This window comes from Pseudoalteromonas sp. S16_S37 (assembly GCF_014694405.1).
Lineage (GTDB): Bacteria > Pseudomonadota > Gammaproteobacteria > Enterobacterales > Alteromonadaceae > Pseudoalteromonas.
On the sequence record NZ_JAAUWV010000035.1, the window covers coordinates 1 to 47,790 of the forward strand.

41 protein-coding genes are annotated in these 47,790 nt (G+C 41.6%); 27 read left to right on the forward strand and 14 right to left on the reverse strand.

Annotated elements, in window-relative coordinates:
• Positions 1-91: 91 nt before the first annotated feature.
• Complete coding sequence (locus HC733_RS14675) at positions 92-1,189, forward strand: DUF1501 domain-containing protein (protein ID WP_190365775.1); 1,098 nt, start codon at positions 92-94, stop codon at positions 1,187-1,189.
• A 71-nt stretch (positions 1,190-1,260) separates the two neighbouring features.
• Here HC733_RS14675 and ttcA read toward each other — a convergent pair whose 3' ends face one another.
• The 3 genes from ttcA to HC733_RS14690 all read right to left on the reverse strand — a co-directional run bounded on the left by ttcA (position 1,261) and on the right by HC733_RS14690 (position 4,044).
• Positions 1,261-2,154 (reverse strand): tRNA 2-thiocytidine(32) synthetase TtcA, encoded by an 894-nt coding sequence (gene ttcA / locus HC733_RS14680; protein WP_190365776.1) that lies wholly within the window; start codon positions 2,152-2,154, stop codon positions 1,261-1,263.
• Positions 2,155-2,570: 416 nt separating this feature from the next.
• Positions 2,571-3,233, reverse strand: a complete 663-nt coding sequence (locus HC733_RS14685) for a DUF2987 domain-containing protein (protein WP_190365777.1) — start codon at positions 3,231-3,233, stop codon at positions 2,571-2,573.
• Positions 3,226-4,044: a glucosaminidase domain-containing protein gene (locus tag HC733_RS14690; RefSeq protein ID WP_190365778.1), complete on the reverse strand. Its 819-nt coding sequence runs from the start codon at positions 4,042-4,044 to the stop codon at positions 3,226-3,228. Before HC733_RS14690 ends, HC733_RS14685 begins: the two co-directional genes overlap by 8 nt.
• A gap of 211 nt (positions 4,045-4,255) precedes the next feature.
• On the opposite strand from HC733_RS14690, the gene HC733_RS14695 reads away from it, so the two are divergent.
• Complete coding sequence (locus tag HC733_RS14695) at positions 4,256-5,545, forward strand: anti-phage deoxyguanosine triphosphatase (RefSeq protein ID WP_190365779.1); 1,290 nt, start codon at positions 4,256-4,258, stop codon at positions 5,543-5,545.
• A 106-nt stretch (positions 5,546-5,651) separates the two neighbouring features.
• Here HC733_RS14695 and HC733_RS14700 read toward each other — a convergent pair whose 3' ends face one another.
• On the reverse strand, positions 5,652-6,086 hold the full coding sequence (locus tag HC733_RS14700) for an exonuclease III (RefSeq protein WP_190365780.1): 435 nt from the start codon (positions 6,084-6,086) through the stop codon (positions 5,652-5,654).
• A gap of 445 nt (positions 6,087-6,531) precedes the next feature.
• Between HC733_RS14700 and HC733_RS14705 the strand changes: the two genes are divergently transcribed.
• The 5 genes from HC733_RS14705 (at position 6,532) to rlmA (ending at position 10,818) form a co-directional block, all read left to right on the forward strand.
• A complete protein-coding gene (locus HC733_RS14705; protein WP_190365781.1) occupies positions 6,532-6,972 on the forward strand; it encodes a substrate-binding domain-containing protein in 441 nt (146 codons plus the stop codon).
• A gap of 14 nt (positions 6,973-6,986) precedes the next feature.
• Complete coding sequence (locus HC733_RS14710; protein ID WP_190365782.1) at positions 6,987-8,129, forward strand: porin; 1,143 nt, start codon at positions 6,987-6,989, stop codon at positions 8,127-8,129.
• Positions 8,130-8,573: 444 nt separating this feature from the next.
• The gene (gene xthA, locus HC733_RS14715; protein ID WP_190365783.1) at positions 8,574-9,383 is read left to right on the forward strand and encodes an exodeoxyribonuclease III; all 810 of its coding nucleotides are present in this window, start codon (positions 8,574-8,576) and stop codon (positions 9,381-9,383) included.
• 2 nt (positions 9,384-9,385) lie between these two features.
• The gene (locus HC733_RS14720; protein ID WP_190365784.1) at positions 9,386-10,012 is read left to right on the forward strand and encodes a hypothetical protein; all 627 of its coding nucleotides are present in this window, start codon (positions 9,386-9,388) and stop codon (positions 10,010-10,012) included.
• Positions 10,009-10,818, forward strand: a complete 810-nt coding sequence (gene rlmA / locus HC733_RS14725; RefSeq protein WP_190365785.1) for a 23S rRNA (guanine(745)-N(1))-methyltransferase — start codon at positions 10,009-10,011, stop codon at positions 10,816-10,818. The genes HC733_RS14720 and rlmA overlap by 4 nt, the downstream gene beginning before the upstream one ends.
• A 23-nt stretch (positions 10,819-10,841) precedes the next feature.
• Here rlmA and yfbV read toward each other — a convergent pair whose 3' ends face one another.
• Positions 10,842-11,288 (reverse strand): terminus macrodomain insulation protein YfbV, encoded by a 447-nt coding sequence (gene yfbV, locus HC733_RS14730; protein WP_190365786.1) that lies wholly within the window; start codon positions 11,286-11,288, stop codon positions 10,842-10,844.
• A 151-nt stretch (positions 11,289-11,439) separates the two neighbouring features.
• On the opposite strand from yfbV, the gene HC733_RS14735 reads away from it, so the two are divergent.
• The 7 genes from HC733_RS14735 (at position 11,440) to HC733_RS14765 (ending at position 17,953) form a co-directional block, all read left to right on the forward strand.
• The gene (locus HC733_RS14735; protein ID WP_190365787.1) at positions 11,440-12,636 is read left to right on the forward strand and encodes an acetate kinase; all 1,197 of its coding nucleotides are present in this window, start codon (positions 11,440-11,442) and stop codon (positions 12,634-12,636) included.
• A gap of 1 nt (position 12,637) precedes the next feature.
• Positions 12,638-14,794 (forward strand): phosphate acetyltransferase, encoded by a 2,157-nt coding sequence (gene pta, locus HC733_RS14740; RefSeq protein ID WP_190365788.1) that lies wholly within the window; start codon positions 12,638-12,640, stop codon positions 14,792-14,794.
• Positions 14,795-14,881: 87 nt separating this feature from the next.
• On the forward strand, positions 14,882-15,262 hold the full coding sequence (locus HC733_RS14745) for an ACT domain-containing protein (RefSeq protein ID WP_190365789.1): 381 nt from the start codon (positions 14,882-14,884) through the stop codon (positions 15,260-15,262).
• Positions 15,263-15,763: a PTS glucose transporter subunit IIA gene (locus HC733_RS14750; RefSeq protein WP_190365790.1), complete on the forward strand. Its 501-nt coding sequence runs from the start codon at positions 15,263-15,265 to the stop codon at positions 15,761-15,763.
• A gap of 20 nt (positions 15,764-15,783) precedes the next feature.
• Complete coding sequence (locus HC733_RS14755) at positions 15,784-16,131, forward strand: ArsC family reductase (RefSeq protein ID WP_190365791.1); 348 nt, start codon at positions 15,784-15,786, stop codon at positions 16,129-16,131.
• Positions 16,128-17,270: a succinyl-diaminopimelate desuccinylase gene (gene dapE / locus HC733_RS14760; protein ID WP_194710063.1), complete on the forward strand. Its 1,143-nt coding sequence runs from the start codon at positions 16,128-16,130 to the stop codon at positions 17,268-17,270. The genes HC733_RS14755 and dapE overlap by 4 nt, the downstream gene beginning before the upstream one ends.
• Before the next feature lie 8 nt (positions 17,271-17,278).
• Positions 17,279-17,953 (forward strand): M15 family metallopeptidase, encoded by a 675-nt coding sequence (locus tag HC733_RS14765; RefSeq protein ID WP_190365792.1) that lies wholly within the window; start codon positions 17,279-17,281, stop codon positions 17,951-17,953.
• A gap of 55 nt (positions 17,954-18,008) precedes the next feature.
• On the opposite strand, the gene HC733_RS14770 is transcribed toward HC733_RS14765, so the two are convergent.
• Both HC733_RS14770 and HC733_RS14775 read right to left on the reverse strand, forming a co-directional pair.
• Complete coding sequence (locus tag HC733_RS14770) at positions 18,009-19,226, reverse strand: pyridoxal phosphate-dependent aminotransferase (protein ID WP_190365793.1); 1,218 nt, start codon at positions 19,224-19,226, stop codon at positions 18,009-18,011.
• 90 nt (positions 19,227-19,316) lie between these two features.
• On the reverse strand, positions 19,317-19,661 hold the full coding sequence (locus HC733_RS14775; protein WP_190365794.1) for an Hpt domain-containing protein: 345 nt from the start codon (positions 19,659-19,661) through the stop codon (positions 19,317-19,319).
• A gap of 115 nt (positions 19,662-19,776) precedes the next feature.
• Between HC733_RS14775 and HC733_RS14780 the strand changes: the two genes are divergently transcribed.
• Together HC733_RS14780 and HC733_RS14785 are read left to right on the forward strand one after the other, a co-directional pair.
• On the forward strand, positions 19,777-20,370 hold the full coding sequence (locus HC733_RS14780; RefSeq protein WP_190365795.1) for a tRNA-uridine aminocarboxypropyltransferase: 594 nt from the start codon (positions 19,777-19,779) through the stop codon (positions 20,368-20,370).
• Positions 20,370-21,164, forward strand: a complete 795-nt coding sequence (locus tag HC733_RS14785) for a CLCA_X family protein (RefSeq protein WP_190365796.1) — start codon at positions 20,370-20,372, stop codon at positions 21,162-21,164. Before HC733_RS14780 ends, HC733_RS14785 begins: the two co-directional genes overlap by 1 nt.
• On the opposite strand, the gene HC733_RS14790 is transcribed toward HC733_RS14785, so the two are convergent.
• From HC733_RS14790 to apbC, 3 genes are all read right to left on the reverse strand, one after another.
• A complete protein-coding gene (locus HC733_RS14790) occupies positions 21,124-23,598 on the reverse strand; it encodes an EAL domain-containing protein (protein ID WP_190365797.1) in 2,475 nt (824 codons plus the stop codon). The genes HC733_RS14785 and HC733_RS14790 overlap by 41 nt on opposite strands.
• A 142-nt stretch (positions 23,599-23,740) precedes the next feature.
• Positions 23,741-24,334, reverse strand: a complete 594-nt coding sequence (gene dcd / locus HC733_RS14795; protein WP_190365798.1) for a dCTP deaminase — start codon at positions 24,332-24,334, stop codon at positions 23,741-23,743.
• 3 nt (positions 24,335-24,337) lie between these two features.
• Positions 24,338-25,411: an iron-sulfur cluster carrier protein ApbC gene (gene apbC, locus HC733_RS14800; protein WP_190365813.1), complete on the reverse strand. Its 1,074-nt coding sequence runs from the start codon at positions 25,409-25,411 to the stop codon at positions 24,338-24,340.
• Between the two features lie 170 nt (positions 25,412-25,581).
• Between apbC and metG the strand changes: the two genes are divergently transcribed.
• The 4 genes from metG to HC733_RS14820 all read left to right on the forward strand — a co-directional run bounded on the left by metG (position 25,582) and on the right by HC733_RS14820 (position 32,722).
• Positions 25,582-27,609, forward strand: coding sequence for a methionine--tRNA ligase (metG, locus tag HC733_RS14805; RefSeq protein WP_190365799.1), 2,028 nt, complete (start codon positions 25,582-25,584; stop codon positions 27,607-27,609).
• A gap of 222 nt (positions 27,610-27,831) precedes the next feature.
• Positions 27,832-29,007, forward strand: a complete 1,176-nt coding sequence (locus HC733_RS14810; protein WP_190365800.1) for an efflux RND transporter periplasmic adaptor subunit — start codon at positions 27,832-27,834, stop codon at positions 29,005-29,007.
• A gap of 3 nt (positions 29,008-29,010) precedes the next feature.
• On the forward strand, positions 29,011-32,157 hold the full coding sequence (locus tag HC733_RS14815; protein ID WP_446727642.1) for an efflux RND transporter permease subunit: 3,147 nt from the start codon (positions 29,011-29,013) through the stop codon (positions 32,155-32,157).
• A gap of 127 nt (positions 32,158-32,284) precedes the next feature.
• Positions 32,285-32,722 (forward strand): hypothetical protein, encoded by a 438-nt coding sequence (locus tag HC733_RS14820; RefSeq protein ID WP_190365801.1) that lies wholly within the window; start codon positions 32,285-32,287, stop codon positions 32,720-32,722.
• Between the two features lie 2 nt (positions 32,723-32,724).
• Here the strand turns inward: HC733_RS14820 and HC733_RS14825 are convergent, their stop codons facing one another.
• Entirely contained in the window at positions 32,725-34,989 is a 2,265-nt protein-coding gene (locus HC733_RS14825) for an acyl-CoA dehydrogenase (RefSeq protein WP_190365815.1), read from the reverse strand.
• 144 nt (positions 34,990-35,133) lie between these two features.
• Between HC733_RS14825 and HC733_RS14830 the strand changes: the two genes are divergently transcribed.
• The 4 genes from HC733_RS14830 to HC733_RS14845 all read left to right on the forward strand — a co-directional run bounded on the left by HC733_RS14830 (position 35,134) and on the right by HC733_RS14845 (position 39,142).
• Positions 35,134-36,954: a M2 family metallopeptidase gene (locus HC733_RS14830; RefSeq protein ID WP_190365802.1), complete on the forward strand. Its 1,821-nt coding sequence runs from the start codon at positions 35,134-35,136 to the stop codon at positions 36,952-36,954.
• A gap of 100 nt (positions 36,955-37,054) precedes the next feature.
• On the forward strand, positions 37,055-37,864 hold the full coding sequence (locus HC733_RS14835) for an ABC transporter permease subunit (protein ID WP_190365803.1): 810 nt from the start codon (positions 37,055-37,057) through the stop codon (positions 37,862-37,864).
• Positions 37,861-38,763, forward strand: a complete 903-nt coding sequence (locus HC733_RS14840; protein WP_190365804.1) for an ABC transporter ATP-binding protein — start codon at positions 37,861-37,863, stop codon at positions 38,761-38,763. Before HC733_RS14835 ends, HC733_RS14840 begins: the two co-directional genes overlap by 4 nt.
• Before the next feature lie 4 nt (positions 38,764-38,767).
• Positions 38,768-39,142 (forward strand): PH domain-containing protein, encoded by a 375-nt coding sequence (locus HC733_RS14845; protein WP_190365805.1) that lies wholly within the window; start codon positions 38,768-38,770, stop codon positions 39,140-39,142.
• A gap of 82 nt (positions 39,143-39,224) precedes the next feature.
• Here HC733_RS14845 and sohB read toward each other — a convergent pair whose 3' ends face one another.
• Positions 39,225-40,229 (reverse strand): protease SohB, encoded by a 1,005-nt coding sequence (gene sohB, locus HC733_RS14850; protein ID WP_190365806.1) that lies wholly within the window; start codon positions 40,227-40,229, stop codon positions 39,225-39,227.
• Positions 40,230-40,307: 78 nt separating this feature from the next.
• Positions 40,308-42,752 (reverse strand): VolA/Pla-1 family phospholipase, encoded by a 2,445-nt coding sequence (locus tag HC733_RS14855; RefSeq protein WP_190365807.1) that lies wholly within the window; start codon positions 42,750-42,752, stop codon positions 40,308-40,310.
• 186 nt (positions 42,753-42,938) lie between these two features.
• On the opposite strand from HC733_RS14855, the gene HC733_RS14860 reads away from it, so the two are divergent.
• Both HC733_RS14860 and HC733_RS14865 read left to right on the forward strand, forming a co-directional pair.
• A complete protein-coding gene (locus HC733_RS14860; RefSeq protein WP_190365808.1) occupies positions 42,939-43,682 on the forward strand; it encodes a YciK family oxidoreductase in 744 nt (247 codons plus the stop codon).
• A 287-nt stretch (positions 43,683-43,969) separates the two neighbouring features.
• Positions 43,970-44,683: a metal-dependent hydrolase gene (locus HC733_RS14865; protein WP_190365809.1), complete on the forward strand. Its 714-nt coding sequence runs from the start codon at positions 43,970-43,972 to the stop codon at positions 44,681-44,683.
• A 50-nt stretch (positions 44,684-44,733) separates the two neighbouring features.
• Here the strand turns inward: HC733_RS14865 and HC733_RS14870 are convergent, their stop codons facing one another.
• Positions 44,734-46,833 carry a TonB-dependent receptor gene (locus tag HC733_RS14870; protein WP_190365810.1) on the reverse strand — a complete coding sequence of 700 codons (2,100 nt, stop codon included), beginning with the start codon at positions 46,831-46,833 and terminating at the stop codon, positions 44,734-44,736.
• A 392-nt stretch (positions 46,834-47,225) separates the two neighbouring features.
• Between HC733_RS14870 and HC733_RS14875 the strand changes: the two genes are divergently transcribed.
• Positions 47,226-47,609 (forward strand): hypothetical protein, encoded by a 384-nt coding sequence (locus HC733_RS14875; protein ID WP_190365811.1) that lies wholly within the window; start codon positions 47,226-47,228, stop codon positions 47,607-47,609.
• Positions 47,610-47,790 lie beyond the last annotated feature (181 nt).

Consider the following 47,790-nt stretch of genomic DNA (forward strand, 5'->3'; position numbering starts at 1 on the left):
CAAGGGCTAAACGAACTAACACCTGATGAAGTTTACTTCGGTAAGCAAAGATACGCGGCATGACTGGATCAACCACTTAAAAAGTTAGCTTATGTGTCCAACCAATGGGGTCCAGCTCTATCGACAATTTGCACTGCCACCTGAAATGTCAAACATGGCTAAATTATATCAACAAGGCAGGCTCTCGGTCGTCGGCAACGTGGGTCCTTTGATTGAACCAACCAATGCGACTACCTTCAAACAGGAGAGTGCCAAACTACCTTTAAGATTGTTCTCTCATAACGACCAGCAATCTATTTGGCTGGCAGGTCAAACTGAAGGGGCCCAATTTGGTTGGGCGGGCAAGCTTAACGATGCATTAATTGCGCAAGGTACGCACATGCCAAACACCTTTAGCGCAATTACTACCGCAGGATCGGGCTTGTTAATTGCTGGCGATAAAACAACGCCTTATCATGTCAGTAATGGTCGCGCAGCTAACATTGAGATTTTTGAAGAGTTTGATGAGTCAAACCTGTTAAAACAACATTTTAGTGCCATTACTAATCAAGGCACTCATTTCATTGAACAAGATGTCGCCAGTCAGATGAATAGCGCTTTTGACGCTAATCAAAAGTTCAATGCTGCGATGGAAAACACGCAAATTACCCTACCGTCTTTTGGCAATTCTGATTTAGGAAAGCAGCTTGAAACGGTCAGTAAAGCAATTGCCATTAGAGAGCAGTTGAACGAAAAAAGACAAGTGTTTTTTGTTGCGATGGGCGGCTTTGATACGCACTCAGATCAAGCCAATTCTTTACCTCAGCTTCAACAAACGATGGATGAGTCTATAAGTGTATTTGACCAAGCAATGCAAAAACTGGGGCTATCGGATAGCGTAACTTTATTTACCGCGTCAGACTTTGGAAGAACACTGGTTGTTAATGGTGATGGTACTGATCATGGTTGGGGGGGCCACCACTTCATTATGGGTGGCGCGATAAATGGTGGCACTATTTTTGGAGATATTCCCGAACCTGTTTTAGATCATACCTTAGATGCTGGCCATGGCCGATTGATCCCAACCATGTCGGTAGAGCAATATGCCGCCAGTTTAGGCGCTTGGCTTGGCGTTGAACAGCAAACTTTACGGCAAATTTTCCGTACTCTTGCAAATTTTGGTGACTTGCCAAATATGTTCAAAAAGTAACGGGCTTATTAACCTAGGACAAATCGCCATTATAATTCATTCATAGTGGCGATTTTTTCTATTTGATCTTGCTAGATGTTTGTCACATCAATAAACAATGACTCATCAATATTCGTTGAAGACACCACAGCTTCGCTAAATTCGTACTCTTGACGATCTTCACTTCTATCTAACGGTAGATTTTCAAAATCAAACAGCGCTTTATCCGCCAATTGACTTGGGCTAACATTTTGCATTGCTTTGAATATATTCTCAACGCGACCAGGCGTCTTCATATCCCACTCCACCAACATTGCTTTAATGTTTTGACGTTGTAGGTTTTCTTGCGAACCACACAAGTTACATGGAATAATTGGAAATTCCTTATGTTCTGCATAACGAATTAAGTCGTTTTCTCGACAATATGTTAAAGGGCGTATAACCACATTGCGGCCATCGTCAGAGCGCAATTTTGGTGGCATACCTTTCAATCTCGCGCCATGGAACATATTCAAAAATAATGTTTCAACCATGTCGTCCATATGATGCCCCAGAGCAATCTTCGTCGCGCCGATTTTTTCAGCAAATGAGTACAACGTACCACGGCGAAGTCGCGAACATAGGCCACACGTTGTTTTCCCTTCAGGTATCTTTTGTTTTACAACGGAGTACGTATCTTTATCAACAATGTAATAAGGGATCTCTAACGACTCGAAGTACTCAGGCAAAATATGCTCTGGAAAACCCGGTTGCTTCTGATCTAAGTTAACCGCGACTACTTCAAATGAAATAGGTGCCACCTTTTGCAATTGTAATAGAATATCTAGCATTGCGAATGAGTCTTTACCGCCACTGATACAAGCCATGACCACATCGCCTTGCTCAACCATTCCATAATCGGTAATGGCGTTACCCACTTGCCTTCTCAGTCGTTTTTGTAATTTATTTAATTCAAAAACTTCTTTTCGTGTATCTGTTTGACTCATTTTGCTACTCATATCGTCAATCGCAATGACTACTTTTCAATGGAAATTAGAGGGCGGCAATTATACGGATTTTTTTCGTGCTGAACTAGCTCAATCTACTATTTAGTCGCATTGATACCATGCGAATAAGCAAAAAGCTCAACGGTAAAACAAAGTTATTGGGTTTTGGCAAGATACTTTGTTATTTGGTCAACCAGATGCTGGTACACGCACGCTGTACCAATACAAGGTCTCATTATAAACAGTAGCTATTAGTTGTTATGCAACCCCTTGTTTTCAGTTTGTAGACAAATTCTCATGAAAAGCCAGTAGCCAGAAATGGCTATAATTTTGAATCTAAAATGAAAAATATAGGTTAAATCATCAAGAGTTGATAAGTAGTGGCAAAAAACCACTACTTTAAAAAGCAATATCTGTTATTTACTGATCCAAGGAACTACTTGTTCAATTGCAATGTGAGCATGTGAACTAACAAATCGGTCCTTGCTGTTTTCCCAATCATCAGTGACTAGGAAGTTACAGTAATTATTATCACACTTGATTTGCGTATCAGCAAAATTGACGTCACTAGAAAACTCGACTTTGACCCCCCTTTGCTCAGGCAACAAAAACCCCATCAATTTACTGACAAAAAAACCTGATAAATCCTCTAACAGCTCTTCGAACTCAGTATGCAGTTGATATATATCTGCTTTATTTAGATTTTCTACACTAAAATGCTCGGCTTCAATTTGAAATTTAAGCTGGCAATCATGTTTAGGATTCTGTGGCTCAATAATCACAACCGCTTTATCTTGGTCCAACTGCTTGTCAAATGGTAACAATAGCTGAGCATCTTGGGTATAGGTCAACGGCGCACTGTTTTTTTCGGTGACAATTTCACCTTTGGCGATTTTACATGGCTCAAGCGTCGCGATATCGACCACATAAAAGTTAACTCGAGCAAACTCAAAGTTGCCTTTTTCAAGTACTTTTAACCTATCGTAAAAGCCGTCATATGAAACCACAAATTCCTTTGCGCTTACATTGTGTATACAGCCAAGCAATGCCAAGGCAATAACTACACACTTTTTATTCATCAAAGTAATCCTTGTTATGGCGGATCATATCGTTTAACTCTTCAACATAAGCGTCACCGCGCTCAGAATATGCTACAAGGCCTTCTGTTAAAGTAGTGGCTTCAATCGGCAGCTTTTGCGCTCTCAGCTGAGCGCGCATTGCTCTGAGCTCGCTGTAAGCATCATGGGTGTTGATATTTCTAAAATACGATTTAACGGCGTCACGTACAGATTGAAAAGCAGCAACTTCGTGTGCAGCCTCATCATCTCTTTGTTTTGGAACCATCCCACAACCTTTCTTGTAGCACCACTGCCCGAAAAAATTCAGTCCGATACGCGCAAAACGAGATGTGCCCCATGCGGATTCATTTGCAGCTTGCATAAGCGCAAGTTCTTTTGGAATGATGTCAACGTGTTGTAAGGCATTTTGTAAAGATACTACTGATATTTCCGAACTATCTAAACGATAATAATCAAATATGGTGCGTAGCTTTTTGAGCTGAGCTTTCGTTAAAGGCTCATCAGCTTGGAGCATCATAAGGGCAATCTCTACGGTTGCCCTTTGTTGTTTAATCAGCTTATTTTCTGCGATAACATGAGGTTTTATAAAATCAAAAAAACGTTTTTTCTTCTCTTTTACATCCCTAATCGCCGCAAAGTTAGGAAGATTCACATTGTGTAACGGCTTCTCAACTACCTTTGGTTTGGCAGGTTGCTTTGTCGGCGACTTTTCGTTTGCCGTTTGCAATGAACTTGTTGGATAAATAAAAGGATAACTCAGCGCCCAAATAGACACTAAAGCTATCAATAATTTAATAATTCTGACTTGCATGTCTGTCCTCTTTGCTAATGTGCCAGCCAATTCCATTATTTAGACTGTAAGTTACCTAACCAGCTTGCTAGTATCGGTATACAAGCACATAGCTATTTTTAAAACGTATAAATCAACGCCGAATTATACTTAAACTAATAATTAAACGCGAATTTCTGTTCACTTATCATGTAAAAGTATAGCCTATTGAGTATTGTAATACGGAGCATCTATGCAAACAGTTTGGCAACAACGATTATCTCAGCAACATAAACATCGTCCAAATGACAACCGCTCTCCTTGGCAAGTTGACCGCTCGCGAATTATTCACGCCGCAGCATTTAGACGTTTGCAGGCAAAAACGCAGATCATGGCTATCGGAGTGAACGATTTTTATCGTACGCGCCTGACTCATTCTTTAGAAGTGTCGCAGATCGGAAGTGGTTTGCTACTGCATTTGAAAATTGAAAATCCTGAATTTGAACATTTTCCTTCTACAAGCTTAATTGAAACCTTATGTTTGGCCCACGACATTGGCCATCCGCCATTCGGCCATGGCGGCGAAACTGCGTTAAATTACTTGATGAGAGATCACGGAGGCTTTGAAGGTAACGCGCAAACACTAAGAATCGTATCTAAGCTAGAGCCTTACAGTAAAGGGTTTGGCATGAATCTAACTCGTAGAACGTTACTTGGGTTTGTGAAATACCCTGCGATCATTGACACATTATGGTTCAACAAGCCTACGCACGATAGTAAGCAACGCTTTATTAAAGCAAATGACTGGTTACCAGCAAAAGGGGTGTATCACTGTGATAAAGACGTATTTGATTGGATAATCTCGCCATTTTCAGAGCAAGATCAAAAGTTGCTGCAACAACATCAAGTCATCGATCAGTACCGCTGTAAAACGCAATTTAAGTCTCTTGATTGCGCCATCATGGAGCTTGCTGACGATATCGCCTATGCCGTTCACGATTTGGAAGATGCCATCGCAACAGACACATTGACCTATTCCGACTGGACGCTCTATGCTCAGCCCAAATTGGCTGCTTTGAACTCGCCCTGGCTAGATGCAAATCTAGATAAGATAAGTGAGAGACTATTTTCACGAGATGAAGCTTTAAGAAAAGATGCTATTGGTGAATTAGTTAATTTATTTATAGTTAACAGTGCTCTATCAGTCCAAAATCCAGATTTTGAATCTCCTTTGTTGAAATACAGTGTCACCTTAGACGAAGAGTTTTCAGACATATTGGACATCTTGAAAATATTTGTGTTTGAGCGTTTGATCAGAGAACCTAAAATGCAGCAAATTGAGTTTAGCGGGCAAAATTTACTTATTGACTTGTTTCGTGCATTGGCGAGTGATCCTATGAGGTTATTGCCCTACACAACCCAAGAGCAATATCAACTTGCACAATCAGAACAAATGCAGATGCGCGTTTTAGCCGATTATCTTAGTGGTATGACCGATGAACATGCCCGTAGAACACATAAACGGTTATTTGCCAGTGAATGAAACAAAAAGCCGAGTCATAAAACATGACTCGGCTTTTTTCCAAGCGGCTACAGGTGCTTTTATAGAGCCATAACCGCAGATTAGATACATACTGTTGTCAACAGAATTAAATAGCTGTCTTGCCGTACTGCTTAACAAACTCTTTAACTGGCATGTCATTACAACGCAGGCTACGTGCTTTATGGCCGTGTAACGCAATGCTTGCAACACCATCTTTTGCTGCTTTGATGCATAATTCAGTTTCTGCAGACAATGTTTTAGCAATAAGTGCAACTTTATTTTCCACTAATGTGTTGATGCTCTGATCTGCTTGCTTAGCAATCTCACGAACGTCTTTACCGTTACAAACTAAAGTCTGTGAAAAACGAGAGATAAAAATACCGTGTTTCTGTGCTTCCGTACGAGCAGCGCTAAGTCCTTGTTGGGCTGCAATTACACAAACTTTTGACTCAGCAGATGCATTTACAGGCGTGTATTCTACCTGAGCTGATACTGAAGTAACCGTAGAAAGTGCAACAATTAGTGATAGTGACTTAAACATAATATACCCAATTTGAACGAATTTGCGCGCATTATATAATCAACTTTTCCTTTGTAAATGATAAACGCTTTCTTTTTTGTTCATTTAATAGACTATTTACATCTAGGTAAAATGTTCAGCTAGCGCCGCTAACAACTATCCATATTTTTACAATGGAAGGCTAGTTATTAACCTCTCTTATGGCGTAATTTCACTTAAGCCCTTCAACGATCCAATACTATGAAAAATTGGCGTACGCGAGCAAAAATCCCCGTTTTAGGTAATGGTTTGGTGAATTTATAGCAATTCAAACTCAACTCGCTTTCATGTGAAACTTACTGACACATCAAAAACTCAATTTACATTTTCACTACAAATACTTGCATTAACTTACGCAAGGGCTATTTTTAATTTTGTTATCCAACATAATTTTTAAACTCTTTGTAACTCACATAAGGAACTCGCTATGTTATGGCCTGTAAAAAAAGTAACGTGGAAAGTTGTTCTGGCAGTTTCCGCTTTTAGTTTACTTAATGTTTCAAGTGCATTTGCTGAAGTAGCAATCGTTGTTCACCCAAGCAATACCTCCACCTTCGACCAAGAAACAATTAAGAAAATCTTCTTGGGTAAAGCTAAGTCATTCTCAAATGGCAGAGCGGCAATTCTGATCAGCTCGAGTTCTGGGGACCCAGTAACTGATGAGTTCAATACCAAAGTCATAGGTAAGTCGAGCAGCCAAGTGAAAGCTTACTGGTCAAAAATCCTGTTTACGGGTAAAGGCACCCCTCCTCAAGAGATGGACTCAGCAAGTGATATTATTTCGGCTGTATCTTCCAATCCAGATGCCATTGGTTACGTCGACGCCGGTGCTGCCACCGATGCAGTTAAAGTCGTAGCAACATTTTAAGTAGGGGTATAAATATGAAAAGCTTATTAACTGTTACTTCCTCCATTGCGATGCTGATGTCAACATGTGCGCTCGCAGATGTTCAGATCAGTGGCTACGGTTCAATCATTGCTGGTAAAACACTAGGCACTGTTGACGACCCATTAAAGCCTGGGCAAACGCGCGATGAGGTCTTCACTGCTGACTTTTATGATGTTGGACAATATAAGAACGACTTAACCTTTAAAGCTGAATCAATGTTTGCTGTGCAAGCGGTTATCGACTTAGCTGACAACTTTTCAGCTACTGCCCAGCTTGTAGCAAAAGGCGTTGATGACTTTGAACCTGAATTTGATTGGTATTATGTAACCTATCAAGCGACAGAGCATCTCAGAATCATGGCTGGCCGTCGTAATATACCTATGTACTATTTTTCAGAGTTTTCTGAAGTCGGTTACGCTTATCCTTGGATGCGTCCACCATCAAATTTATACTGGTGGCAAGTTACCCAGTTCAATGGCATAAGTGCAATGTATGACTTTGAAATGGGCGGATTTTCAAACACATTAACCTTCTTTTATGGTAATGAATACTCAGATGATAACGTTGAGATGATCTACTATAACAAGCTATATGGCGGTAATGCCCGTACAGTTAATGAGTTTTGGACCGATATCACTGGTATGAACTGGAATATCTCGGGCGACAATTTTGACTTGCGTTTCGTGTATTTTACAAACGACCGTGATAGAGAAACCATTCAACAAGACGGTAGCATTGACCCTTATTCGCCTTTCTCGCAAACATTTATGGGGTTAGGCGGTAACATTTCTCTTGATAAGTTCACCTTACTCTTTGATATCAATATGGTAGATTATGATGATAATGTTGGGACTGAGTTTCCGACCTATCTGCTTTCATTGGTATACAACTGGGGTGACTACCAGCCTTATATATCGTATTCAAAAGCTGACCATGAACGAACCAAAGGTGCAACACCTACTGAGGATTTAGAAGAGCACTATGTACTTGGCTATGGCTTGCGCTATAACTTTTTACCAAATGCAGCGTTTAAAATTCAGTATGACAAATTTGTTGACCAAGGCCATAAACCTACAGGTTGGGCTTACCATGGTGATTCTAGAGTCATCACATTCGGCGTAGACTTTGTGTTCTAAATAAATTGCCGTCATAATTGAAGCGCCCTTTAAAAGTTTAAAGTGGCGCTTTTTTATTGCAAATATTTTCTACAACCTCTTTGTCATTGTACTTCCCCACCATCACAAAATTTGCACTCAGGTTTAGATAGAAACTTTGCAATTGCACGTGCTATGAAATTGGCATTAATTACAACCCAACTAAGATATTCAACATCAAAGCGCTCTTATTGTGCAGATAACTGGCGATTACAGTTCAATACAACACCCGGTGTGTAAAATCGTGTTATCGGTCAAATTTGCCAATCGAAAGCTTAGGTTATTTAGCTGTGAGTCAATGAATGATATTATTCAAAAGCTTAGTTTTAGTCAGCCAAACATTGACTGTAAGGCTGAGCAAAATCTTCTAAATGTAATCAATGCGCCAATGACAGCAATATCACTAGTATAATAAGGTAGTTAAAAATGAAAATTATCTCTTTTAATATCAATGGACTAAGAGCTAGACTCCATCAACTTCAAGCTGTGATTGACAAGCATCAACCCGATGTTATTGGTTTACAAGAGATCAAAGTACATGATGAAGCCTTTCCTGTTGAAGATGTAGAGGCTATGGGATATCACGTTTATTTTCATGGTCAAAAAGCACATTACGGCGTTGCTTTACTATCAAAAATGCCTGCTAAGCAAATCCAAAAAGGCTTTTTAAGCGACACCGAAGAGTCTCAAAAACGCATGATTATTGGTACTTTTGATAGCCTATCGGGCAAAGAAGTCACCATTATGAATGGCTACTTTCCTCAGGGTGATAATATTAATCATGAAACTAAATTCCCGTATAAGCGCCAATTTTACGCTGACCTCATGAGCCATTTAGATACCCACTGTGACAAAGAACAAGCGCTAGTAGTCATGGGCGATATTAATATTTCTCCGACAGATTTAGACATAGGTATTGGTGAAGCTAATCGTAAGCGCTGGCTAAAAACAGGTAAATGTTCATTCCAACCTGAAGAACGCCAATGGTTAGATACGCTTTTAACTTGGGGATTTAAAGATACCTTTAGAGAACTCAAGCCTTATAATACCGAGCAATACTCGTGGTTTGACTATCGTTCACGCGGCTTTGACGACAATAGAGGACTTCGTATTGACGTGATCCTAGCCACTGATACATTAATGCAGCATTGTGTAGAAAGCGACATAGATTATGAGCTGCGTGGCATTGATAAGCCATCCGATCACGCACCTATTTGGGCTACCTTTAACATTTAATTATGTGGCTCTTGATAGTGATGGCTGCCCTTTTTGCAGCCACAATCAACAAACAAACTTACGCTACTTTAATTGTTCGCCCTGCTAGGCAAACTGGCGTGTTTGCTTGTGCGCTCTGCTTGGCGCTGATGTGGCAAATAAAAGCGGGTATTTTGGAACACCTTGATATTCATATTTTAGGCCTCACCGCGGTCACTTTAATCATGGGCTGGCGACTGGCTTGTTTGAGCGGACTGCTTGCTGGTTTGTTACTTGTCTCTTTCACTGAGATGCCTTTCTCCCAGCTGCCTGAGTTGTTAGTTTTCAGTGTTTTTGTTCCGATTTACTTAAGCTATGGTCTATTTTTATTGTGCTATAAGTTTCTGCCGAGGCACTTTTTTGTCTATATATTTGTGTGCGCATTTTTATGTGCAGGTGCAGTAGGCGCGGCAAAAATACTCATCAGTGGAGGTTATTATTACTTACTTGGCCTGTATGACCTGATAACACTGAAAGAGAATTACATATTCTATGCAGTTATTATGTGGTTCCCTGAGGCTATGTTAAATGGCATGACCATTACATTACTTATTACCTATCGCCCTCATTGGGTAAAAACTTTTTATGATCAGGAATACCTTAACAAATGACTTTATTGTATCAGTGCCCTTTGTGCTCAAAGGCACTTTCACAGCAAAAACAAAGCTTGTGTTGTGAAAATCGTCACCAATTCGATTTTGCCAAAGAAGGTTACGTTAACCTCTTACCTGTACAGAATAAAAAATCTAAGCAACCAGGTGATAATTTGCAGATGGTGCAAGCTCGCCGAGCATTTTTTGCCACTGATCACTATGTTTTCTTGCGCCAAGCCATCGTAAACCTGATATGTAGTTATCAGCCGAACACGGTAATAGATTTGGGATGTGGAGAGGGATTTTATACACACGCAGTTGCAAACGCACTCGCCGAGCAAACCAATCACCAAATATATGGGGTTGATATATCTAAATCTGCGATTAAATATGCCGCTAAGCGCTACAAAAATGTGAACTTTAGTGTTGCCTCAATCAAACAAGCTCCCTTTGCAGATGGTACTGGCGACTTACTTTTAAGTGTTTTTGCTCCAATTTTTGAAAATGAATTGCATCGGCTATGTGCGGATAATGGTACAGTGCTAATCGTCAGCCCAGGACCAAAACATTTATTTGAGCTAAAGAAGTTTATCTATGATGATGTGCAACTGCATGAGCCAATGGCAACACCTAACGGCTTCAGTTTAACCAATCACACTTTAATTGAAGAAAAGCAAACAATCGACTCTCAAGTGATCGAACATTTGATCCAAATGACCCCTTTTGCATGGAAATTTAAAGATACTCATTACCAAGCGCTAAAGGTGCATGCCAGCCACGATGTCACGCTATCGTTTTATCTTAATGAGTTCAAACGAGCCTGAGCGTTACCAGCAGCTCTTACACATTAGAGCTGCTCTTTTGTGAATGCTTTGTCCATTTTATCGAACATATCTGCGAGCAATTTCGCAAGATCTCTGTAACGAGGTTTTCTCGACGCTATAGGCCTGTCGTAACCATTAGCAACCATTTTGTGATAAAGCTCATTGTACCAAGAGCACAACGAAGGATTGAGCGGCGTTTCACAACGTTTGCCTAGCCACAGCAAGCATTGTACTGGTAAAGATAAGAAAAACAAAGCGATAGCAATTGCTTGTGGAAGATATTGCATGCCTAACTGGCTGGTTTGAAAAAACACCGTAAATATTGCCAACACGGGCATCACAGACAGCGACATTTCGGTCGCTTTGACCACTCTAAATTCCGCAAACATAGGCGCAAGCTCTTTGCGCATTGGCCACTCCTTTGCGTATTGGCGTCCAAGCTGCACTTGTGAAATAAGACTTTTTTGCATCATCACTCCTAGGTGCTAACTTTTAAGTAAAAATTCGGGTAAAATTACTAATCATTAAGTCAATTATACCTTTGTCTAGCGTGTAGCTTATTCGCCACCATGCCTTAAGCTTAATATGCGTTTACTGTTATTGTCAAAACGGAAAGTCATTATGTCATCTTCCCATGTTCTGGTTTTAAACTGTGGTAGTTCCAGTCTTAAATTTGCCATCATCGATATTGAGTCTGGTGCTGAAGTGCTTTCAGGCTTGGCTGAATGCCTTGCCGAGCAACAACCGCTTATAAAATACAAGTACGATGGAGCCAAACAAACGATCACTCTAAATGAAGGTGATGCGCATCAAGTGGCGATCGCGCGATTAGTTGAACTCGTTAAACATCTTGGCTTAGATATGCAACTCATTGCCGTGGGGCATCGCGTTGTTCATGGTGGAGAACATTTTACTCATTCTGTGTTGATCACTGACAAAGTGCTGCAAGCGATTAAACAAACCAGTACACTGGCACCACTACATAACCCAGCTAACCTGTTGGGTATCGAAGCAGCACAAGCTGCATTCTCAACTTTGCCACAAATCGCTGTTTTCGACACTGCATTTCATCAAACAATGCAACCACAAGCGTTTTTGTATGCCTTACCTTACTCGCTATACAAAAATCACGGTATTCGCCGCTATGGGTTTCATGGAACTAGCCACTATTATGTATCGGCCCAAGCACATCAAATTTTAGGGTTAGATAAAAATAACTCACGTATCGTCAGTGCCCACCTAGGAAACGGCTGCTCAGTTACAGCCATTAAAAATGGTCAATCGGTAGATACAAGCATGGGTTTAACACCGTTAGAAGGTCTAATGATGGGCACTCGAAGTGGCGATATTGACCCGGGGATCTTCGCATTTTTGGTAAACCAATTGAAATACTCTCCAACGCAAGTAGACCTTTTATTGAATAAACAAAGTGGACTACTTGGGATAAGCGAGCTGTCTAACGACTGTCGAACCATTGAAGAAGCTGCAGCAAACGGCCACGAGCAGGCCAAACTGGCGCTGGATATATTTTGTTATCGCTTAGCCAAACAGATAGCCGCTTTTGCCGTGCCGCTTGGTGGCCTTGATGCGCTCATTTTCACGGGCGGGATCGGTGAAAACTCAGATGCCATCCGTAGCAAAGTTGTATCTCAATTGGCATTTTTAGGATTGCAGTTAGACAAAGATAAAAATTTAGCCGCGCGATTTGGCCACCAAGGTGTCATAACTTCTGGCGAACTGCCTTGTGCCATTGTCATCCCCACCAACGAAGAGTGGGTCATTGCAACGGATGCAGCAGCCATAGCACAGGAGCAATAATATGGGACGTCGTATTATGCTCATCCCAGTATCGACTGGGGTCGGCCTGACATCTGTGTCGGTTGGCTTAGTGCGTGCGCTTGAGCAAAAAGCAGTTAAAGTTAATTTTTTCAAACCTATTGCTCAACCTCGTAAAGACGAACAAGGGCCTGAAAAATCAACTCTGATTGTTAAACAGGGTTCAGCCATTAATCCTCCACAGCCGTTTGAGTTAAGCTATGCAGAACAAATGATCGGCGATGGCAAAGGCGATGATTTGCTTGAAGAAATCGTAGAGCGCTTTGAAAGTGCCATTGCTGATGATGAAGTTGCCATCATTGAGGGCATGGTCCCTACTCGATTACAACCCTATGCAGGGCGAGTAAACCGGGAAATAGCACAAACACTTGGTGCTGATATTGTATTTGTTCTCACGCCGGGTAACGACAGCAATGAGCAACTCGAAGATCGTTTGGAAATTGCCGCAGGTAATTACGGTACGGTTAATCACTCACGCGTGCTGGGCTGTATTTTTAACAAAGTAAACGCACCATTAGACGAACAAGGTAGAGCTCGCGCCGATTTAGTGGATCAGCATGAGCCTGAAGAGCTTGAAAACGAAATGAATCGCCTTGCGTCGTTACCAATTTTCCGTAAACATCCATTTATGCTGCTTGGCTGCATACCATGGGACTTTGACCTAGTTGCACCTCGTGTAATTGACTTAAGCAATTATCTCAAGGCTGAGATAATTAATGCAGGCGATATGGAGCATAGACGTTTACGCAGAGTTACATTTTGTGCCAGAACGGTATCGAATATTCTTAATCACTTTACTCCCGGTGCTTTGCTTGTCACGCCAGGAGATCGCTCAGATGTACTGGTCGCCGCATGCCTTTCTGCGATGAACGGCACCAAGATAGGCGCGATATTGCTGACCGGTGGGTTTAAACCTGAGCCTCGCATCATGACTTTGTGTGAGCAAGCAATGGAAACCGGTTTACCTATCCTTGCAACAACCGCAGATACTTGGCGAACGTCATTGCTATTACACAATTTTAATATGGAAGTACCCAGTGATGACGAGCAACGCATCGATAAAGTAAAACAACACAATGCAAGCCATATAGACTCGGATTGGTTAGATCAGTTAGCTGTAGGCGTGGCCAAAACACGTAAATTATCGCCACCAGCGTTTCGTTATTTGCTGACTGATTTGGCACGTAAAGCCAACAAAACCATCGTGTTACCTGAGGGCAATGAACCACGCACGATTAAAGCAGCTGCGATATGCGGTGAGCGAGGTATTGCAAAAACAGTGCTACTTGGCGAGCGTGAAGAAATCGAACGAATTGCAGCTCAACAAGGTGTTGAATTAAATGAAAATGTAATTATTTTGGAGCCTCAGCAGCATATTGATAAATACATCGCACCTATGGTTGAACTACGTAAAGGCAAAGGCCTGACCGAAGTCGTTGCACAAGAGCAATTACAAGATAACGTGGTTTTGGGCACCATGATGCTCGCATTGGATGAAGTGGATGGCCTAGTTTCAGGCGCTGTGCATACCACCGCGAATACCATTCGACCACCTCTGCAACTGATAAAAACAGCACCGGGTTCTTCTTTAGTCAGTTCAGTATTTTTTATGCTACTTCCTGATCAGGTATTGGTATACGGCGACTGTGCGATTAACCCAGATCCAACCGCCGAACAGTTGGCTGATATCGCCATCCAATCTGCCGATTCAGCAGCTGCATTTGGGATTGAGCCTCGTGTTGCCATGATAAGCTACAGCACAGGGACATCAGGACAGGGCGCTGACGTTGATAAGGTTCGTGAAGCGACGAAACTAGCACAGCAAAAAAGGCCAGATCTCGATATTGATGGACCTTTGCAATATGACGCCGCAATCATGGAGAATGTTGCAAAGAAAAAAGCACCTGATAGCAAAGTAGCAGGTAAGGCTACCGTTTTTGTATTTCCAGATCTGAATACCGGTAATACAACATACAAAGCGGTACAGCGTAGTGCTGAACTGATCAGTATAGGTCCAATGCTGCAAGGTATGCGCAAACCTGTAAACGATTTGAGCCGAGGCGCACTGGTAGAAGACATTATCTACACCATTGCACTTACAGCAATACAAGCACAACAAATCTCTGATCAGCAAAGATAATTACCTGCAAGCCAAGGTTTTTTAAGGTTAACTTATTAAACTCTTGGCTATACTATGTAGATTAAACTTATTGGAAAGAGGTAGAGCATGTCAAAACAAACGCTGCAACTGCTCAGCCAAACATTTACCATTCATAGCCTTGATTGCGATGCCGATATTCCTAGAGAGGTGGTAAATGCCAATATTTTTTTCATTGCAAAAACTGAAGACGAACTCTCTATTGTATGCCCCAGCAACATTAAGCTAGACAGCTTTGCCGCTGAGAGTGATTGGCGAGTGCTTGAAGTGATAGGCCCGCTGGGGTTTTCATTAACAGGTATCATGGCAAATATTTCTGGTGTGCTTGCAAAGGCGCAGGTTTCAATCTTTTCAGTGTCAACTTACGATACAGACTATATACTCGTAAAACAGCAGCAAATTGACACAGCAATAAAAGCCCTCAAAAAAGACGGATATCTGGTTCTATAAATGCAATTTTCTAAAGCAGTTACCTACGCCCCTATCACATCGCTTAGCAATCTTTTTATGCACCTTGCAAGCCCTTTTACCGGCAAGGTTCATCCTCTGAACGTACATCCTGAACCGCTATTTTCAACAGGGATACTAGGAAGAGGTGTATGTGTTGAAATGACGAGTAACAAAGTGACATCACCGGTTAGCGGAACGATAGAGCAAATAAAACGAAAAGGGTGTGAGTTTATTATCGTTGCAAATAACGGTCTAAAATTATTGGTTCACGTACAACTACCTACTGAATATGCATCACTAGACAGGCAACCCATTAATGCTTTTGGTAAAGAGCAAATCGAGCAAGGCGAAGTTCTAGCCTATTTTGACTTACCAACATCACAACTAAAAATATTGGGGACACTTATTGTGCTCAATGCAGATAAGCTGGGACCATGTTATTATCCTTTAAAACAAGTGACTGCTGGGCAAGATCCCCTGCTCACTCTAACCAGAAAGTAACCAACATAAGGCCATAAACAATGACCATCATGTACGGTATCCCAAACTGCGATACAATAAAAAAAGCAAAAAAACTTCTTAGCGACAACAACATTGCATTTAGCTTTCATGATTATAGAAAAGAAGGTTTGGATGAAACCTTGCTCGATACGTTTTTTGCACAGTTAGGATGGGAAAATGTTCTCAACAAACGCGGTACAACTTATCGCGCTTTAACTGAAGAACAAAAACAAACTCTTAATGAGCAAACGGCAAAGGCTCTTTTACTAGACGCCCCAGCGATGATTAAACGCCCTATTCTCGTGCACAATGACAAATATTACCTAGGCTTTAAAAAAGAGCAGTACCAAGAGATTTTTGCTCTATGAGTGAACATATTACCAGTGACGTTGTACAACTCGCGCAATCCTTGATCCAACTGCCTTCCGTAACACCTGAAGACGCGGGATGCCAAAAACTGATGAATCGACGTTTGAGTGCGCTTGGCTTTGCTGTTGAAGAACATTTTTTTGTGGATACGCTGAATACTTGGGCAAGAAAAGGCAACTCAGGCCTGCACTTTTGCTTTGCGGGCCACACTGATGTTGTGCCAACGGGCGATGAGTCTACTTGGCAATATCCTCCGTTTGATGGTCAAATTCATGATGGCATGCTGCACGGTCGTGGCGCTGCGGATATGAAAGGCGCTTTGGCAGCAATGATTGTTGCTACCGAGCGCTTTGTTAAGAAGCATCCAGATCATAAAGGGTCTATCTCTTTTTTAATTACGTCAGATGAAGAAGGACCTTTTGTAAATGGCACAACACGTGTTGTGGATATGCTTCAAACACGTGGCGAAAAAATTGATATGTGCTTAGTGGGCGAACCCTCGTCACGTTCATCTCTTGGCGATGTGGTTAAAAATGGCCGCAGAGGCTCTCTAACTGGGCACTTAAAGGTAAAAGGTAAACAAGGCCATGTCGCATATCCTCACTTAGCCTCTAACCCAATCCACAGAGCAGCTCCGGCGTTAGCTCAGCTAAGTGAAACAATCTGGGACAACGGGAATGAATACTTCCCAGCCACCAGCTTTCAAATTTCTAATATTCAAGGTGGAACTGGCGCAGGTAACGTCATTCCGGGCGTTTTATACGTACAGTTCAATTTTCGCTTTAGTACAGAAGTCACTGAGCAGCAATTAAAAGACAAAGTGCATGATATTTTGCATGCCCACCAACTTGAATATGAAATAGAGTGGAAGTTAAATGGCCTGCCGTTTTTAACTGAGCCGGGTCCATTACTAGACGTCACATTGGCAGCAATTAAAGAAGTGACGGGAACGATTGCAATCCCAGAAACATCTGGTGGCACCTCTGATGGGCGCTTCATTGCGCAAACTGGCTGTAAAGTCATTGAGTTGGGGCCTCTCAATGCGACCATTCACCAAGTAAATGAAAGTGTTAGCGTTGAAGATCTGGATAAACTGGCGCTTATCTATGAACTCATACTTGAAAAATTGCTCACGTGAGGAGAAGTATGGACTATTCCCAAATTGCATGTGGGCTCGCTCAAAACCATCTAACAGATTGGCATGGTAAATTCGTTCATCTGGATATAGTCCACGATTTAACCAGACTTACAGATGCCGCAAAGCTGGCAGGATTTGATTTAAGTGTCGCTTCTGGTCATAGAAGCTTTGAGCGCCAAGCGGCTATTTGGAATGGTAAGTTTGCAGGACAACGACCCGTATACGATTTACAAGGCAATGAAATCGAGCTTGCTAAACTAAATGAGCTAGAAAAATGCGAAGCGATTATGCTGTTCTCTGCTTTACCTGGAGCCAGTCGACATCATTTTGGCAGCGACTTAGACATATATGCACACAACTGCTTAGAACCGCAGCAATCTTTGCAACTTGAGCCTTGGGAGTATGACGCTGGGGGCCCTTTTGCCGAATTTAATCTCTGGCTTGATGAGCATATTCAAGAGTATGGTTTTTTTAGGCCTTATGAGCGCTTTCAAGGAGGCGTTGCGAGAGAGCCGTGGCACATCAGCCACCTAAGCGTTGCCACACAGCTAGAACAACATCAGCATGTGGACAATATTGCCGCTGCGCTTAAGGCGCATGAGGTCTTAGGTAAGCAATGTATTTTGAACCACTTACCTGAACTTTATCGTCGGTTTATTCGTAATATAACGTTACCTGCTTAGTACATAACCTCAACAAAACGGGTAGCAGCGCAAATATGGCTGCCCCCGTCGTTTTTTATGACTGACGGTAACTTGCGAAAAATCGCTGCATCCGTGCCATCGCTGGCTCAAGTTCATCTTTATGAGGTAGAAATACCAACCTGAAATGATCCGGCTCAGGCCAGTTAAACGCTCGACCATGCACGAGCAATATTTTCTCTTCTCGCAGCAAGTCTAACATCATTTTTTCATCGTTTTTAACATTGAACTTAGCCGTATCCACTTTGGCGAAGGCGTATAACGCCCCTTTTGGCTTAACACATGACAAACCATCAATGTTATTTAGGCCTTCATAGGCAATGTTACGTTGTTCAAAAAGGCGGCCACCAGGTTCTATCAAAGCATCTATTGACTGAACCCCACCAAGTGCCTGTTGAATTGCAAATTGGGCGGGTACATTGGCGCACAAACGCATAGACGCGAGCATATCTAATCCTGTAGCTAAATCACTCATTGCACTTACTTTGCCACTTAAAATCATCCAGCCCATACGCAAACCTGCTGCTCGGTATGTTTTTGCCAAACCGTTAAAAGTGATAACCGGTAAGTCGTCACATAAAGCCGCAATCGATGTATGCTCAGCACCATCGTATAAAATCTTTTCGTAGATCTCGTCAGACAAAAGTAACAACTGATGCTCACGAGCGATATCAATTAACCCTTGCAGTAATGTTTTATCGTACACTGCACCTGTGGGATTATTTGGATTGATTAGTACTAATGCTTTGGTTTTATTGGTTACCTTTTTCTTGATATCTTCTAAATCAGGAAACCAATCTTGTTGTTCATCGCAGCGGTAATGGACCGGTGTGCCACCTGCAAGTTTTACCGAGGCAGTCCAAAGTGGATAATCTGGCGCCGGAATAAGCACTTCATCGCCATTATTGAGCAATGCTTGCGTGGTCATTTGAATTAGCTCACTCACACCATTGCCAATATAAACATTGTCTACACTAATATGCGGCAACGATTTTTGTTGGTAATGTTGATAGACCGCGACTCTGGCAGAATACAAACCTTTTGAGTCACAATAACCCTGAGCTGAATATAAATTACGTATGATGTCGCGGTGCATATCCTCTGGCATATCAAAGCCAAAGGCCGCTGGATTACCGATGTTAAGCTTTAATACCTTAAGCCCATCTTCTTCCATTTTTTTTGCTTGAGTTAACACCGGACCACGAATGTCATAGCAAACACCGTGAAGTTTGTTACTTTTTGTGATTTTTGTCATTAATCCCCCCATTTCCGCCGCTTAGCATAGCTCAATTAGGCTTATGAAAACTAGAGGGATAAAACAAGATATTGCGGATATTTATAAAAGTTATGAGTTCTTTGAAAGCCATTGTAATAATTGCGACTTTGAGCCAACAACTTGCTCCGTAATGATATCCATATTTTCACTTACGGTAGCATCATCCCCTTTAATTAAGCCCTGCTCTATTGCTCTTGCTGTACTACTCAAACTTATAGCACCAAACTGCGCCGCGTTTGACTTTAAGCTATGGGCATGACGAATAGCTTCTTGTTTGTCTGAATCTAGTGCGAGTTTCAGATCGTTCTCCAACCTTTCAAATTCACTACAGCAAAAAATCAAGGTATCCTCAAACTGGTCCCCTAGTAGGGATTGCATACTTTCCAATGCCCCATTATCAATACTTACACTCATAAAGTTCCCTTCCTACAGGTTATTGTTACTAATGCTAGACAATTCACCTTTGCTTAGCAAAACAATTTGATATTTATGATAACATTTATCACATGATTTAGATTTTGAACAAACAATGAAAAGAAGTTGCTGCCCAAAATGCCATTACCCAAACACCACATGTGTTTGCAAATATGTCAGCTCTCCCATAGCAAACAATACCAAAGTTATTGTGTTGCAGCATCCAAGCGAAGTCACAGTTGCCAAAAATACTGTCAGACTACTCACGCTGCAACTGTCTAATATCGACGTGTTCATCGGCGAAGACGCCGCTGATTTTGAGAGCGCAAGACAACTTATCGAAAATAGCGATAGCGCTTTGTTATACCCAAATGAACAAGCTGTGTCGGTTCAACAGCTAAGCTGTCAATCAAAAAAAATTGATACGCTGGTTGTTATTGATGGCACGTGGAAAAAGGCCCATAAAATTCTGGCTACGAACCCTTGGCTTATGAAGCTTCCCTCAGTGACATTCGCGAAGCTTCCGCATAATCAATATCGAATTCGCAAGGCTGAGCAAGAGAACAGTTTGTCATCGCTAGAGGCTGTTGCGTTATTTTTAAATGAATATGAGCATAAAGATCAACAACCTCTACTCAATTTGTTAAATGGCATGATAGCCGAACAAACTAAGTTCATGCCCGAACACGTTAAAACTAGGTATGAATAATGGCGCATATCCCGCGAATAACCTTCGGTTTTAAACGACAAGGCCCTGAATATCGCTTTGGAGATCAGACAGATTTCCAAGAAATTAAGCTCACCTTCGGTTTCAAAACCATTACTATTGGCAGTTGGGTCACGCCACACGAGCAACGTCTCGGTGCAAATTTAGTCTATGACGCACTGGCGGATCTTGCACAAATACTTCAAGTGCCACCATTTGTAATCGGCTTAAAAGGCACATTAAACTTTGCGCTTGGCACTGGTGGCCAGCTCGGCGTGCAAGCGCACTATGATGCGTCAGCAAGAACCTTAGCACTGGCAAAAAATGCCGGTGCAGGAGCGCTTGCACACGAATGGTGGCATGCGTTTGACCACTACATTTGTAAGCATCTTTTTGCGCACTCTAGGCCACTGTCATTTGCATCAAGCCTGTGGCTACAACACCCCCTAAGCAACCACCACCCACTCAATTTACAACTTACACAATTTTTTAAAACGATTCTTTTATCTAGCGATGGAGATAAACCAAGTCAATTCTTTGAGCACGCTAAACAACTTGATAACCAATATGGGCTGCTTTATTTCAGTCGTCCTCAAGAATTAAGTGCCCGTGCTTTTGAAACGTGCATTGCTTACAATACCTCAATAAGCAATGAATATTTAGTAAGTGGTGTAAAAAACAGCGAACTACAACAGCAAGGTGGATTCCCTGATTTAGCTCAAACCGCCATTCTCTCGGATATCATCTTTAACTATTTTAAAGCGTTAGGTACAGCTTTACATCATCGCTCTGACTGACTTTGTATAGCCATTGCAAATACTCATCAAATGACAGTGATTTTGCAATAAAATAACCTTGTCCATAATCGCATCCATAGTGTTGCAAACGAGTATAACTTTCAACACTTTCAATACCTTCAGCAACCACTTTCAAACCCAGACTATGCGCCATATCCGACATAGCTTTGGCGATTGTTTGATTGCTTTTTGAGGTTTCAATATCCATAATGAACTGTTTATCTATTTTTAACTCGTCAAACCCTAAGCGACTTAGATAAGCCAACGATGAGTAGCCGGTACCAAAGTCGTCTATCGCGAGCTTCACACCAACGCTTCGGTAATCGTCCAGTACATTTTTCAGATTGTTTTCGTTGGCGATAGTTACCGATTCGGTTATCTCGATTACTATTTGTGACGGGTTCAAATTAAGCTCATTGACCAGCGTGATCAAGTGCACCAAGAGCTCTTTTTTCGCCAAGTCTTTGCCCGACATATTTAAAGATAGAACGTGCCCTGGGTACTGTTCAACCAGTTGTTTTTGATAGTTAAGACCTTTTTCAAGCACTAGCTCAGTCAATGCATGAATAAGTCCCGATGATTCTGCAATAGGAATAAACTCATCTGGCGGTATTTGCCCAAGCTTTGGATGAAACCAGCGTAATAACCCCTCGGCACCAAACACTTTACCGGTGGCTAGATTTACCTGAGGCTGCAGATACAAACTAAATTCGTCATTATCAATCGCATCTTTTATCGCTGAAGATATTCTCATTCTTCGCTCAGAAATCACCGAGTTAGCAAGGTCAAATATTTGCCAACGGTCGCTATGTTCTGATTTTGTAGATAGCGCCAACATCGCTCTTTGTATTAAGCCCTCTGCGGTTTTAGCATGTATTGGGGAATGAGCAACGCCTACTTCTATTTCATCCACAAGACGGGTACCTTTGTACTCTATCCCATCCTCAAATACGCCGGATAAAATGCAAACATATTGCTCTATTTGGCTCAAAGACAGTTTCCCAAGCAAGGTTATGCCAAAAGTGGTGTCATCCAAACGAAATATCTCGGTTTTGGTTGCCTTTGTATCACTGAGTGTGACTGTACCATAGGTATCCAACTGCAAATATAGCTTACTGATCAATTCATTTAGATGTTTGTTAGCCTGCTCAATCCCTATGTTCAAACGTATAGAGCGGATAACCAATGGCCTGAAGAGCAGTAAAGTATGATGTGTATTACCATGCGCTAGACGCTGTAAATATTGGTTCAAAGCAAAACGATTCGATAGTCCTGTGTCAGGGTCATGCAAACTGTAAAAAACAATGCGTTCTTTGTGTTTTTTATCATTAATAAAAACATGAAACATCAGAAGTAAAATATGTGTCGCAATTGCCAGTTTACTTATTTCTAGCATTTGCGCATTAGCAATAATGCCTAATTGCATACTGATCCATACAAAGCCCAGTGCTAACATCGGCAGCCAAGCAGCGGCCATCAACCAGATATCGTCTCTAGATTCCTCTCTCATACGATAGTAAATTGTTATCAACGTAGCACTTGTTACTAAGCAAGCCAGCGCTTGAAATTGATTTGATAAGGAAGCTTGTATACCAAAAGAGATCACCGCAACAGCCACAAGAGACCCTGTTATGGCCCAAATAGTATAAGAAAGTGTTTTTTTATCTCTCATATACGAAAAATATGATAGGTGGTAGGCCAAACACATCGCACAAGCCAATATCAGCCAACTACCATTAAATGACGCAATAGCCTTACCGACTTCCATAGGCAAATAAAAGTAAATACTGCCGTTATTAACACTGCATTGAATTGTAAAAAAACTAATATAGACACCGAGTAACGCTAAGTGCTTACCCTTGGTCAGTACAGCCATTAAAGCTAAAGACAACGCAACAAAATGCAATAAACCTAGCTCTATACCATACCAAAACAGCATTGATTGACTGTGTTTTTTAAAATCCAGCTCAGACATAATGTGGTAATCAAATTTAACTGTATAAGGTGCGCGTAAATGAATATAAACTTGAGTATTAGGCTCTGCGTTTTGATATGTGATGTGTGGAGCGATACTTTGCAGCCGAGTTAATGCTGAGTTGTCCTTAGGAATACTGACTTTTTTTTCTACAAACCCTTGCTTTACAAGGTAAAACTCAAGCAGACTATTGATTGGTTTCTCTAAGTATATAACTTGAGCAGAGTTTGATGCTGCAAACAAAGAAACATCAACCTTTAGCCAAGTTGACACCAGTTTAGGCGCAGCAGCATGCGGCTCTTGCAAAGGTGTGAAATCGCTTTGAATTTTAATAATGTCGTCAATTGTTTTCAGATTGCTAACATCAAGATAGCTGGATGTAGACGAAGCCAATGAAAAGCAGCTCATTACCATTGTCAGACAGAGCACAATACCCTGAATGGCTTTGCAGATACCCATCTTAACTCCTTTAACTTTCATCACGTATTTTACACACGACTTATAATTAGTATGGAAGCTTTGCGAGTTATTGCTAATTGTTTAGTTAAAAATGGTGGCGATTAACCTTACAGTCAATTACACCACCTGTTCACTTGAGATGTTAATCGTTGTTATTATCAGCACTTATACGGCTGGCAACCGCACTATTCTGGCCTTTATATTTTGCGTCTTTGCGAATGTTGTAAGGATTTTCCGCTGGGCTAGTCATCGTTTCAAAGCTCAATGCCCCAATTTTCATCTTTGGCCTTAAGGCTAAAGGCAGTTTACCCGAGTTATAAAACTCAAGCACAATATTACCTGACCAGCCTGGATCGATACGGTGTGCGGTAACATGTACCATTAACCCAAGACGAGCTAACGATGAACGACCATCTAGCCAGCCAACTAAGTCTGCAGGTAGAGTGACTGATTCATAGGTAATAGCAAGCGCAAGCTGACCGGGGTGAAGAAAGAATGCTTGGCCATCTTCCAGCACTATTTCGTCACTCATTATAGATTCCATGGCAGCATTTATTTGATCTTTAGGACCACTTAAATCCACGTATGGCGCACCGTGATCTTGAAATACTCTGAATTTATTACCTAATCTCAAGTCTACAGTGATACCCGAAATCATCTCATCGCTGGGTGCAGGCTCTATAAGTATCTTTTTTTCTTCGATTGCTTGTTTTATATGTTTATCTGACAGTCTCATTAATCAGTCATCCGTTATGACAATATCGACAGTTGACGTCGACAGTGCTTGGTAATACAGCATACTGCTTAAAAGTTGAGCACATGCTATGTAATGTTCAAAAATACCCGTATCATGAGCCAACATTGTTTGTTTATGCTCCGATGCTTCTCTAATTTTTGCGTTAAGAGGTATTTCAGCTAATAGTGGCACGCCATGTCGCTGTGCTAATTGCTCAGCGCCGCGCGTCCCGAAGACATGACTTTTTTCACCACAATGTGTGCAGATGAAGTGGCTCATGTTCTCAACTACCCCTAACACAGGCAAATTCACTTTGTTAAACATTGCAATGCCTTTTTGCGCATCTAACAAAGCAAGATCTTGCGGAGTCGTTACGATCAGAGCACCACTTGCAGGTACTTTTTGCGTCATCGTCAGCTGAATATCGCCAGTTCCGGGCGGCATATCCACGATTAAATAGTCAATCTCTCCCCACTGCGTTTCGTTAAGTAATTGGCTAAGTGCTTGAGAGGCCATTGGCCCACGCCACACAGTCGCATCTTCTGGGGAGACTAAAAATCCGATTGATTGTACCTTAATCTCGTCTTTGATTATTGGGTTAAGTGTTTTGTTATCGTGTGTTGTTGGTTTTTCGCCAAGTACAGAGAATAACGAAGGGATAGACGGTCCATAAATATCTGCGTCAAGGACGCCAACCTTTGCACCTTGGGCTTGCAAAGCTCGCGCAATGTGAACCGCGGTTGTTGATTTTCCTACTCCACCTTTACCTGAAGCGACCAGCACAATGTGTTTGATTTCTTTGTATTGGTACTGCTTTGGCAAGATGCAAGTCATTGTTACATCAAACCGTTTATCAAGTCTTTTAGATAACGTATCACTTAGTAAAGATGCCATGCCATTCGAGGCAAATGGCAGTTGCAGTGACACTTCTATCGGACTTTTTTGCACGTCTATGTTGGTTATCCAATCAGCATTAATACCTAAAGGAAATACACCGTTTTTAAACGCCGCCAATTCACTGATGATCTGTTGTTCTAATGGATTGTCTTTTTTAAAAAGTTTATTGAGACCAAACATAGAAATAAAACGTACTCTAGTGATGAAAAAGACTTCGGAATTATGTAACATTCAACCCATTAAAACCAGTCTATTGATGCTTTACATCCAGAGTAAATGGAAAGTGTAAGCTTAAACTAAGCGCTTTGGTTGATAATTAATCACAGCCACGCGACAATTTTGGAAAAGTTATGACGAAGAGAAAAATTCTCATCACGAGTGCATTGCCTTATGCAAATGGACCAACACATCTTGGTCACATGTTAGAGTACATTCAAACCGACATCTGGTCTCGCTTTCAAAAATTGCGTGGTCACGAGACATATTATGTTTGTGCTGATGATGCTCACGGCACACCCATTATGCTCAACGCCCAAAAACAAGGGATCACGCCAGAAGAGATGGTTAAAAATGTGAGCATTGAACGCCAACGCGACTTTGCTGACTTTAACATCGAATTTGATAACTACCACAGTACACACAGTGAAGAAAACCGTGAACTAAGTGCGCTTATTTACAAACGTTTAGATGCCAAAGGCCACATTAAAAAACGTACTATTTCACAACTTTTCGACCCTGAAAAAAATATCTTTTTACCAGATCGTTTTGTTACTGGTACTTGTCCTACGTGCGACGCACCAGACCAAAACGGCGATAGTTGTGATGCCTGTGGTGCCACTTACAGCCCTACTGAGCTAAAAGCCCCACGTTCAGTGATGTCTGGTGCAACCCCTGTTTTAAAAGACTCAGAGCACTTCTTCTTCGATTTACCTGCATTTGAAAACATGCTTAAAGAGTGGCTACACTCAGGGTCATTGCAAGCTGAAATGGCCAATAAATTGGAAGAATGGTTCGCTGATGGTTTACAACAATGGGATATCAGCCGCGACGCGCCATACTTCGGCTTTGAGATCCCAGATGCGCCAGGCAAGTATTTTTACGTTTGGTTAGATGCGCCGATTGGCTACATGGCAAGCTTTAAAAATCTATGCGACAAAAAAGGCTTAGATTTTGATGCGTTTTGGGGTGAGGACTCTGATGCCGAGCTTTACCACTTTATCGGTAAAGACATTATTTATTTCCACAGCCTGTTTTGGCCAGCAATGCTTGATGGCGCGCAGTTCCGCAAGCCGACCAACGTATACGCGCACGGCTTTGTTACAGTAAATGGCGCAAAAATGTCTAAATCTAAAGGGACATTTATTAAAGCCCGTACATATCTTGATCACTTAGACCCTGAGTTCTTACGTTATTACTTTGCCGCGAAACTCAACAGTGGTATTACGGATCTGGATTTGAATTTAGAAGACTTTGCGCAACGCGTAAACTCAGACCTTGTAGGTAAAGTTGTTAATATCGCTTCGCGCTGTGCTGGGTTTATCAGCAAACAGTTTGACGGCAAAATGAGTGAAAACATTCTAGAACCTGAGCTAATGGCGCAATTTAAGAATGCATCAGATACCATCGCTCAATATTATGAACAACGAGAATACAGCAGAGCGATTCGCGAAATAATGGCGCTTGCCGACAAGGCAAATCAGTTTATTGATGCACAAGCGCCATGGGTGCTTATCAAAGATGAGCAAACGCAGGCACAAGCACATGACGTGTGCTCTGCGGGTCTTAATATGTTCAAAATATTAATGACTTACTTGAAACCAGTGTTACCTGGTATGGCTGCCAACGTTGAGCAGTTCTTAAATACGCAACTCACTTGGGAAAGTGCGCAAGAATTGCTAACTGGTCATTCTATCAATAAGTTTAAAGCGCTTATGCAACGCGTTGACATGGATAAAGTAACGCAAATGCTAGAAGAGTCTAAAGAGAGCTTAGAGGCAAGCAATAAGCCAAAGCTAGACCCAAATAGTCCACTTGCAAAAGAGCCAATCAGCGAAGAAATTGAGTTTAATGACTTTGCTAAAGTTGACTTACGCGTAGCAAAAATAGCCAAAGCAGAGCATGTGGAAGGGGCAGAAAAGCTACTTAAACTGACTTTAGATTTAGGCGGAGAGACGCGCCAAGTGTTTGCTGGCATAAAGTCGGCTTATGCGCCAGAAGATATTGAAGGCAAATTAACAGTGATGGTTGCTAACTTAAAACCTCGTAAGATGCGCTTTGGTATGTCAGAAGGTATGGTTTTAGCCGCAGGACCTGGCGGTAAAGAAATTTACATTCTAAACCCTGATGAAGGCTCAGAGCCAGGCATGCGAGTCATGTAACACCCTTTCATTATTAAATTTTAGAAGGCCCGTTAAGGGCCTTTTTCATATCCGCCTGCTTAAATTTGCCTTAAATATTACAAAACTCGGCATTATGTAATGCTTTGTTACAACTTAGGAACCTAAATAAACAACTAGACATATCTTATCGTTTATTATCCTTGCTATCGGTATCAATTTATAACTGATACCTACAACATCAACAGTTGGAAGGAAGATAACGTGGCTAGTAAAAAACAAATATTCTTACCCATAGTGGTATTAGTGGGAGGCATCGGAGCAGCAATGGCTTTTTCTGCAATGAAGCAACCTCCTGAAAAGAAATCTGAACAAGTGATCCACCCGCTTGTTGAGGCAAAACCTATCATGGTTGCTCCAATGCAACTGAATGTCGACTCTTATGGACTCGTCAAGCCAAAATATAGCACTGAACTGGTTGCACAAGTGAGTGGCCAAGTCATTGCTGTATCAGATACTTTTGTGAAAGGTGGATTTGTTAAAAAAGGCGATGTACTTGCCCGTATCGATCCTAACGACTATGAAGCAGCACTAATAGAAGCAGAAGCTAACCTGGCTCGCGCAAGTTCCGCTTTAGAAATTGAACAAGCTCAAGCCCATGTAGCAAAAACTGAGTGGCAACGCATTAAAGACAATGCCAACGAGACAATCCCATCAGAGCTATATCTGCGTAAACCACAGTTAGCAGAAAAGCTGGCTAGTTTTCGCGCCGCACAGGCGAGTGTTAAACGCGCCAAGCGTAATCTAGAGCGTACTTATATCAAAGCGCCCTACGATGCAATTATCGAAAGCCGTAACTTGAGTTTAGGCAGTGTTGTTAACGCAGGTAGCCAATTTGGTGTTTTAAATGCAATTTCTGTTGCAGAAATCCGTCTTCCTGTTGCTGATAACGAATTACAATATTTAGTTAACGGCGGCATTGATGCAAATGTTACGTTAACTGCACAGGTAGAAGGTAAACCTGTAAAATGGCAAGGCACTATCGTTCGCAGCGAAGGAGTTATTGATCAACGTAGCCGTATGACATACCTCGTTGCACAAGTAGAGCACCCCTACTCTGACAACCGTACAGCCCTTCGCTTTGGCGCTTATTTAAATGCTAAAATCGATGGAAAAACCATTGATAGCGCGGCTGCTATTCCTCAGCATCTAGTAAAAAATAACCGCATCGCCGTACTCAATGACGACCAAACCTTGAGCTTCAAACCTATCAATATTGTTCGAGAATATAACGGTCACACTATTGTTGATGCTGGTGTAAACAACGGCGATCAACTTATTACCTCAGCACTTGAATACCCCACAGAAGGCATGCAACTTAGATTGAACGATGCAACATCTCCTGTGGCGGATACTCAGCTTGCATTAAAAGAGGAGTAAGATATGAGTATGCCAACAGAAAAAGGCTTAATCGCTTGGTTTGCACGCAACCCAGTTGCTGCCAACCTATTAATGATATTTATTTTAATCGGGGGATTGCTGACTGCATTTTCTATTCGCAAGCAGATGTTTCCGCAATTTGAAAGTCACTGGCTAAGTGTTCAAGCCATATATCCAGGTGCTGCGCCTCAAGAAGTTGAAGAAGGGATCACCATAAAAGTTGAAGAGGCAATGGAAGGTTTAGAAGGGATCAAACGTATGATCACCTACTCCAACCGCGGCTTTTCACAAACTTGGATTGAAGTGGAAGATCACTATGAACCACTAGTTGTCTTGGACGAAGTAAAAATGCAAGTAGACTCTATACCGAGTTTTCCAGTCGGTATGGAGCGCCCAATAGTAAGCTACGATAAATTCAAACAAGAAGTTATGTGGCTATCTTTGTATGGCGACCTTAGCAATAAGCAGTTAAAAGAACTTGGCAATACGATTCATGACGAAATGCTCGCGCTGCCAGGTATCAACTTAGTTGAATTTCACAGCGGCTTAAATTATGAGATTGGTATTGAGATAAGCCCTGATAAACTCAGAGAATACGGTCTAAGCTTTAGGGATATTTCACAAGCCGTTAAAGCCTTTTCAGCCAATATGTCAGCAGGTCAAATTCGCTCTGAAAATGGCTATATTTCAATGCGTGTTGAAAACCAAGCCTATCGTGGCAAAGAGTTTGAAAACCTGCCTTTGCTAACGCTTGAGGATGGCGCGCAAATCCGCTTAGGTGACGTTGCAACAGTACATGATGGTTTCGAAGAAGGATTACAGTACTCGAAATACAATGGTAAAAACTCTCTCACTTTTGAAGTTCAAGCCTCAAAAGATCAAGATATTACTAAAGTTGCCACAACCATTAAAAACTACCTTGCTGAACGTAATAAAACACTGCCAGCTGGTGTTGAGATGGAACCTCTCATAGATTTGACATACTACCTGAATGGCCGCTTGAACATGATGATAGAAAACATGATTTTAGGCGGTATTTTGGTAATGTTAATGCTCGCGCTATTCTTGCGCGTCAGATTGGCATTTTGGGTAATGATGGGTCTACCCGTCTCTTTCCTAGGTGCATTTTTACTGATGCCAATTGGTTCACTTGATATCACCATCAACTTGGCATCTCTGTTTGCCTTTATTCTTGTACTGGGGATTGTAGTCGATGATGCCATTGTCGTCGGTGAATCGGTGCACTCCGAAATTGAAAAGAATGGCCACACTTTAGATAACGTTGTTAGAGGCGTTAAGCGTGTCGCCATTCCTGCCACATTCGGTGTGTTAACGACCGTTGCTGCATTTTTGCCGCAAACTTTTGCGACGGGCCCTGCTGCTGCGTTTTCTAAAGCAATCGGTGGCGTAATTATTCTATGCTTACTGTTTTCTTTGGTTGAGTCTAAGCTGATCTTACCTGCTCACTTAGCTGCGATGAAAAATAAGCCAAGTAATCCTAAAAATCCATTCCATCGTTTACGCGCATCGCTAGATAGTGGCTTAAAACACTTTATCGATGATCTGTATCGTCCATTTATTGTCCGCTGTATACATTATCGTTATACCGTAATTATCGGCTTTTTAAGCATTATTATCGTCACTGCTGGATTGTTTGCTGGCGGATTAGTTAAGTTTGTTGCTAACCCTAAAATTCCTCACGATTTTCCACAGATTAATATTGAGATGAATTTATCGTCATCTGAAACCGCAACATTGCAAACCGCGCAAAAAGTGGAAGATTTGATCTTAGCTGTTGATAAACAGATTGAAGCCAAATATGGAACCGGCATGGTAAGAGACTTATCAGTCAGTTTGCGTGGTCGCACCAGAGCAAACATTATGGCGATACTCGTTGAACCTGACTTGCGCCCTATTGATACATTTGCACTAAGTGCGATGTGGCGCGAGCAAATGCCGCCATTACCTGGTGTTAAAACGCTCAATATTGAAGACAGCATTATGAATGGCGGTCGCGACGATGGCGATATTAACTTCCGCTTAGAAGGCAAAGACAAGGACCAACTAAAAGAAGTTGCTAACTTACTTAGAGCAAAGTTAAACGGTATTGCTGGCGTAGGTGATGTTAATGATTCAATGCAAAGTGCGACCGATGAAGTACAACTTGAACTTAAGCCACTTGCCTACAGCATGGGATTGACATTGTCTGATGTTGCTTCACAGGTTAATTTTAGCTATTACGGTCTTGAAGCACAGCGTATATTGCGTAATGGCGAAGAAATTAAAGTAATGATCCGCTATCCAAAAGATGCGCGTAACTCTATTAGCGATATTCAGGATGTACGTATCATTAGCCCTACAGGCGCTGAAGTGCCATTAATTGAGGTCGCTGACGTTAAATTAGTTGATGGCGTAAACCGCATTCGCCGTGAAAACGCAAAACGTACTGTTAATGTTTGGGCTTCTGTCGATACAAACCAAGCTGAACCATTTAAAATTGCAAAAGAAATTAGAGATGATTACCTTCCCGCATTACTTAAAAACTACCCAGGTGTAACCAGTAATGTCGCAGGTCGTATCGAAGAAGAAATGAACAGCGTAGCTGAGCAGGTTAGAGATTTTGCATTATCTCTGATGATCATATTTGCTCTGCTTGCTATTCCGCTTCGCTCATATTCACAACCAATATTGATTATGTCAGTGATCCCATTTGGTGTAGTAGGTGCGGTTATCGGTCATATAGTGATGGGTATGACCATGAGTAGCCTGTCATTTTTCGGCATCATTGCAGTTGCGGGTGTAGTAGTAAATGATTCATTGGTAATGGTTGATTTTGTCAACAAAGCACGAGCTGAAGGCGCATCTATTAAACAAGCTGTAGTAGACGCAGGATGCTTGCGCTTTAGAGCAATCTTACTGACATCTTTAACAACCTTTATGGGGCTAGTACCAATCATCATGGAAACTAGCTTACAAGCACAAATCGTGATCCCCATGGCGGTATCTCTTGCCTTTGGTGTACTGTTTGCCACAGTGATCACCTTGATACTCATCCCGTGTCAATATGTGATGTTGGAAGATATCAAAGCGCTTATAAAAAGACGCTCAAAGAAGGCTGACATAAACACAGCTGTCACAGAACAAGTTTAGACTTTGTATTTACCCAACCAAAAAGCTCGTTGAAATACGAGCTTTTTTTATTTCAATCACCCTCGTGTCTTTACATATCGTTAATTTGATTACAAACTTAGGTAATCTAGAACTATTTCAATTTATTATGAAACTTATACAAATCATTCTAGTAATGCTTAGCTTGTTTTTAGTAGCATGTGGAGGCGAAGATAAACCCAGTGGGGATGAAGACACACCTGGATACACTGCAACGCTCTATTTTGACGCTTTGTACAACAAGAATAATATGAATATAGCTCTGGAGCATGCAACCCCAAGGCTCGCTCGGGTGATGCGCTCTTATGGTACCCCATCACAATTTACCAGAAACCTTGTCAATATGCAGTTTGATGAAGTAACCATAGAACTGGATATGACAAATGCCAGCTTGAGAGAGCAATATGGCGACCATGCCAAAGTAAACATGGTCTTTACTGGCTATTTTAATGGTGAAAAAGTAGATGACATGCGCAGTGTGCAAATGCTCAGAAAAAAGGGAAAATGGTACATAGATAAAATCAACCCAGACCCATTTGCCCGATAAAATTAATCAAATACATCAACAGCAATCGCTCTCAAGCGCTTTTCTTGCGCGTCAATGAGCGATTGCGCTTCCTCACTCGTTAAAACTTGATCTTTGTGCGCTAGTTCAACAAGATCAGCGAATGATTTGTCAAAATCAAGTATTTTAAAACTCTTTTGCCACTGCTTGAATTTGCGGCGCGCCGACTGAGTTTGCTTGTATTCTATGTAAGCCTGCTCAAGCGTATGAATTGGGCCACACGCTTCAACAGTGCAAAGGTGGCTCACTCTTTCACGGGCACTTTTATCTGATAAGGTACTTTTACAAAGTGTACTGATCACTTTATGCGAAGGCCCTTTCATTCCATGTCCAAATAAGTGGCAACCACGTTTTATTATTTGCGCAACAACCCGATTAGTGAAATTATCGATAAAACTATCAAGTGCTGAAAATCCTTCATTTAAATGATGGGAAATTGCATAATTTACCGCATTAAAGTCGCCCTGTTGCCTGCCATCGTGCTCATACTTTTTTAACACGCATGATGCGAGATACAAATGGCTCAGCACATCGCCTAATCGGGCAGATAACATTTCTTTGCGCTTAAGCTCACCACCTAGCTTCAGCATTGCAATATCTGAACACACGCTCAAACATACGCTAAGCCAGTTTAGCTTTTTGTAAAACACCTGTGTAGGACCTGCTGTTGTAACAGGTAAACCGTGACCCCTTGTTATGCTCAACCACAGCATTTTCAGTGTGTTGATACCGCTATGCTGCAGGTGTGCCATTAGTAATTTATCAAATTCTCTAATGCACTCTGTACCTTCAGAGTCTTGAATAAGCTTAATTTCTTGAAAAATGTACGGATGGCATCTCGTTGCTCCTTGACCAAAAATCATCAAATTGCGCGTTAAAATATTTGCCCCTTCTACCGTAATTGAAATTGGGATCCCCGTGTAATTATTTGCCAAATAGTTATTCGGTCCTTTTTGAATTCCTTTACCACCATGAATATCAAGCGCATCATTCATAACTGTACGCGACATTTCGGTAAGGTGGTATTTTGCAATGGCCGTGATCACCGCTGGGCTTTTTTTCATATCAATGGCTTGAGCCGTTGTTTGTCGGCATGCTTCGATACTGTAAGTTAAGCCAACAATGCGAGCCAAGCTCTCTTGCACGCCTTCAAAATCTGCGATTGATTGACCAAACTGCTCTCTAATTAAACTATATGCTGTGGTGGTTCTAGTACACAAGTGGGCCGTCCCAGCACTTAGCGCAGGCAAAGAAATGCCTCTGCCTGCACTTAAGCAAGATACTAACATTCGCCATCCTTTACCTATTCCTGCCTGCCCGCCAATTACCCAATCCAGAGGAATAAACACTTTACTACCTTGCGTTGTGCCGTTCATAAACCCATGATCTAAGGGGTTATGCCTTGGCCCTACTTTAACCCCCTTATGGCTTGTTGGAATAAGTGCGCAAGTAATACCTAATGCAGGCTTATCACCAAGCAAACCTTTGGGGTCATAAACCTTAAAAGCTAAGCCGAGCAAAGTCGCAACAGGGGCTAGTGTGATATAACGCTTTGACCATGTAAGCTCAAGACCAAGCACTTTTTCACCTTTAATCGTTTTTTGGCAAACAACGCCAAAATCATCTATTGCCCCCGCATCAGATCCCGCTTCTAATGCCGTCAATGCAAAGCACGGCAGCGCCTCCCCGGTTGCAAGCTTTGGCAACCACTGTTGCTGTTGCTCTGAAGTGCCATAATGCAGCAACAGTTCAGCAGGACCTAAACTGTTTGGTACCATTACAGTTACCGCTGTTGAGAGACTTTTACTTGCTATCTTAGCGACAATCGTAGAATTAGCTTGAGCACTGAACGCTTTACCACCAAACTTCTTTGGAATAATAAATGCAAAAAAACCATGCTCCTTGAGAAAGGTCCAAACTGCTTCTGGTAAGTCTTTATCATGCCTAATTTGCTGTTCATCAAGCATAGACAGCAAAGTCTCAAGCTCATTATCGATAAAAGATTGTTCGTCGCGTGTCAGTTTTGGGGCATCTATTTGATGCCATTTTTGCCAATTAGGACGACCTGAGAATAGTTGCGAATCCCACCAAGTGTCGCCCGCTTCCATCGCTTCTTGTTCAGTTTGGCTAAGTTGTGGTAATGCGCGTTTAAAATAACGCATAACTGGCAACGTTACTAACCTGTATCGTAATGTTTGCACAGCAAACACGATACAAATTAAAACTATCACTAAGACGATAATACCCATCATATAACCTCCTGTTCATAACGCTTTAAGTATGCTTAAAAATCGCGCAAACTCAATTTATCGGATCGATGGTCTCACTTTATTTGTCCCTTTTGTGCCGCACTGATATCATGGCGCGCATCAATAACAACAAGTGATAATCAAATGAAACCATTATTCAAACTAAGCCTTGGAGCCTGTGTTGTAGCAACTGCACTTTCTCTTACTGGCTGTAATACAACTTCAACATCGCCGCAAACGCTCACCGAAAAAGACGCCGAAAAATTCCTTACTGATGCGCAAACTACCCTAGAAGATTTAAGCATTAGAGGAAACCGAGCTCAGTGGATTTACGCTAACTTTGTAACCGAAGATACCGCAGCCCTTGCAGCAAGTGTTGGCCAAGAATCCACCGATACAGTGGTACGCTTAGCAAGCGAAGCCGCTCGCTTTGACAAATTGGATCTAAGCGAAGACACGCGTAGGAAAATGGATAAATTAAAGCTATCTCTAACGATGGCTGCACCGCAAAATTCTGAAAAGTCAGCAGAGTTAGCATCGCTACTTGCTGAACTTGATGGTCTGTATGCAAAAGGCAAATACTGTAAAGACGGTGAAAATTGCGCAAGCCTTGGCGATTTAACAAGCAAAATGGCAACAAGCCGTGACTACAATGAGTTACTTGATGCATGGCAAGGTTGGCGCCAAATTTCAAAACCAATGCGCCCACTGTTTGAAAAACAAGTTGTTCTGGCAAATGAAGGTGCGCAAGAGCTAGGCTATAAAGACACAGGGGCTATGTGGAGAAGTAAGTACGACATGCCTGCTGATGACTTTGCCAAAGAGCTAGATAGACTTTGGGGTCAGGTTAAGCCTCTTTACAACGCACTGCACTGCCATGTTAGAGCAAAACTAGGTGAGCAATATGGTGAAGACAAAGTGCCCCAAGACAAGCCTATTCCAGCACATTTGTTAGGCAACATGTGGGCACAGCAATGGGGTAACATTTACGATGTAGTTGCGCCTGAAAATGCCGATCCAGGTTACGATGTGACTGAGCTTTTAGAAAAGCATAACTATTCTGAAATGGATATGGTTAAGGGTGCAGAAAAATTCTTTACCTCAATGGGTTTTGCACCTCTGCCTGATACATTTTATCAACGCTCATTATTCTTAAAACCACGCGACCGCGACGTACAGTGTCACGCATCAGCATGGAACTTAGACAATCAAGATGACGTTCGTATCAAAATGTGTATTCAGCGTACCGGCGAGGAGTTTTCTACAATTCACCACGAGCTAGGCCATAACTTTTATCAACGAGCGTACAAAGCACAACCTATCTTCTATCAAGATAGCGCTAACGACGGCTTCCATGAAGCAATTGGTGATACCATTGCTCTTTCTGTAACGCCGGGATATTTGAAAAAAATAGGCTTACTTGATCAGGTTCCTGATGAATCAAAAGACATCGGTCTGTTGATGCGTATGGCATTAGATAAGGTTGCGTTTATCCCATTTGGATTACTCGTTGACCAATGGCGCTGGAAAGTATTTTCTGGCGAAATTACGCCAGAGCAATACAACCAAGCTTGGTGGGACTTAAGAGAAAAATATCAAGGTATTCAAGCGCCAATTGACCGTACAGAAGCTGACTTTGATGCAGGTGCTAAATACCACGTACCTGGAAATGTGCCTTATACACGCTACTTCTTAGCTCATATTCTACAGTTCGACTTCCACCGCGCATTGTGTGAAACAGCTGGAAATAAAGAAGCGATTCACCGCTGTTCAATTTATAAGTCAAAAGAAGCAGGCGAAAAGCTTAATGCCATGTTAGAAATGGGGAGCAGTCGTCCATGGCAAGAAGCACTAGAGAAAGTAACTGGCAAGCAACAGATGGATGCTACCGCTATTTTAGATTACTTTGCCCCACTGCAAAAATATTTAGATGAGCAAAACAAAGGCCGTCAATGCGGTTGGTAGTAAGCTAATACTCTAAATGTAACAGCAAGCCACACTCTGAAACATATTTGCAGTTTATCTCCTTTGTTTTACAAGCTATTGTGTATGCAAAGGAGAATCTATGAATATACACAGAGTGTGGCAATTAGCTCTTTTTGAGCTTACCCGCCTATTTGCGACAAAACGTGGGTTGTTAGCCTTAGCAGCCTTTGCTATGGTTTGGCTAATGATTTTGCGTTACCCCATCGGCCATGCCGTGCCATTTTTGAGTAGTCCACAATTTTCTGAGGCTGCGCAAGAGCTTGCAGGAAACATAGGGCTGCGCGAACTGGTCAGTTGGCCACAAGCTGAGCTAGCCATTTACTGGCTAATTGCACTTTATAGCTTTCCAATATTTTCATTATTTGTTTGTGCTGATCAAACAGTTGGAGATAGACAAAGGGGAACTTTACGATTTTTAAGCCTGCGTAGTACTCGAGACGAGATACTGCTGGGGCGATTCTTAGGTCAATTTATAATCGTAATATGCTTAATCGCACTAACCGCATTGGCAACAACTGCAGTAATGACTTATCGTGCACCGGAATTAACACTTTCTGGCTTACTATTGGCTGTTACTTTAATCTGCCAATTAAGCCTTGCTGCTATGCCTTTTATTGCTCTGATGTCTTTACTTAACTTGATATGTGGCTCATCGCGCTTATCCATCGTACTTGCAATATTGTTGTTTACTTTAGGCAATGCCATTTTGTCCTACTTGAGCAGCTACTTACCTTTTCTTGAGCTGCTATTTTACGTATTCCCGGGTGTGCAACTTATGGATATCGCCCCACAAGCAAACGTTCCTATTACGCTGTGGCTTATTCCACTGCTTCAGACTTGTGCTCTACTTGCTTTGAGCGTTTTTGTATTTAGGAGGCGTTCGCTATGAGTGCGTTAATTGAAGTGACTAACTTATCTAAGTCGTTTGGTTCGAAAAAAGCCCTCAATGAAGTGAGCTTCACCATTGAGTCAGGCGCTACCACAGCTTTAGTAGGCCCTAATGGTGCTGGCAAAACAACGCTATTCAGTGTCCTGTGCGGATACCTACAACCAGACAGTGGCACTGTAAAAATACTCGACCAGCCACTTGGCCACCCAAGTTTATTTGGCAAGCTAACAGCGCTGCCTCAAGATGCAACATTAGACCCAAGGTTTTCAATTCAAAAGCAACTATGCTTTTTTGGATTATTACAAGGATTAAGCAAAGCTGAGGCATTAAAAGATACCACAAGAGTCCTTGAGCTAGTCGGTTTAAGTGAAAACCACAATTCGAAAATTAACGAGTTGTCTCACGGCATGAGAAAACGAGTGTGTATAGCACAAGCTTTGTTGGTAACTCCTAAAATTGTCTTACTTGACGAAGCAACGGCTGGACTTGACCCTATCAATGCACGAGAAATTCGCTCACTTATCTCCTCTTTAAGTGATGATGTTAGCTTTATCCTCAGTTCTCATGATTTGGTGGAGCTTGAACGTTTGTGTAGCCATGTTCTGTACTTAGATAAAGGCGTGTTATCTGCCCACAATCGCAACGAGCAAACAGGTAGTAGCAAGTACATCACTTTGCAATTGCAAGAGCAGTACAAGGATGCAAAAGAGCTGCTCAAACAGCTCAGTGGTGTACTTTACGTGTCACAAAGTCAAAACAAAGAATTTATTATTGAATATCAGGCGAGTCATGAGCAATTTGATATACACTTGCTAAAGTACTGCTATAAAAATAGCTGGCAGTATCGTCAGGTGGTCAACGGCCATACACTAGAGAACCAACTATTCCAGAAGGACTAATATCATGGGACTATTGAGCGGTATTTTAGGTAACGCCAGCGAAGTGGATAACGAAAAACTCGATAAACTACTGGGTGATACTTTAGTTGAGGGAGAACATATCGAAAAAGCCTACCAAGTTATCCGCGATATGTTTGTTTTTTCTAATAAACGTTTATTGCTTATCGATAAACAAGGTGTAACAGGCTCTAAAGTAGAAATATTGAGTATTCCTTATAGTAAAATCACAAAGTTTAGCAAAGAGAGTGCTGGCCACTTTGACTTAGACTCTGAGTTAAAAATTTGGGTGGGATCAGATCCAACCCCAATTACCAAAGAATTTAAAGCGGGTGACAATATCAATGAGGTTTACCGCATCATCAGCACTTACGCACTTTAATAAAAAAGCACTTGGTTATTGCCAAGTGCTTTTTTAACATGTCTCGATTTGCGGTTTGCCTTTTTAAGCATAGCCTCGCATTCTAGAAACGCGCATTATTTAGTTTACCCCAAAGAGACAGCCCTACTTTTTCAATCGCAGCGCTAAAACCCAGGCCGACTTTTTCAGCAAAGGTTTTTTTGCTTCGAAAACTCACTTTATATAACTGATGCGTTTTATCTAGAGACATTAATACATCATCACTGGTATTTATTTCATCAACCAAATTAAAGGTTTTTGCATGTGTTGCAAACCAATGTTCGCCCGTAGCAACCTCTGCAATATCAAGTTTAGAGCGGTGTTCAGCCACAAATGCTTTAAACAGACCGTGAGTGTGTTCGATTTCTTCTTTGAACTTTTCACGCCCTTTCTCAGTATTCTCGCCGAACATCGTCAGGGTACGTTTGTATTCCCCAGCCGTGATCTGCTCAAAATCGACGTCGTTTTTCTTTAAAATCTTATTAAAGTTTGGGATCTGCGCAATCACACCTATTGACCCCACAATGGCAAAAGGCGCGGCCACTATTTTGTCGGCAACGCATGCCATCATGTAGCCACCGCTGGCTGCCACCTTATCAATACAAACCGTTAAAGGGAGACCTTGTTGCTTAACACGGTTCAGCTGAGAAGCAGCCAGACCATAGCCATGTACAACACCTCCGCCACTTTCCAAGTTGATCAGCACTTGGTCTTTGCTTTTATCTGCAATGTTTAAAATAGCGCTGATCTCTTCTCGCAAATTTTTTACTTCGTGTGCGTCCATACTGCCTACAAAATCAACCACAAATACTCGCCCTTCAGGCTCATCCTTCTCTTGCTTTTTTTGTGCCTTTTTGTGTGCTTTTAACGCCTTTTTGTCCAATGCTTGCTCAATAAAGCGCTCTTTTGTTTGCGCCATTTGCGCTGACAAGTCTTTAAGTTCGACTTCTCCGCTCTCACTTTTTGGCTTTTGGCTTGCACCGACAACTAGGGCAATAATTGCACCTATTGCTAATACTACTGTGACAGCTTTTGCCAAGAACAAACCGTACTCAAATAAAAATGCCAATATTGACTCCCTGATATCTAATTTAAAACCAATAAAAAAGCCGCTAACTAGCGGCTTTTAATAGTGAAGCAATTAAAATTAATTAGCAATAACCGCAGGGTTAGTAATCTGCAAATAGAGCCCTTTTGATTTCAAAAAAGACACGATTTGAGTTTGCATTTCAACCGTTGCCATTGCATGACCTTGCTGCGTACCACCAGCATTTTCACGATAAGCTGTTGTAACAACTGAACCGTGGTGACCTTGGCTAAAGTTAACAACATAGCTCATTGGTGTTTGTGACGCTTGAGTTTCAGTGACCGTTTGCAGTCCCATCATGCGAGCAAGTGGAGTGCTGCCTGAAAGCGGGTTAGCTGTTGTTGGTGGAATAACAGTATCTGCTTTATTTCCGTCAACACCGCCAGTAACTACGCTCATGTATACTGGTGTTTGCACTGCTTGAACTAAACCTGCGTAATTCAGTGGATCTGCGCTATCGAGTGCGGTTTGAGCAGCATACACAAACTGTTGAATAATGCTCTTAATCGCCGCTAGAGATTGTGTATCACCAGTTTCTGTTAAGTGTTTTGTGTAGTAAACAAAGGCACATGGCGCAACTGCTGACAGATAAGTTGGGTCTTGCGGATTAACTTCTATACCATTTGGTACAGGGCATTGTGATGCAGCATCAGTAGCAATAAACGAAACGAATCCTTTAGTTGCCAAGTTATTTGCTGCAAGTAATACCGAACCTTGTACAAAAGGTCCAAACTCTTCTGACTCAGCTAAGAAACTCGCAATACCGCTACCGCCACTTGCAAGCGCTGCACTTTGTACTTTAAACAAAGGATCTACTTGCGGGTCTAGCGGTAAGTTTGCATGAGCAATAAAGCTTGGCGCAACGATTGAACCCAAAGAATGACCTACAAAGCTCACTTGAGTCGGGTTTAAACCTAACGCAGGGTTTACAAAGTTAAGCCCTAAACGCAGACCTAATAAATCCACTGATGATTGACGTAAGTTATCACGTGCAGCCAACAACGACGTTAAGTTCATGTAAGATAATACTGAACCTTTGCCGGAAGTCGCATTGAAGTCATCAATACCATCACCGTCAATATCCAAGCCGCGTTCACCGTGCATTGGATGATCAATAGCCACTGTTGCAAAGCCTTGTGCGCTCAGTGCAAGCGTCAAACCAAGCATCGCTTCTTTACTGGTGGTAATACCGTGCTGAAGAATAACAACAGGCCAACCTGTCGCAGGCATTTCAATGCCTAAAGCTTGAGGAATTGGCTTAGTAACTTGTACTGGCACATTTGCCAACCACTGTACTTGAGGAATCGTATTGTATTTAGTCAAGAAGTGCATTTTATCTAAACCAAAATCACGCAATACACCGCCAGACATAGCCGCACATGCCGCATCATTTGTATCTGCTTGAGGCGCAGGAAGCGTACCGCCTATTGCTGCTTTATAACCTTGCACCATAACAGCACTATCGCACTGAGCGCGCCAATAGGTGTCTGCGGCACTGCTAATGTCTTTTGTAGCTGGTTTAGCCGAATACATTGGTAATTGAATGCTACCACGCATGTACTGAACCGCTTGAAATGGTGCTCTTGTTTGTGGATCAGGAATAACGGCTGCCAGTGCATCAGCAACTGTCATCATAGGCTGCTCTGGAACAACAAGTTTAGGATTGCTGCCCGTTGCTAAACTCGCTGCCATTAATTTCTTAACCGTGCCAACAACAGGGCCAACTGACTGCATTGTTGCCGCTGCTGTATAAATAATATTTTCTTTGCTTAGACTTCCTTCAGAAGTCACCGCATTTTCGTAGCTTCTAATAACAGCCTGTAACTTTAACTGAGTATCCGTTACCAGCGGCGCCTCTTGACGCAATAACGTATACGTAGAAGAAGATTGTACTGAGCGACCATCTTCCATCTTCAACGAGTCAGTCAGCACTGTGATATAAGTTTTACCTGCTTTGAAAGGCTTTAGTGGTTGAATAGCAATGCCATTTTTCGTGCTATTTAGCACGGAAATAAAATCACCAGTAATGCCGTTGGTAAGCTCGCCTACAACGCGACAAGCAATACCAGCTGGAACAGATTTACATTGCTCATCACTTTGATCTGCCCCCATAACAACTTCAAAAATTCGAACTGAAGAAGGATCGCTTACTGATTGTGCACTGATTGGGTGTCCAGCTGGCACATCCAAATTGATCACATAAGGCATCTGCGTCGACCAGCCATCTAACGCACCTAGAGATAAAGAAGGCGATGCGTAATTGGCGCGTTCAAGCGCTGCATTTCCGTTTTGATCAAGCTCACCTGGAAGATTAAGGGTGCCATCTTTTGTGCCGCTAAGTAGTAAGTCGTTGGGAACAGAAATTACACTGTTTGATGGATCAAATTTAATACTCGCTGAGGGAAGTACTGGGGTAGATTCCTTTTTTACATCTTCTAATGTTTCACCGCCACCACAGCCAACGAGGACTGAAGAAACCGCGAGTGAGAGTAGCATTTTTTTCATTTTATAGGCTCCGACATAATCTTATTATTATTAGTGCTCTAATTCGTTAAAACTATGTAATTGTGTTTTTAATAAGACATTAGACCAGTTAAACTTAACGTAAAGTGTAGCCTTTCGCCACCTATATTTACAATAAATTCGATAACTTGTGATAAAATGCCGAAAAATTACCAGTTGAGGTTAAAAATGCACGATTATAAAGCCCCGGCAGACGCCCTAAAGAACAAAACTATCTTAATAACCGGTGCTGGTGACGGTATCGGTAGAGTGGCAGCTCTTACCTATGCAAAGCATGGCGCTACCGTCATTTTACTAGGAAAAACAACTAAAAAGCTAGAGTGCGTATACGATGAAATCGTTAACAATGGCTATCCTGAACCTGCTATTGTGCCGTTAGATATGCGCGGAGCAACAAAACAAAATTATCGTGATTTAGCCGCAACCATTGAGCAGCAATTTGGTAAATTAGATGGATTACTCAATAATGCCTCAATATTAGGCTCACTTGGACCACTGGAACACTTCTGCGTATCTACATTTGAAAACATTATGAAAGTGAATGTTACAGCCCAAGCTATGATCACTAAATATATGTTTCCGTTACTACGCAAAGCGCCTCGTGCGTCAGTTATATTCACCTCTTCCGGTGTCGGCCGCCAAGGTCGTGAGTTCTGGGGACCATATGCTATTTCAAAATTTGCGACTGAGGGTATGATGCAAACTTGGGCCTGTGAAGTGGACAAAACCAACATTCGCATTAACTGTATCAATCCGGGCGCAACTCGCACCAGTATGCGTGCTTCAGCATTCCCTGGTGAAGATAAAGAAGCGCTAAAAACCCCTGAAGAACTAATGAGTACTTATTTATATTTAATGAGCGATGACTCGTCCGATATAAACGGCCAATCTATTGATGCTCAACCTAAGTAAGCCGATATTTGCAAAGTGATAAGCCTTGCGGCTTATCACTCTTCGCTAACTTTGCCGAATTAAGGCTCATGAGACCAACAAACTTACTCAGAATACGTCGCAAATTATTCGACATTGTAACCTCTTTTTCTCTACATGCCTGTTCTAAGTTCGAGTATTGGCTTTAGGTTTATATAAACCTCTAAATCTATTATAAAATGGCAAAAATTAATGCTAATCCGCTTGCTTAAGAGTTATTGCGAATTGCTATAATACACTGTTTTTGCGCACAAACATTGAGGCTTACATTGGCTAATTTCGAAACACATTTTCAATCCTCCATAATAACGAGTGCCGCTTTTAGCTCTACTATTTTGGCCACGTCGATCGCAAATCCGTTTGATGCATTTATATTATTCATCATAGGCAGCTTATCTGGCTTATTACCTGACTTAGATGCTGACAAATCTCGCTCTCTGAATAGCCTGTTTTCGGTATTTTCTTTATGTGCAGCCATTGGCTTACCGTTGATGATTAGCTTTGATTCATTGTTGACTCTTTGGGGTAGTGCTGTATGCGTGTATATCGTATTGATGTATATGGTTAAACCACTTTTTGAAAGCTTGACTGTACACCGTGGCGCGATGCATTCATTACTGTTTGTGCTTATGTGCTCACTCATTTCGATACACTTAGCTTTATTTATTGGCAGACCTTTGTCGTTCTCGGTGCTGTTGTCTCTTTCTGTGTGCATCGGCATGCTAACTCACCTCATATTAGATGAATGTTACAGTGTCGATATTAGTAATAATGAACTCAAAGCGTCGTTTGGTAGTGCTTTAAAACCAATAGCACTAAATGCACCTTGGGTAAGTTTAATCCAGCTGAGCATTATAGGTGTGGCGATTTATTTGCTTATTCCATACCAAGAGCAACTACTTTCAATAGTGCATTCTTGGCATTATAAATTAGTTGCGGTGCCTTTAATGCCAAACGTAGAAGCACTGAAAAGTTGGGTTTAAAATAAGCCTAGGCTGATCAATCAGCCTAGGTTTGCGTTGTAATTACATAGTTACCAAACCATACGGTAATTTACCGAGAACGTACGGCCGCGTCCTGGGATCGAGCTGGTATTATTGCCATTACGTTGAAGCTGGCTATACACCGGGAAGTATTGATTATTGAACAAGTTTTCAATACCTACTGTTACTGTGCCTTGCTCTAAGTCTATCTGAGAATTAAAGTCTACTAAGGTGTAGCTCTGCACTTCTCTTCTACCAAAGGCATTTTTCCCAGCTAGTCGATAATCCTTACTACCGCTTTTCATCAGCGTTAAGTTAGTGCGCCAGTTACTATTAATATCGTAGTTCAGTTGCGCAGTCAGTTTACTAGGAGCAATACTGAAGCCATTCATTTGCTGAAATTGCTCTGCATTTTGTGCTTTTTCATCGCCGTTAGCTTTGCTATAGCTAAACTCTGCATTCAAGCTACTTTTGATAGCCCACGATGAAGTAACTTCGAAGCCATCAATTTTTACTTCGTTACGACTTACTGACAGCCCCATTCCTTCACTCTTTACGCCACCGAGATCAGATTTTGAGACAAAATAAGCTGCACTGAAATCTAAAGGACCAATTGCACCTCGCCACCCCAACTCTCTGTCGCGAGATTCAATTGGTTGCAACGAAGACTGACTCAAATCAAATTGGCTAGTGGCATAACGAATTTGCAGACCAATGTCTGGCAACTCATATCCTTCGTTAAAAGCAACATAAACGGTATGGTTGTCGTTAATGTCATATGTCAGACCAACATTATATACAGTTGAATCGTAATCATAACTGCTACCTGAAATCGCAACACCTTGACCTAAAGTGGTAAAGTCATCAAAGCTTGCGTCAATACGCTCTGCTCGTAAGCCACCTTCAACACCAAGCTGCTTGGTGATGTTAGCGCGAGCTTGTACAAATGCTGCGATTGTGCGGTGACTGATCTCAGGCACAAACGCTTTATCGCCAGTCTCTTTAAATTTTAAGAAACCGCTATTGTCGTATACATCACCATCGTATGTAGTGACAGGCATTTCACTACGCTCATCTTGCGCGTCAATACCCCAATCTAATTCAATGTTATCTCCAAACGTTGAATTAATAGTCAACTTAGCACCTAGATTGGTACTCTCTAAATAAGTTTGTGCAAGATGATTCCATGTTGCGTATGGGCGGCCATCAAACGGAGCAAAGCGAGCATCGTAGTCACGGTAATAAAACTGGGTAGCTAATTTATTATTTTCGGATAATTGGTTTTGATAACCGATATTAAAAACTAAGTTATTTATTTCGTTTTGCTTATCCAGCTGTAGACCTTTTATTGTTTGTGCTTTATGTATATATGGGAGTGCTTTAACACTAGGATCTGATGCATAATCAGTATCTTGCTCAAGAATGTAACTCAATAACGAGATTGATAATTGCTGCTGCTGCCAAGTCTTAGTGACTTTTGCATCGAAGCTATAAATATCACTATCAAACGCGTCACCTTGGCTTGGTTCCACAGCTAATCTATCTCCTTGTGCATCCGAAAAGCTATCTACATTTTCATAGCTCGCACCGACACGGTATTGCCAATCATCTACTTGACCGGTGAAAGATTGCGCTAAGGTAAAAGCACCATTTTTTACTTCAATACTTGAGGCTATCTCTGCGGTTTGCTGGCCAGATTTGGTATAAATATAAATCACCCCACCCGTTGCCCCACTGCCATACAGCGCATTACCACCTCGAAAGACCTCTACTCGTTCAACTTGTGCAGGATGCAAATTATGCAGATCACGAGAGATATTGCGGTTGGTGTTCATAGGCACACCGTCGATTAAAACAAGAGCATTGCGACCACGCAACGTTGTACCAAAATTAGTTAAAGCCGGCGTTGGGGGTGCCATACCTGGCATCGTTTTGGCGAGCACTTCAGCAATATTTTGCGCACTAGCAAATTGCGTTCTTAGCGTTTGCTCATCAATCACTGATACGTTACGTGCAATAGAGTTAAGATCAGACGCAATACGCTCAGCACGGATCTCAATACGCTCCAAGTCATCAGCAAAAACAGGATGACTAACGCTTGCCAGCAACGCAGATACACTCACACCAAGCAGAGATTTTTTAAAAAGCATTTTAGTCCTTATAAATTAGCTGCATTATTGTTTAGATTAGAATTTTCAATGCATGATAATACAATTGATAACCATTATCAATTGAGTTTATAGAAGAGGGAATATTGCTCTTTTGTGAACACGGCTAAAAGTGAACCTACGTGATCTTTCTTGTAACTGCTTTTTCTATTGAGTTTAGTTCTTGATTAAATAACTATCATTTTTAGCTGTTTGCCAACCATATGAGCTGATTTTCAAACATATCCATATATCAACTTAAAAACAGACACAACCGTATTTCTATGTCGCATTAAATTTTTGTCATTAATGAAATTAAAAAGCGACATACTAATTTTCTGATTAAACTTATTAGCCAAGGAGTAATTTTTTACGACTTACTATGAGGGTTAGTAATGTCAAAAGTACTATTAGCGTTATTGGTTGGTTGCTTCATTGGAATGGTCATTGGCGCTTGGCTTGGCTATAAGCTGAATATAGGTAGGGATAGAAGAGCCGAGTTCAACGAAGCGATTGAGCCAATACGCACAGCATTGATGAAAGATGAGCCAATAACAGAGCAAGACATTAGCATTGTGATAGCCAAACTAGGTAGAGATGGCAAAGCGGTACTAAATACTTATAGAAAGGTCTACCAGCCTAAAATGCTACTATCTGAGAAAATGCTTAAGAAAGATGTTTACGGTAAAGTAAAGTGCACCAAAGAGGAATACCTACAATCAAAACAACTTAGAAAAGAAGCGATGGCAAGCTTACTGGTCAAGTGTAAACACCGATAGTCACTTAGTAACAACCATTGAAGCCTGAAATATTTTTATCAAAAAATATATATTTCAGTTATTTAGTCGACACTGAAAATCACTTAATGCATTGATCTTCTTGATGATCTAAACGATCTTACTATCCTCATTTTGCAACGTTTGTTTTCTCACCCCTCAAAACCTTGCAAAATGGAGATTA

Bases quoted from the DNA above. Each gene is read 5' to 3' on its own strand.
- HC733_RS14675 (WP_190365775.1), top strand. From the start codon at position 92: ATGTGTCCAACCAATGGGGTCCAGCTCTATCGACAATTTGCACTGCCA.
- ttcA (WP_190365776.1), bottom strand. From the start codon at position 2,154: ATGAGTCAAACAGATACACGAAAAGAAGTTTTTGAATTAAATAAATTA.
- HC733_RS14685 (WP_190365777.1), bottom strand. From the start codon at position 3,233: ATGAATAAAAAGTGTGTAGTTATTGCCTTGGCATTGCTTGGCTGTATA.
- HC733_RS14690 (WP_190365778.1), bottom strand. From the start codon at position 4,044: ATGCAAGTCAGAATTATTAAATTATTGATAGCTTTAGTGTCTATTTGG.
- HC733_RS14695 (WP_190365779.1), top strand. From the start codon at position 4,256: ATGCAAACAGTTTGGCAACAACGATTATCTCAGCAACATAAACATCGT.
- HC733_RS14700 (WP_190365780.1), bottom strand. From the start codon at position 6,086: ATGTTTAAGTCACTATCACTAATTGTTGCACTTTCTACGGTTACTTCA.
- HC733_RS14705 (WP_190365781.1), top strand. From the start codon at position 6,532: ATGTTATGGCCTGTAAAAAAAGTAACGTGGAAAGTTGTTCTGGCAGTT.
- HC733_RS14710 (WP_190365782.1), top strand. From the start codon at position 6,987: ATGAAAAGCTTATTAACTGTTACTTCCTCCATTGCGATGCTGATGTCA.
- xthA (WP_190365783.1), top strand. From the start codon at position 8,574: ATGAAAATTATCTCTTTTAATATCAATGGACTAAGAGCTAGACTCCAT.
- HC733_RS14720 (WP_190365784.1), top strand. From the start codon at position 9,386: ATGTGGCTCTTGATAGTGATGGCTGCCCTTTTTGCAGCCACAATCAAC.
- rlmA (WP_190365785.1), top strand. From the start codon at position 10,009: ATGACTTTATTGTATCAGTGCCCTTTGTGCTCAAAGGCACTTTCACAG.
- yfbV (WP_190365786.1), bottom strand. From the start codon at position 11,288: ATGCAAAAAAGTCTTATTTCACAAGTGCAGCTTGGACGCCAATACGCA.
- HC733_RS14735 (WP_190365787.1), top strand. From the start codon at position 11,440: ATGTCATCTTCCCATGTTCTGGTTTTAAACTGTGGTAGTTCCAGTCTT.
- pta (WP_190365788.1), top strand. From the start codon at position 12,638: ATGGGACGTCGTATTATGCTCATCCCAGTATCGACTGGGGTCGGCCTG.
- HC733_RS14745 (WP_190365789.1), top strand. From the start codon at position 14,882: ATGTCAAAACAAACGCTGCAACTGCTCAGCCAAACATTTACCATTCAT.
- HC733_RS14750 (WP_190365790.1), top strand. From the start codon at position 15,263: ATGCAATTTTCTAAAGCAGTTACCTACGCCCCTATCACATCGCTTAGC.
- HC733_RS14755 (WP_190365791.1), top strand. From the start codon at position 15,784: ATGACCATCATGTACGGTATCCCAAACTGCGATACAATAAAAAAAGCA.
- dapE (WP_194710063.1), top strand. From the start codon at position 16,128: ATGAGTGAACATATTACCAGTGACGTTGTACAACTCGCGCAATCCTTG.
- HC733_RS14765 (WP_190365792.1), top strand. From the start codon at position 17,279: ATGGACTATTCCCAAATTGCATGTGGGCTCGCTCAAAACCATCTAACA.
- HC733_RS14770 (WP_190365793.1), bottom strand. From the start codon at position 19,226: ATGACAAAAATCACAAAAAGTAACAAACTTCACGGTGTTTGCTATGAC.
- HC733_RS14775 (WP_190365794.1), bottom strand. From the start codon at position 19,661: ATGAGTGTAAGTATTGATAATGGGGCATTGGAAAGTATGCAATCCCTA.
- HC733_RS14780 (WP_190365795.1), top strand. From the start codon at position 19,777: ATGAAAAGAAGTTGCTGCCCAAAATGCCATTACCCAAACACCACATGT.
- HC733_RS14785 (WP_190365796.1), top strand. From the start codon at position 20,370: ATGGCGCATATCCCGCGAATAACCTTCGGTTTTAAACGACAAGGCCCT.
- HC733_RS14790 (WP_190365797.1), bottom strand. From the start codon at position 23,598: ATGGGTATCTGCAAAGCCATTCAGGGTATTGTGCTCTGTCTGACAATG.
- dcd (WP_190365798.1), bottom strand. From the start codon at position 24,334: ATGAGACTGTCAGATAAACATATAAAACAAGCAATCGAAGAAAAAAAG.
- apbC (WP_190365813.1), bottom strand. From the start codon at position 25,411: ATGTTTGGTCTCAATAAACTTTTTAAAAAAGACAATCCATTAGAACAA.
- metG (WP_190365799.1), top strand. From the start codon at position 25,582: ATGACGAAGAGAAAAATTCTCATCACGAGTGCATTGCCTTATGCAAAT.
- HC733_RS14815 (WP_446727642.1), top strand. From the start codon at position 29,011: ATGAGTATGCCAACAGAAAAAGGCTTAATCGCTTGGTTTGCACGCAAC.
- HC733_RS14820 (WP_190365801.1), top strand. From the start codon at position 32,285: ATGAAACTTATACAAATCATTCTAGTAATGCTTAGCTTGTTTTTAGTA.
- HC733_RS14825 (WP_190365815.1), bottom strand. From the start codon at position 34,989: ATGGGTATTATCGTCTTAGTGATAGTTTTAATTTGTATCGTGTTTGCT.
- HC733_RS14830 (WP_190365802.1), top strand. From the start codon at position 35,134: ATGAAACCATTATTCAAACTAAGCCTTGGAGCCTGTGTTGTAGCAACT.
- HC733_RS14835 (WP_190365803.1), top strand. From the start codon at position 37,055: ATGAATATACACAGAGTGTGGCAATTAGCTCTTTTTGAGCTTACCCGC.
- HC733_RS14840 (WP_190365804.1), top strand. From the start codon at position 37,861: ATGAGTGCGTTAATTGAAGTGACTAACTTATCTAAGTCGTTTGGTTCG.
- HC733_RS14845 (WP_190365805.1), top strand. From the start codon at position 38,768: ATGGGACTATTGAGCGGTATTTTAGGTAACGCCAGCGAAGTGGATAAC.
- HC733_RS14855 (WP_190365807.1), bottom strand. From the start codon at position 42,752: ATGAAAAAAATGCTACTCTCACTCGCGGTTTCTTCAGTCCTCGTTGGC.
- HC733_RS14860 (WP_190365808.1), top strand. From the start codon at position 42,939: ATGCACGATTATAAAGCCCCGGCAGACGCCCTAAAGAACAAAACTATC.
- HC733_RS14870 (WP_190365810.1), bottom strand. From the start codon at position 46,833: ATGCTTTTTAAAAAATCTCTGCTTGGTGTGAGTGTATCTGCGTTGCTG.
- HC733_RS14875 (WP_190365811.1), top strand. From the start codon at position 47,226: ATGTCAAAAGTACTATTAGCGTTATTGGTTGGTTGCTTCATTGGAATG.